The organism is Sphingomonas sp. CFBP 13728 (assembly GCF_014841895.1).
Taxonomy (GTDB): domain Bacteria; phylum Pseudomonadota; class Alphaproteobacteria; order Sphingomonadales; family Sphingomonadaceae; genus Sphingomonas.
Genome location: NZ_JACYUS010000005.1, coordinates 114,890 through 157,696, shown reverse-complemented (window position 1 = coordinate 157,696; position 42,807 = coordinate 114,890). Strand labels below are relative to the sequence as shown.

41 protein-coding genes (1 of these 41 running past the window's edge) are annotated in these 42,807 nt (G+C 66.0%); 13 read left to right on the top strand and 28 right to left on the bottom strand.

The annotated features are described in order from the left end of the window. Positions 1-231: 231 nt before the first annotated feature. Entirely contained in the window at positions 232-3,147 is a 2,916-nt protein-coding gene (uvrA, locus tag IFT67_RS17760; RefSeq protein WP_192239468.1) for an excinuclease ABC subunit UvrA, read from the bottom strand. A 216-nt stretch (positions 3,148-3,363) separates the two neighbouring features. Between uvrA and IFT67_RS17755 the strand changes: the two genes are divergently transcribed. Beyond that, entirely contained in the window at positions 3,364-4,230 is an 867-nt protein-coding gene (locus IFT67_RS17755; RefSeq protein WP_192239467.1) for an energy transducer TonB, read from the top strand. A 141-nt stretch (positions 4,231-4,371) separates the two neighbouring features. Beyond that, positions 4,372-4,878 carry a hypothetical protein gene (locus IFT67_RS17750; protein WP_192239466.1) on the top strand — a complete coding sequence of 169 codons (507 nt, stop codon included), beginning with the start codon at positions 4,372-4,374 and terminating at the stop codon, positions 4,876-4,878. A gap of 11 nt (positions 4,879-4,889) precedes the next feature. Here the strand turns inward: IFT67_RS17750 and IFT67_RS17745 are convergent, their stop codons facing one another. The 20 genes from IFT67_RS17745 to sdhC all read right to left on the bottom strand — a co-directional run bounded on the left by IFT67_RS17745 (position 4,890) and on the right by sdhC (position 22,741). Beyond that, positions 4,890-5,078: a hypothetical protein gene (locus IFT67_RS17745; protein WP_192239465.1), complete on the bottom strand. Its 189-nt coding sequence runs from the start codon at positions 5,076-5,078 to the stop codon at positions 4,890-4,892. 170 nt (positions 5,079-5,248) lie between these two features. Then, positions 5,249-6,469 (bottom strand): diguanylate cyclase domain-containing protein, encoded by a 1,221-nt coding sequence (locus tag IFT67_RS20950; protein WP_192239464.1) that lies wholly within the window; start codon positions 6,467-6,469, stop codon positions 5,249-5,251. Positions 6,470-7,015: 546 nt separating this feature from the next. After that, positions 7,016-8,410 carry a dihydrolipoyl dehydrogenase gene (gene lpdA, locus IFT67_RS17735; RefSeq protein ID WP_192239463.1) on the bottom strand — a complete coding sequence of 465 codons (1,395 nt, stop codon included), beginning with the start codon at positions 8,408-8,410 and terminating at the stop codon, positions 7,016-7,018. After that, positions 8,403-8,771 (bottom strand): DUF5615 family PIN-like protein, encoded by a 369-nt coding sequence (locus tag IFT67_RS17730; protein WP_192239462.1) that lies wholly within the window; start codon positions 8,769-8,771, stop codon positions 8,403-8,405. Before IFT67_RS17730 ends, lpdA begins: the two co-directional genes overlap by 8 nt. Before the next feature lie 3 nt (positions 8,772-8,774). After that, on the bottom strand, positions 8,775-9,011 hold the full coding sequence (locus IFT67_RS17725; RefSeq protein ID WP_192239461.1) for a DUF433 domain-containing protein: 237 nt from the start codon (positions 9,009-9,011) through the stop codon (positions 8,775-8,777). 7 nt (positions 9,012-9,018) lie between these two features. Continuing rightward, positions 9,019-10,269: a 2-oxoglutarate dehydrogenase complex dihydrolipoyllysine-residue succinyltransferase gene (gene odhB, locus IFT67_RS17720; RefSeq protein WP_192239460.1), complete on the bottom strand. Its 1,251-nt coding sequence runs from the start codon at positions 10,267-10,269 to the stop codon at positions 9,019-9,021. A 101-nt stretch (positions 10,270-10,370) separates the two neighbouring features. Further along, positions 10,371-13,307 carry a 2-oxoglutarate dehydrogenase E1 component gene (locus IFT67_RS17715; protein WP_192239459.1) on the bottom strand — a complete coding sequence of 979 codons (2,937 nt, stop codon included), beginning with the start codon at positions 13,305-13,307 and terminating at the stop codon, positions 10,371-10,373. Between the two features lie 159 nt (positions 13,308-13,466). Beyond that, positions 13,467-14,351 carry a succinate--CoA ligase subunit alpha gene (gene sucD, locus IFT67_RS17710; protein ID WP_192239458.1) on the bottom strand — a complete coding sequence of 295 codons (885 nt, stop codon included), beginning with the start codon at positions 14,349-14,351 and terminating at the stop codon, positions 13,467-13,469. Between the two features lie 54 nt (positions 14,352-14,405). After that, positions 14,406-14,702, bottom strand: a complete 297-nt coding sequence (locus IFT67_RS17705) for a GIY-YIG nuclease family protein (protein ID WP_056060662.1) — start codon at positions 14,700-14,702, stop codon at positions 14,406-14,408. Between the two features lie 84 nt (positions 14,703-14,786). Next, positions 14,787-15,749 (bottom strand): malate dehydrogenase, encoded by a 963-nt coding sequence (mdh, locus tag IFT67_RS17700; RefSeq protein ID WP_056060667.1) that lies wholly within the window; start codon positions 15,747-15,749, stop codon positions 14,787-14,789. A 127-nt stretch (positions 15,750-15,876) separates the two neighbouring features. Beyond that, positions 15,877-16,968 (bottom strand): cell division protein ZapE, encoded by a 1,092-nt coding sequence (zapE, locus tag IFT67_RS17695; protein WP_192239457.1) that lies wholly within the window; start codon positions 16,966-16,968, stop codon positions 15,877-15,879. A 97-nt stretch (positions 16,969-17,065) separates the two neighbouring features. Beyond that, positions 17,066-17,518 carry a PaaI family thioesterase gene (locus IFT67_RS17690; protein ID WP_056050230.1) on the bottom strand — a complete coding sequence of 151 codons (453 nt, stop codon included), beginning with the start codon at positions 17,516-17,518 and terminating at the stop codon, positions 17,066-17,068. A gap of 122 nt (positions 17,519-17,640) precedes the next feature. Further along, entirely contained in the window at positions 17,641-18,435 is a 795-nt protein-coding gene (gene sdhB / locus IFT67_RS17685) for a succinate dehydrogenase iron-sulfur subunit (RefSeq protein WP_056484561.1), read from the bottom strand. Between the two features lie 133 nt (positions 18,436-18,568). Continuing rightward, complete coding sequence (locus IFT67_RS17680; protein WP_192239456.1) at positions 18,569-19,150, bottom strand: ClpP family protease; 582 nt, start codon at positions 19,148-19,150, stop codon at positions 18,569-18,571. Between the two features lie 60 nt (positions 19,151-19,210). Further along, complete coding sequence (locus IFT67_RS17675; protein WP_192239455.1) at positions 19,211-19,408, bottom strand: type II toxin-antitoxin system HicA family toxin; 198 nt, start codon at positions 19,406-19,408, stop codon at positions 19,211-19,213. A gap of 6 nt (positions 19,409-19,414) precedes the next feature. Then, positions 19,415-19,663 carry a DUF1902 domain-containing protein gene (locus IFT67_RS17670; protein ID WP_121903550.1) on the bottom strand — a complete coding sequence of 83 codons (249 nt, stop codon included), beginning with the start codon at positions 19,661-19,663 and terminating at the stop codon, positions 19,415-19,417. A 204-nt stretch (positions 19,664-19,867) separates the two neighbouring features. After that, the gene (locus tag IFT67_RS17665; RefSeq protein WP_192239454.1) at positions 19,868-20,143 is read right to left on the bottom strand and encodes a hypothetical protein; all 276 of its coding nucleotides are present in this window, start codon (positions 20,141-20,143) and stop codon (positions 19,868-19,870) included. Further along, the gene (gene sdhA, locus IFT67_RS17660) at positions 20,143-21,945 is read right to left on the bottom strand and encodes a succinate dehydrogenase flavoprotein subunit (RefSeq protein ID WP_056047438.1); all 1,803 of its coding nucleotides are present in this window, start codon (positions 21,943-21,945) and stop codon (positions 20,143-20,145) included. Before sdhA ends, IFT67_RS17665 begins: the two co-directional genes overlap by 1 nt. Next, positions 21,945-22,331, bottom strand: a complete 387-nt coding sequence (sdhD, locus tag IFT67_RS17655) for a succinate dehydrogenase, hydrophobic membrane anchor protein (protein ID WP_060524023.1) — start codon at positions 22,329-22,331, stop codon at positions 21,945-21,947. The genes sdhA and sdhD overlap by 1 nt, the downstream gene beginning before the upstream one ends. Continuing rightward, complete coding sequence (sdhC, locus tag IFT67_RS17650; protein ID WP_274599155.1) at positions 22,331-22,741, bottom strand: succinate dehydrogenase, cytochrome b556 subunit; 411 nt, start codon at positions 22,739-22,741, stop codon at positions 22,331-22,333. The genes sdhD and sdhC overlap by 1 nt, the downstream gene beginning before the upstream one ends. A 222-nt stretch (positions 22,742-22,963) precedes the next feature. Between sdhC and IFT67_RS20895 the strand changes: the two genes are divergently transcribed. The 4 genes from IFT67_RS20895 (at position 22,964) to IFT67_RS17630 (ending at position 27,511) form a co-directional block, all read left to right on the top strand. Beyond that, the gene (locus IFT67_RS20895; protein WP_374956451.1) at positions 22,964-24,319 is read left to right on the top strand and encodes a methyl-accepting chemotaxis protein; all 1,356 of its coding nucleotides are present in this window, start codon (positions 22,964-22,966) and stop codon (positions 24,317-24,319) included. A gap of 18 nt (positions 24,320-24,337) precedes the next feature. Then, the gene (locus IFT67_RS17640) at positions 24,338-25,702 is read left to right on the top strand and encodes a methyl-accepting chemotaxis protein (RefSeq protein WP_244647489.1); all 1,365 of its coding nucleotides are present in this window, start codon (positions 24,338-24,340) and stop codon (positions 25,700-25,702) included. A 194-nt stretch (positions 25,703-25,896) separates the two neighbouring features. Next, complete coding sequence (locus IFT67_RS17635; protein WP_192239452.1) at positions 25,897-26,586, top strand: SDR family NAD(P)-dependent oxidoreductase; 690 nt, start codon at positions 25,897-25,899, stop codon at positions 26,584-26,586. After that, positions 26,576-27,511 carry a 50S ribosomal protein L11 methyltransferase gene (locus IFT67_RS17630; protein ID WP_192239451.1) on the top strand — a complete coding sequence of 312 codons (936 nt, stop codon included), beginning with the start codon at positions 26,576-26,578 and terminating at the stop codon, positions 27,509-27,511. The genes IFT67_RS17635 and IFT67_RS17630 overlap by 11 nt, the downstream gene beginning before the upstream one ends. A gap of 227 nt (positions 27,512-27,738) precedes the next feature. On the opposite strand, the gene phhA is transcribed toward IFT67_RS17630, so the two are convergent. Continuing rightward, positions 27,739-28,608 carry a phenylalanine 4-monooxygenase gene (gene phhA, locus IFT67_RS17625; protein ID WP_192239450.1) on the bottom strand — a complete coding sequence of 290 codons (870 nt, stop codon included), beginning with the start codon at positions 28,606-28,608 and terminating at the stop codon, positions 27,739-27,741. A 22-nt stretch (positions 28,609-28,630) separates the two neighbouring features. Here phhA and IFT67_RS17620 point away from each other — a divergent pair, with 22 nt between their 5' ends. Beyond that, a complete protein-coding gene (locus IFT67_RS17620) occupies positions 28,631-29,296 on the top strand; it encodes a TIGR02117 family protein (RefSeq protein WP_192239449.1) in 666 nt (221 codons plus the stop codon). 237 nt (positions 29,297-29,533) lie between these two features. On the opposite strand, the gene IFT67_RS17615 is transcribed toward IFT67_RS17620, so the two are convergent. Next, positions 29,534-29,812 carry a hypothetical protein gene (locus IFT67_RS17615; RefSeq protein ID WP_192239448.1) on the bottom strand — a complete coding sequence of 93 codons (279 nt, stop codon included), beginning with the start codon at positions 29,810-29,812 and terminating at the stop codon, positions 29,534-29,536. Further along, on the bottom strand, positions 29,813-30,817 hold the full coding sequence (locus IFT67_RS17610; protein ID WP_192239480.1) for a glycerophosphodiester phosphodiesterase: 1,005 nt from the start codon (positions 30,815-30,817) through the stop codon (positions 29,813-29,815). A gap of 141 nt (positions 30,818-30,958) precedes the next feature. On the opposite strand from IFT67_RS17610, the gene IFT67_RS17605 reads away from it, so the two are divergent. From IFT67_RS17605 to IFT67_RS17580, 6 genes are all read left to right on the top strand, one after another. Then, positions 30,959-31,522: a 2Fe-2S iron-sulfur cluster-binding protein gene (locus IFT67_RS17605; protein WP_082441359.1), complete on the top strand. Its 564-nt coding sequence runs from the start codon at positions 30,959-30,961 to the stop codon at positions 31,520-31,522. Beyond that, on the top strand, positions 31,519-32,499 hold the full coding sequence (locus IFT67_RS17600) for an FAD binding domain-containing protein (RefSeq protein ID WP_107952046.1): 981 nt from the start codon (positions 31,519-31,521) through the stop codon (positions 32,497-32,499). Before IFT67_RS17605 ends, IFT67_RS17600 begins: the two co-directional genes overlap by 4 nt. Positions 32,500-32,501: 2 nt before the next feature. Further along, positions 32,502-34,733: a xanthine dehydrogenase family protein molybdopterin-binding subunit gene (locus IFT67_RS17595; RefSeq protein WP_192239447.1), complete on the top strand. Its 2,232-nt coding sequence runs from the start codon at positions 32,502-32,504 to the stop codon at positions 34,731-34,733. A 218-nt stretch (positions 34,734-34,951) separates the two neighbouring features. Further along, positions 34,952-37,156 carry a molybdopterin cofactor-binding domain-containing protein gene (locus IFT67_RS17590; protein WP_192239446.1) on the top strand — a complete coding sequence of 735 codons (2,205 nt, stop codon included), beginning with the start codon at positions 34,952-34,954 and terminating at the stop codon, positions 37,154-37,156. 98 nt (positions 37,157-37,254) lie between these two features. Further along, positions 37,255-38,178, top strand: a complete 924-nt coding sequence (locus IFT67_RS17585) for an XdhC family protein (protein WP_192239445.1) — start codon at positions 37,255-37,257, stop codon at positions 38,176-38,178. After that, complete coding sequence (locus tag IFT67_RS17580) at positions 38,165-38,782, top strand: nucleotidyltransferase family protein (protein ID WP_192239444.1); 618 nt, start codon at positions 38,165-38,167, stop codon at positions 38,780-38,782. The genes IFT67_RS17585 and IFT67_RS17580 overlap by 14 nt, the downstream gene beginning before the upstream one ends. On the opposite strand, the gene IFT67_RS17575 is transcribed toward IFT67_RS17580, so the two are convergent. The 4 genes from IFT67_RS17575 to IFT67_RS17560 form a co-directional block, all read right to left on the bottom strand. Next, entirely contained in the window at positions 38,757-39,965 is a 1,209-nt protein-coding gene (locus tag IFT67_RS17575) for an ABC transporter permease (RefSeq protein WP_056060727.1), read from the bottom strand. The two genes, IFT67_RS17580 and IFT67_RS17575, sit on opposite strands and share 26 nt — an antisense overlap. A 163-nt stretch (positions 39,966-40,128) precedes the next feature. Beyond that, positions 40,129-40,785, bottom strand: coding sequence for an ABC transporter ATP-binding protein (locus IFT67_RS17570; RefSeq protein ID WP_136191380.1), 657 nt, complete (start codon positions 40,783-40,785; stop codon positions 40,129-40,131). A gap of 70 nt (positions 40,786-40,855) precedes the next feature. Next, positions 40,856-42,238, bottom strand: a complete 1,383-nt coding sequence (locus IFT67_RS17565; RefSeq protein ID WP_132896869.1) for an efflux RND transporter periplasmic adaptor subunit — start codon at positions 42,236-42,238, stop codon at positions 40,856-40,858. Then, positions 42,238-42,807 carry the 3' end of an efflux transporter outer membrane subunit gene (locus tag IFT67_RS17560; protein ID WP_192239443.1) on the bottom strand. It continues 903 nt past the right edge of the window, so the window shows 570 of its 1,473 coding nt (coding positions 904-1,473); the start codon falls outside the window, past its right edge — the gene reads right to left on this strand; it ends in the stop codon at positions 42,238-42,240. Before IFT67_RS17560 ends, IFT67_RS17565 begins: the two co-directional genes overlap by 1 nt.

Below are 42,807 nucleotides of genomic sequence, written 5' to 3'. Positions count from 1 at the left end.
CTCATCCACGCTCTCCTCACGGAGCCTGAATCAGATCGCGCCTCTCACATCAATGGGTCCTGACCCTAGCGGTGACAAGATCAAAATCGCCCGTCGCGATGTCGCTGGCCGAGTAGAGTTCCACTGCTGCGCCACCCACTAGGACAGGTCGCAAGAACCCTCTCCGCTCCACAACCTCGCTGACGATAGCGAAAAGCTCTAGAGCGGCGATGAATTCCGGGCGATAAGGACTCACCCCGCCGAAGCCTTTTGCACCTTTTCGGGCACCCGCTTCTCCAGCAATGGCGCCAGATACTTCCCAGTAAAGCTGCCCTTGGCCTTCGCCACCTTCTCCGGCGTGCCTTCGGCGACGATCTCGCCGCCCTTGACGCCGCCTTCGGGGCCCAGGTCGAGGACCCAGTCGGCGGTCTTGATGACGTCGAGATTGTGTTCGATCACGACGACCGTGTTGCCTTGCTCGACCAGCGCGTGGAGGACTTCGAGCAGCTTGCGCACGTCCTCGAAATGGAGCCCGGTGGTGGGTTCGTCGAGGATGTAGAGCGTGTTGCCCGTGGCGCGGCGCGAGAGTTCCTTGGCGAGCTTGACGCGTTGCGCTTCGCCGCCCGAGAGCGTCGTCGCCTGCTGGCCGACCTTGACGTAGCCGAGGCCGACCTCGACCAGCATCGCCATCTTGTCGCGGATCGGGGGGACCGCCTTGAAGAACTCGGCGGCGTCCTCGACCGTCATGTCGAGCACGTCGGCGATCGAATGGCCCTTGAACTTCACCTCGAGCGTCTCGCGATTGTAGCGCGCGCCGTGGCAGACGTCGCAGGTGACGTAGACGTCGGGGAGGAAGTGCATCTCGATCTTGAGCACGCCGTCGCCCTGGCACGCCTCGCAGCGGCCGCCCTTGACGTTGAAGCTGAAGCGGCCGGGCTTGTAGCCGCGCGCCTGCGATTCCGGCAGGCCGGCGAACCAGTCGCGAATCTGCGTGAAGCTGCCGGTGTAGGTGGCGGGGTTGCTGCGCGGGGTGCGGCCGATCGGCGACTGGTCGATGTCGATGACCTTGTCGAGATACTGGAGGCCGGTGATCTTGTCGTGCTTGCCCTGGACGATGCGCGCGCCGTTCAGCTCGCGCGCGGCGGCGGCGTAGAGCGTGTCGATCGTGAAGCTCGACTTGCCCGAGCCGGAGACGCCGGTGATGCAGGTGAAGGTGCCGAGCGGCAGGCTGGCGGTGACGCCGCGCAGGTTGTTGGCGACCGCGTTGTGGACGGTGAGCTTCTTGCCGTTGCCCTTGCGGCGCGTCGCGGGGACGGGGACTTCGCGCGTGCCGTTGAGATAGTCGGCGGTGATGCTGCCCTTCGACTTGAGGATCTGCTTCAGCGTGCCCTGTGCGACGACCTGGCCGCCGCGGACGCCGGCGCCGGGGCCCATGTCGATGATGTAGTCGGCGGTGCGGATCGCGTCCTCGTCATGCTCGACGACGAGCACGGTGTTGCCGAGATCGCGCAGACGGCGGAGCGTCTTGAGGAGCATGTCGTTGTCGCGCTGGTGCAGGCCGATCGAGGGCTCGTCGAGGACGTAGAGTACGCCGGACAGGCCGCTGCCGATCTGCGACGCGAGGCGAATGCGCTGAGATTCGCCGCCGCTTAGGGTTCCAGAGGTGCGGTCGAGGTTGAGGTAATCCAGGCCGACATTGTTGAGGAAGCCCAGGCGCTCGACGATCTCCTTGAGGATGCGTTCGGCGATCGCGTTCTGCTGGTCGCCGAGATGCTGCGGCATGTCGGTGAAGAACTGGAGCGCGTCGACCACCGAGAGATGCGTGGCGTAGGAGATGTCCTTCATCGCGATCTTGACCGCGAGTGCCTCGGGTTTCAGGCGCGCGCCGCCGCAGACTTCGCAGGGGGCGGCGGACTGGTACTTGCTCAGCTCCTCGCGCATCCAGGCGGAATCGGTCTGGAGCATGCGGCGGTTGAGGTTGCCGATGACGCCTTCGAACGGCTTGCTGACGTCGTATTTCTTCTTGCCGTCGATGAAGGTGAGCGTGACGGGCTTGCCCTTCGAGCCGTGCAGGATGGTGCTCTGGACCTCCGGCGGGAGGTCGGACCAGGGCGTCTCGATGTCGAACTTGAACTCGCGCGCGAGGCTGCCGAGGACCTGCATGTAATACGGGCTCGGAGGGTTGGATTTCGCCCAGGGGACGACCGCGCCCTTCTTGATGCTAAGCATGTGGTTGGGGACGACGAGGTCTTCGTCGAACAGCAGCTTCTCGCCGAGGCCGTCGCAGGCCGGGCAGGCGCCCTGGGGGGCGTTGAACGAGAACAGGCGTGGCTCGATCTCGGAGATGGTGAAGCCGCTGACCGGGCAGGCGAACTTTTCGCTGAACACGATGCGGCCGTCGGGGGCGTTGTTGCCTAGGATTTCCGACTTTGGCGTGTGCGGCTCGACCGGGTCGGCGGGGTCGACATAGGCGAGGCCTTCGGCGAGTTTCAGCGCGGTTTCGAACGACTCCGCGAGGCGCGTGGCGATTTCGCCGCCCACGACCAAGCGATCGACGACGACTTCGATGTCGTGCTTGTACTTCTTGTCGAGCGCGGGGGCTTCGTCGATGTCGTGGATCGTGCCGTCGATGCGGACGCGCGCGAAGCCGGCCTTCTGCCACTCGGCGAGTTCCTTGCGGTACTCACCCTTGCGGCCGCGGACGACGGGGGCGAGCAGGTACAGGCGCGTGCCTTCGGGGAGGGCCATGACGCGGTCGACCATCTGCGACACGGTCTGCGCCGCAATGGGCTCGCCGGTGGCGGGGGAATAGGGGATGCCGACGCGCGCCCAGAGCAGGCGCATGTAGTCGTAGATTTCGGTGACGGTGGCGACGGTCGAGCGCGGGTTGCGCGACGTCGTCTTCTGCTCGATCGAGATCGCGGGCGAGAGGCCTTCGATATGGTCGACGTCGGGCTTCTGCATCAGTTCCAGGAACTGGCGGGCATAGGCGGACAGGCTCTCGACGTAGCGGCGCTGGCCTTCGGCGTAGATCGTGTCGAAGGCGAGGCTCGACTTGCCCGAACCGGAAAGGCCGGTGATCACCGTGAGCGTGTCGCGGGGGATGTCGATGTCGACGTCCTTGAGGTTGTGCTCGCGCGCGCCGCGTACGGAAATCTTTGTCAGCATGAGGCTGGTTCTACTTCTGTTCTGATCGGGAGACTAGTGGGAGAGATAGGAATGCATGAGGCCCGGTGCCAGTTCATCCGGGACGATCGATTGGCGAGATCGATTGCGCGGGATCGGGCGACGGGTGCCGACGGCGCTTGAAACGCCGGGGCGGATTGGCGACAACCGACGGACTGACCGGTACGTCAGGGGGACGATGATGAGGGGATTCGACCGATGCCACTGATGTTGGCGCTGAGCGCCGCCGCCGCGATCGCCGAGCCTGCCGCGACCGCACCGATGATGCCGTCGGGCCGGTGGAACGTCGATTACGGCGATACGGCCTGCACGCTCGGCCGGACGTACGGCACCGGCAAGACCGAGACGGTACTGGCGATGCGCCAGTTGCCGTTGGGGTCCACGCTCGAGATGATGATCTATACCAACGATCGGAATGGCGCGATGCGGTTGGGACAGGCGACGATCACGCTTGCGGGGGGCGGATCGGACGAGAGCCGGTACGAGAGTTATCCGACGCAGGCGACGGGCAAGCGGATGACGCGGATGCCCGTCGACATCGCGCTGTTCGAGACGCTGCCGGCCAAGACCGGGCCAACGGATACGAACCCGGCCAGCGCGAAGCCGGCCGACGCGGTGCTGCGGGTCTCGCCGGAGAAGATGCCCGGATGGGCGTTCGTCATGCCCAATGCGAAGGCGGCGTTCGAGGCGTTGGCCAAATGCAACGACGCGACGGTCAAGCTATGGGGCATCGATCCGACCGAACGGGCGCGGATCGCTCAGCCGGCCGAGCCGCGATCCCCCGAAAGCTGGGTCACGACCAACGACTATCCGATGAGCGTCGTCGGCAAGGGCGCGCAAGGGACGTCGACGATCCTGTGGACGATCAGCCTCGACGGACACGCTGTCGATTGCCGGACCGTGGTGACGAGCGGAGAGGTCGAACTCGACAAGGCGGCCTGTCGGGCGATTGCCGCGCGGGCACGCTATACCCCGGCATTGGGCTTCGACGACAAGCCGATGATCAGCCACAGCACGCGCAAGGTGACGTGGCGGCTGCCGGGGACGTGGTCCGGCGGCAAGTGATCCAAACCGGGTGATCCAAGCCGGGTGATCGTGGCGGGGTGATCGTGGCGGGGGTCTGGCCCGGCATCCCGCGGGGTTGCGCTGCGGTATTGGTGTATTATCTTTATCGTACACATCAACCGGAACGGCACAGAGGGCGACATGGGCAAGAAGAAGGACAAGCGGGAGCGCAAGGAGCAGGAACAGGCCGCGGGCAAGCACGGCTGCGAGCCCGGCACCAAACACGGTGCCAAACACGACACCAACCATGGGGGCTCCGCGCCGCTCGCGGGGATTGCCGCGGCGATCGCGCGACAGATGGGAACGCCCGTCGGTCGGCAGATGATCGCGGCCGGGCTGATGGCGGCGGCGACGGCGATTTCGAAGCATGAGCCCAAGCCGAGCGTGCGGCCTGCCCCGCCGACGCCCCCTGCCCCGCCCTCCCCGCCAGCGGAGCCCGATGCATCGAAAGCCGCACCGGACACGGTTGGCGATCAGGCCAAGCCGCAGGGCGCGGGTCCGTTTGCCGGGGGTACGCCCGAGCCGCCGCGTAGCGAGACGAACCCGTTGCCGCCTGAATTCGCCAAGGTGCTCGATTCGGTATCTGCGGGACTCGATCGGCTAATCTCGGGGTTCGGCAAGCCGAAGGATACGCCGCCTTCGACGTGAGGGAACTGCCGTCAGATATCGAGACTGTTCTGGCGAGGCCCGGCTGGAGGATGTAGTTTTCCCGTCACGACTTCAGAAACGCGGCCCTGGTTGATTTCGAGCAGGGCCGCGATCTGATGATGATAGAGGCCCTGTGCCTTCAGTAGGCGGATTTGGTCGGCCATTTCAGGCGTGACGGTCGGCGATGACTTGCGGTGCATCTCGTCCCTTTCATTTGGGACTCGCGCTTTTAGCATCGCCGATATTGGCGGACGAGGGTTGATCCGGTCAGATACTTACAGTCGCATCGCATGGCCATCGGTCGACGGCCTGGGCGGTTTGCCATCCACCTCTGCGATACTCAGCGGCCTTTCGTTTCGTACTCGGCGCGTCAGGCAGCCTTGAAATAGGCGATCGGCGCGCGGCGTCGGTCGCCTTTCGCGACGTACATCGCCTTGTCCGCGCGGGCGATGAGATCGGCGATCGCGCCCGCGGTGTCCCCTTCGACGATGCCGATGCTGACGCCCGGTGCCGCGTAGACCGCCGCCGTGCCCGCTGAGGTCGCCGAGGTCGCCGTCGCCGTGGCCGTCGCGGTCATGACCTGTGCGAACTGACTGGCGATGCCGACGCCGATCATCCGCGCCCGTTCGATGCCGACGTCAGGCAGCAGGCAGACGAATTCGTCGCCGCCCCAGCGGACGAGGTGGCCCCGTTTGCCGATCATGGCATGCGCGATGTCGGCGAGCGACCGCAGCGCGGCGTCTCCGGCAGCGTGGCCTTGGGAATCGTTGAGCGCCTTGAAGTGATCGACGTCGAGCATCATCGCGGTCAATCGTCCCACCGAAGAACGATCCGCCAGCGTCGCCGCGATACGGTCGACGCCCGCGCGGTTCAGGGCGCCGGTGAGCCAATCGCGCTCCATCTGCTCGCGCAGGGCATTCTGCCCGCGCTCGGCCTGGAGGATCAGCAGCGAGAAGACGCGAAAGACGATGAAGGCGATCTGACCCGCAGCAAGCCAGGCACCGATGTCGTCGTGCATGCCGGTCAGCTGCGTGCCGATACGGTCCTCATAGGCAAGCCATGCGCGGCCGACGAACAGCGGGACCGTGATCGCGAACAGCGTGGCGACGATCCAGCCGGTTTGCAGCGATTCCCGTCGCGCAAGACGCACCGCGGCGATGACGATGACGAAGTCGAAGCCGGCGCGGACGACGCTGAGATAGGCGACGCGGAAGTGGAAATACGCTGGGTCTCCACTGACCACCAACGGCACGGCGAGGACGGCGGCGATCGTCAGCAACGGCGCCAGGCGAGCGTCGGGGCGTGCAAACCGGAGTACCGCGCCAGCGATCAGCGCATAGCCGATCACCGCGGCTGGGTTCCCCGCGTTCGGCGCCCATGCGATGCCGATATGGTCGTTCAGGACCGCCATCATCGTCCCGAACCCGACGACGAGATGCCCGCCGCCCCACAATGCGGCCCAATCGCCGAACCGGCCGGTCGCGACCGGCGCGAGGTGGACGATCCCTGCGACGAGCATGCCAAGCGCCGCAACGACGTAGAGAGTAGTGAGATCGAGCGCCACGGACACCTGCTTGTTCGTTCGTTTCACGCGCTACTAGGTTGGCTTTGCTAAGGAATAGTTTGATTTAAGTTGTTTTTTCGCGCGCGGGGTTCGCGTCGGCGGTCGCGTTCGGACACGTGGAAGCGTGGCCCGGATCCGGTCGGCGCGGCGACGATCGGCGTGCGGGCTTTCCACGGTCATTCGTCTGTCGGGTTGCGTTCCGGCGGACGTTTTTGGATGTCTCTGAGCGTGAAGGACGGTTCGTGATGCGACATCGGCCAGAATACCGGCATCGTGTCGGGCGTGTGCGGTACGTTTGAGATGCAGTGTGGTCGCCAGGGGGGCGATGCATCGCCGGGCCCACCACATCTGCTTCTCCGCAGAGGCGGAGCATGGCGCCGGGTGTTCTTTAAAGCGCGGTAACATCGGGGGTACGACCGACCGGCAGTTTGCGCTGCTCATGGGTATGGATCGTAGGGAAATTGTGTTGGCCGGACAGGGGCAAAGCCCCTGTCGTCGGACGCGGCTTTTGGCCGCGCCGGCCGATCCGACCGCTTAGGTCTCGGCCGTAGCTTGCGCTACGGCCTTGCGCGGTCAGATGTGTATCGGCTTGCCCTGCACCGCCATCGCGGCTTCCTTGATCGCCTCGGCATGCGTGGGGTGCGCATGACAGGTATAGGCGATGTCTTCGCTGGTCGCGCCGAATTCCATCGCAATGGCGGCTTCGGCGATCAGCGTGCCGGCGAGGCTCGAGACGATCCAGACGCCGAGGACGCGGTCGGTCTTGGCGTCGGCGATGATCTTCACGAAGCCGTCGGTGTCGCGGTTGGTCTTGGCGCGGCTGTTGGCGGCGAACGGGAACTTGCCGACCTTGATCTCGGTCTTGTCGCGCGCCGCTTCCTCGGTGAGGCCGACGCCGGCGATCTCGGGCATCGTGTAGACGACGCTCGGGATGACGTCCTCGTTGACGATACCGGTCTGGCCGGCGATGTTTTCCGCGACCGCGACGCCCTCGTCCTCGGCCTTGTGCGCGAGCATCAGGCCGGGGATGCAGTCGCCGATCGCCCAGACGCCGTCGACCTTGGTGCGGAACGAGTGGTCGGTCTCGATCTGGCCGCGCTTGTTGAGTTCGAGGCCGATGGCTTCGAGGTTGAGGCCGTCGACGTTGGCCTTGCGCCCGATCGAGACGAGCACCGCGTCGGCGGTCAGCGTCTCGGACGCGCCACCCGCGGCGGGCTCGACGGTGACGGTCGCGACGCCGTCGGCGACGGTGACGCCGGTGACCTTGGTCGAGAGCTTCAGCTCCATGCCCTGCTTCTTGAAGAGCTTGGCGGTCTCGCGGCGGACTTCGCCGTCGAAGCCGGGGAGGATCTGGTCGACGAACTCGACGACCGTGACCTTCGCACCGAGACGACGCCAGACGCTGCCGAGTTCGAGACCGATCACGCCGCCGCCGATGACGACCATGTGCTCGGGAACCTTGGGAATCTCGAGCGCGCCGGTGCTGTCGACGACGGTCTTCTGGTCGACTTCGACGCCGGGGAGCGGCATGACGCTCGAACCGGTGGCGATGACGATGTTCTTCGCGGTGACCTTCTGGCCGGCCACGTCGACCGTGTGCGCGTCCTGGAACGCGGCCTTGCCCTTGAGCCAGGTCACCTTGTTCTTCTTGAACAGATATTCGACGCCGCCGGTCAGTTCCTTGACGGCCTTGGCCTTCTCGGCGTGCATCTGGTCGAGGTTCAGGGTGACGCTCTGGAAGTCGATGCCGAACTTCGTCATGTGGCCGCCCTTGGCCTCCTCGTAGATCTCGGAGGCGTGGAGCAGCGCCTTGGACGGGATGCAGCCGACGTTGAGGCAGGTGCCGCCGAGTGTCTCGCGGGACTCGGCACAAGCGGTGCGCAGGCCGAGCTGCGCGGCACGGATCGCCGCGACGTAACCGCCGGGGCCCGCACCGATCACGAGGACGTCATAGTCGTAGTCAGCCATGGTATGCTCCAGCGGGGAACGGCTTACTGCGTTCGCCGTCCTTGGTTATCGTTGTGATGTGGCCTTCGAAGCCACCACCGGCCAACACTGCGATCAGGCGGTCGGCGATGGCATCCGGATGCACGCGGTTCAGTCGATTATATAGTATCGCGCGGGGCGCAGGGTAACCACGGTTGAAGATCAGGTCGCCAAAGTCGCGGTCGTCCGTGACCAAGATGAGCGCCGCGATATCGTTGCGGGCCAGTATCTCCGGGTCCTTGGCGCCGCGCGATGTTTCCCGGATCCATTCGACGGCGTGACCCGCACTTCGCAACCGCGCGACGACAACCGGATGCTGGTTTTCGTCGGCGAGCAGATGCACCCGTCAGGCCGCTTTGCGCTGCGCCGCGACCGTCGAGTCGACCAGCAGGTCTCGCGCGAACGCGATCGCTGCACGGACGTCTTCCTCGGTGATATGATCGAAGGCGGCAAGAACATCGGTGATGCTCGCACCGTCTTCGAAATATTCGAGGATCAGCTCGACCGATATCCGCGTACTCTTCACCACGGGCTTGCCGCCCAGGATTTCGGGGTCCGAATGGATATGGTCGCGCCAGTTCATCGCTACCTCACAGGTCGATCAGGATACGGGTCGGATCCTCGATAGCATTTTTCAGCGCGACCAGGAACGTCACGGCTTCGCGGCCGTCGATCAGGCGGTGGTCGTAGCTGAGCGCGAGGTACATCATCGGACGGATGACGATCTGGCCGTTGACGACGACCGGGCGTTCCTCGATGCGGTGGAGGCCCAGCACGGCGGACTGCGGCGGGTTGATGATCGGGGTCGACATCAGCGAGCCGAACACGCCGCCGTTCGAGATCGTGAAGGTGCCGCCCTTCATCTCGTCCATCTTGAGCGCGCCTTCCTTGGCGCGCTTGCCGAAGTCGCCGATCGTCTTCTCGATCGTCGCGACCGACATCTGGTCGGCATCGCGGATCACGGGGACGACGAGGCCGCCTGGCGACGAGACCGCGACCGAGATGTCGGCATAGTCGTGGTAGACGATGTCATCGCCGTCGATCGACGCGTTGACCGACGGGATGTCGCGCAGCGCCATCGTCGCGGCCTTCACGAAGAAGCCCATGAAGCCGAGGCGGACGCCGTGCTTCTTCTCGAACAGGTCCTTGTACTTGGCGCGTGCCTCGATCACCGCGGTCATGTCGACGTCGTTGAACGTCGTCAGCATGGCTGCCGTGTTCTGCGCTTCCTTGAGGCGCTTGGCGATCGTCTGGCGCAGGCGCGTCATGCGCACGCGCTCCTCGCCGCGACCCGATGCGGCGGCGGGCGCTGCGGCCGGAGCGGGTGCCGCGGCGGGAGCAGGCGCTGGCTTGCTCGACGCGGCGGCGGTCACGTCTTCCTTGGTGATGCGACCGTCGCGGCCGGTGCCCTTGACGGTGCCGGGATCGACGCCGTGCTCGAGCACCGCGCGACGGACCGAGGGGGAGAGCGCGGCGGGGGAGTCGCTGGTGCCGGCGCCGGGCTGGTCGCCGTACCCTGCGCCGGACTCGTCCTTGGCGGCGGGAGCAGCGGGAGTTGCCGTCGCGGCGGGCGCGGGTGCAGGGGCCGACGCGGCGGCGCCGTCACCGGAGTCGATCGTGGCGAGCATCGCGCCGACCTGCACGGTGTCGCCGACGGCGACCGCGTGCTGGCCCATGACGCCGGCGACCGGCGACGGGACCTCGACCGAGACCTTGTCGGTCTCGAGGCTGGCGATCGGCTCGTCGACCGCGACGGGATCGCCGGGCTGCTTCAGCCACTCGCCGAGGGTGGCTTCGGTGATCGATTCACCCAGGACGGGGACGGTGACTTCGGTTGCCATGTTTGCTTCTACCTTTTGTGCTCCTGCGGACGCAGGGGCCTAGGGTTACTCTGCCGGACCCTGGGTTCCTGCTTTCGCAGGAATACAGGGAGCGGGTTCAATCAGTTTGCGCGGGTGCGGCGGATTTCGTCGCGGACGGAGTGGCCGAGCGCGTCGGCGACGAGCGCGCCCTGTTCGGCCTGGTGACGCTTCATCAGGCCAGTCGCAGGCGATGCCGAGGCGTTGCGCCCGGCGTAACGCGCGCGCTTCACGCGAGAGTCGACCGTTGCCAGCGCCTCCTCGATCAGCGGCTCGACGAAGAACCAGTAGCCGTTGTTCTTCGGCTCTTCCTGCGCCCAGACGATCTCTTCCAGGTTCGGCATCCGTGCGACGCGCTCGGCGATCGGGTTGCCGGGGAAGGGATAGAGCTGTTCGACGCGGACGATCTGCGTGTCGGTGTCACCCGCTGCGTCGCGTGCCTCGATCAGGTCGTACGCGACCTTGCCGGTGCACAGGACCAGACGCTTCGTATCGACGTCGGCGGCCGGATTGGTATCCGACAACAGGCGGCGGAAGTGGCTGTCGCCCTGGAAATCCTCGGCGTTCGAGACCGCGAGCTTGTGCCGCAGCAACGACTTCGGCGTCATCACGATCAGCGGCTTGCGGAAGTTGCGGTGCATCTGCCGGCGAAGCAGGTGGAAATAGTTCGCCGGGCTGGTGCAGTTCGCCACCTGGATGTTGTCGTCGGCGCAGGACTGGAGGAAGCGCTCGGGACGCGCCGAGCTGTGCTCTGGCCCCTGCCCTTCATAGCCGTGTGGGAGCAGCATCACGAGGCCGTTGGCGCGGAGCCACTTCGACTCGCCGGACGTGATGAACTGATCGATCATGATCTGCGCGCCGTTGACGAAATCGCCGAACTGCGCCTCCCAGAGGACCAAGGTCTTCGGGTCGGCGAGCGCGTAGCCATATTCGAACCCGAGCACGCCGTATTCGCTGAGTGGGCTGTCGAGCACCTCGAAGCGGCCGTGCTCGATCTCCTGCAACGGCACGTATTTGTGCTCGTCGGTCTGGTCGACCCAGACGGCGTGACGCTGCGAGAAGGTCCCGCGGCCCGAATCCTGGCCGGACAGGCGGACGCCGTACCCTTCCGAGAGCAGGCCGCCGAACGCGAGCGCCTCGCCGGTTGCCCAGTCGAAACCCTTGCCCGACTTGAACATCTCGCGCTTGGCATCGATCACGCGGTTGAGCGTCTTGTGGATCTTCACGCTGTCCGGGATCGTGGTCAGCGTGCGGCCGAGCGAGTCGAACAGCTTCGTGCTGAGGCCGGTCTCGACGTTACGGCGTGCCGACGCGCCGTCAGTCGGAGCGCTGAGGCCGGTCCAGCGACCGCCGAACCAGTCCGCCTTGTTCGGCTTGTACGACGACCCGGCTTCGAACTCACCCTCCAGACGAAGCGTGAACTGCTTCACGTTTTCGTCGATCCAGGGCTGGTCGATCACGCCTTCCTTGATCAGGCGATCGCCGTACACCGACGACACGCCTGGGTGCTTGCGGATAATGTCGTACATCAGCGGCTGCGTGAAGGACGGCTCGTCGCCCTCGTTGTGGCCGAAGCGGCGATAGCACCACATGTCAATGACGATGTCGCGGTGGAACTTCTGCCGGAATTCCATCGCCATCTTGGTCGCGAAGGTGACCGCCTCAGGATCGTCGCCGTTGACGTGGAAGACCGGCGCCTGGACGCCCTTGGCGACGTCCGACGGGTAAGGCGACGAGCGCGCGAACTGCGGCGACGTCGTGAAGCCGACCTGGTTGTTGATGATGAAGTGGACGCAGCCGCCGGTGTTGTAGCCGCGGATGCCGGAGAAGCCGAGGCACTCCCAGACGATCCCCTGCCCCGCGAATGCCGCGTCGCCGTGGATCAGCACGGGCAAGCTGGCCACGTGGTCCTTGAGGTCATTGTTGAGCGTCTGGATCGCGCGCGTCTTGCCGAGCACGACGGGGTCGGCGGCTTCGAGATGCGACGGGTTGGCGACCAGGCTCATGTGAACCTTGTGGCCGTCGAACTCGCGATCGGTGCTGGTGCCGAGGTGATACTTCACGTCGCCCGAGCCGCCGATGTCGTCGGGGTTGGCCGAACCGCCGGCGAATTCGTGGAAGATCACGCGCAACGGCTTGGCCATCACGTTCGCCAGCACGTTGAGGCGGCCGCGATGCGCCATGCCGATGACGAGCTCGCGCACGCCCATCTGGCCGCCGTACTTGATCACGCTCTCAAGCGCGGGGATCATCGATTCGCCGCCGTCGAGCCCGAAACGCTTCGTACCGACATACTTCTTGCCGAGGAACTTCTCCCACTGCTCGGCCTCGATCACCTTGGTGAGGATCGCCTTCTTGCCGTCGATGGAGAATTCGATCGCCTTGTCCTGGCCCTCCATGCGCTCCTGGAGGAAGCGGCGCTCCTCGACGTCCGAGATGTGCATGTATTCGAGGCCGACATTGCCGCAGTAATTCTTGCGCAACGTGTCGACGAGCTCGCGGATCGAGACCCATTCGAAGCCCATCGTGCCGCCGAGATAGACCTTCCGGTCGATGTCGCCGTCGGAGAAGCCGTGATATTCGGTCTTCAGATCCTCGGGCATCTCGCGCTTCGATAGGCCGAGCGGATCGAGGTTGGCGGCGAGGTGACCGCGGACGCGGTAGGTGCGGACGAGCAGCTGCGCGCGGATCGCGTCGGCGGCCGCCTTGGCGATCTCTTCCTTCGAGACGGGCGCGGGCGCTGCTGCGGCGGGAGCCGGCTTGCCGCCCTTTGCGGGCTTGGGCGCGGGCTCCATCTGGGTGGGATCGAGCGCCGCGGTCAGGTCGTCCGTGGTGGTAAGCGGCCAGCGGGCGCTCTCCCAGCTCGGGCCCTGCGCGGAACCTTCGAGACCCTCGAAGAACGCGCGCCAACCGGATTCGACCGAGGCCGGGTCCGCGTTGAACTTGGCGTAGAGCGTCTCCACGAACGCCGGGCTGACGCCGGCTGCGATATCGCTGAAATCCTGGCCTTCGTAGCCCATCGTTCTCGTCCTCAGTGTCCCTCTCCCCGCGAGGGAGAGGGAGGGGCCCACTCGCACTTGCGGGTGGGAGGGTGAGGGCACGGGCGGTCACGTGCCCTCACCCTTCCGCTGCCAAGAGGCAGCTCCTTCCCTCTCCCCGGGGGGAGAGGGGTAGTCAGCTCAACCCTTCAACACGCTCAGCAGCGTCTCGCCGAGCAGGCTGGGGCTTTCCGAGACCTTGATCCCGGCAGCTTCCATCGCCGCGATCTTGCTCTCCGCGTCGCCCTTGCCGCCCGACACGATCGCGCCGGCATGGCCCATGCGACGACCAGGAGGCGCCGTACGACCGGCGATGAAGCCTGCCATCGGCTTCGACCGACCGCGCTTGGCTTCGTCGCGGAGGAACTGTGCCGCCTGCTCTTCCGCGTCGCCGCCGATTTCGCCGATCATGATGATCGACTGCGTCTCGTCGTCGGCGAGGAACAGCTCGAGCACGTCGATGAAGTTCGTGCCGTTGACCGGATCGCCACCGATGCCGACCGCGGTCGTCTGACCAAGGCCCGCGTTCGACGTCTGGAACACCGCCTCATAGGTGAGCGTGCCTGAACGGCTGACAACGCCGACCGAACCCTTCTTGAAGATCGAGCCGGGCATGATACCGATCTTGCACTCGCCGGGGGTCAGCACGCCGGGGCAGTTCGGGCCGATCAGCCGCGACTTGGAGCCCGACAGCGCGCGCTTGACCTTGACCATGTCGAGCACGGGAATGCCCTCGGTGATCGCGACGATCAGCTCGATCTCGGCGTCGATCGCCTCGAGGATCGAATCGGCGGCGAAGGGGGGCGGCACGTAGATGACCGACGCGGTCGCGCCGGTCATCGCCTTGGCTTCGGCGACGGTGTTGTAGACGGGGAGGTCGAGGTGGGTCGTACCGCCCTTGCCGGGCGTGACGCCGCCGACCATCTGCGTGCCGTATTCCAGCGCCGCCTTGGTATGGAAGCTGCCGGTTTCGCCGGTCATGCCTTGCGTGATGACCTTGGTGTTCTTGTCGACGAGGATGCTCATCTTGTCTCGTTCCTTACCACCCCGGCGAAGGCCGGGGCCCAATTGGGAAAGCGGTCATGGTCGTGCGATGCGATCGTAAAGGTCATCCCAAGAGGGATTGAAACCGTTGATCTCACGCAGCTTCCAGTCTCGCTTCCACTCCTTCATGTGCAGCTCGCGCTGCCGGGCGGCTTCCCAACTACCGGCTAACTCATACCAGACGAGCAGCTTGCAGTCGTATTTCTTCGTGAACCCGGCGACGACGGCGTTGCGGTGTTCCCACACGCGCTTCGCCAGGTTCAGCGTCGAGCCGAGGTAGATCGTGCCATTAAACCCACTTGCCATGATGTAGACGAACGCTTGTTCTTCCATCAGCGGGGCCTTCCCAATTGGGCCCCGGCCTTCGCCGGGGTGGTGCGATCCTTACCTCACCTCAAATCAGTTCAATTCTTCAAATCAGTTCAGCGAACCGTCGATACCCTTGCAGGCGACGATCAGCTCCTTGACCGCATCGACCGACACGGTGAGGTTCTGCTTCGCTTCATCATCCAGCTTGATCTCGACGATCTTCTCGACGCCGCCAGCACCGATCACCACCGGCACGCCGACGTACAGATCGGTAAGGCCGTACTCGCCCGACACATACGCCGCCGCCGGAAGCACGCGCTTCTGGTCGTACAGATACGCCTCGGCCATCGCGATGCCGCTGGTCGCGGGCGCGTAGTATGCCGAACCGGTCTTCAGCAGTGCGACGATCTCGCCGCCGCCGCCGCGCGTGCGCTTGACGATCGCGTCGATCTTTTCCTGGCTCGACATGCCCATCGCGATGAGATCGGGGACCGGGATGCCCGACACCGTCGAGTAGCTGATGACCGGGACCATCGTGTCGCCGTGGCCGCCGAGCACGAAGCTGGTGACGTCCTTTACCGAGACCTTGAACTCGTCGGCGAGGAAGTGGCTGAAGCGTGCGGAATCGAGCACGCCGGCCATGCCGACGACCATGTGGTGCGGCAGACCCGAGAATTCGCGAAGCGCCCATACCATCGCATCGAGCGGGTTGGTGATGCAGATCACGAATGCGTCCGGCGCGTTGGCCTTGATGCCCTCGCCGACGGCCTTCATGACCTTCAGGTTGATGCCGAGCAGGTCGTCGCGGCTCATGCCGGGCTTGCGTGCGACACCGGCGGTGACGATGATGACGTCCGCGCCGGCGATGTCGGCGTAGTCGTTCGAGCCGGTGATCTGCGAGTCGAAGCCTTCGACCGGGCCGCACTGCGACAGGTCGAGCGCCTTGCCCTGGGGGATGCCCTCGGCGACGTCGAACAGGACGATATCGCCAAGGCCCTTGAGTGCTGCGAGGTGCGCGAGCGTACCGCCGATGTTACCGGCGCCGATCAGCGCGATCTTCTTGCGAGCCATTCCAATCCGTCTCCGTCTGATGTGCGGGGTGATTGGTGACGCCGGTTACGCGCATTATCCCGCTACGGCAACCGCTAAAAGGACAAAAGCGGGTTGTTATTGCAAGTGGTTCGCATGTGCAATAAGGTCAGAGGTGGCCTTCGGCGAGATAGTCCTCGGACCGCATCTCTTCGAGGCGGCTGATCGTGCGGTCGAACTCGAACCTGCCGTCGCCGCTTTCGTAGAGGTCGCCGGGTTGCGCATTGGCGGCGGCGAGGAGCTTCACCTTGTGCTCGTACAGCGCGTCGATCAGCGCCACGAAGCGCGCGGCCTCGTTGCGGTTTTCGGGGCCGAGCTTGGGGATACCGACGAGGATGACGGTGTGGAATTTCCGCGCGATGGCGAGATAGTCGGCCACGCCGCGGGCTTCTCCGCACAGCTTCTTGAAGCTGAACACCGCGACGCCCTTGAGCGATTTCGGCACCCGCAGCGTGCGGCCCTGGACGATGAGGTCCTCGGCCGGAACGTGCTCGCTATCATCGGTCGAGAAGTCGGTGAGGCGGAAGAACGCGGCGGAGAGTTGCGCGGTCGCCTCGGGGCCGTTGGGCACGAGCCATGTGTCCTGGCTGCCGAGCCGGTCGCGGCGATAATCGACGGGGCCGTTGAGCGGGAGCACGTCGAGGCGCTGTTCGATGGTCGCGATGAAGGGCAGGAAATGCTCGCGGTTGAGGCCGTTCTTATAAAGATCGGCGGGCGGGCGGTTCGAGGTGGTGACGATCGTCACGCCGGAATCGAGCAACGACGTCACCAGCCGCGAGAGGATCATCGCGTCGGGGCTGTTGGTGACCATCATCTCGTCGAACGCGAGCAGGCGCGTCTCGTCGGCGATCGCGGTGGCGACGGGGACGATCGGGTCGCCGACTTCCTTGCGACGCTCGGCGGCGATACGCGCGTGGACCTCGAGCATGAACTCGCCGAAGTGGACGCGGCGCTTCTTTTCAACGGGCGCGTTGGCGAAGAACAGGTCCATCAGCATCGACTTGCCGCGGCCGACCCCGCCCCAGAGGTAGACGCCGCGGGGGTCTGGTTTCTTGGAGAAGCGGGCGAAGAAGCCGGTGGATTTGGGGGTGGCGAGTTCGGTGGCGAGGGTGTTGAGGCGCGTGGCGGCGGCGGCTTGTTCGGGGTCGGGGCGGAGTTCGCCTGACGCTACGAGTGCCTCATAGGCTTTGAGTACCGTCATTTCCGTTCCCCCGCGCAGGCGGGGGCCCAGGCCCCCAGGCGTTGTGTATCTGACTCCTGGCCTCCCGCGTGCGCGGGAGTCCAGTGAGGCGCCGGTGCTATCTGGCAGTCGGCTTGCGGATCGTGGCCGAGAAGGCGGCGATCTTGGTTTCGTCGTCCCCTTGCACCACGAGGCCCCGGAGGAACAAGAGGCGGCCGGTTTCCTTGAGCACCTCGACCTGCGCCTCGATCGGTTCGCCTACTCGGCCGCCGCCGATGAACTGCGTGTTGAGATCGAGCGTGACTGCGGTGCCAGCGGTGATCAGGCCGAAACCTCTTGCGGCTGCGAACAGGGCTACATCGATGAACGCGAGCAGCGCGCCGCCGTGGACGTTGTTCTGGAGGTTGGAGTGGCGATGCTCAGGAGTGATGCGGACGCGGACGGTGTGGCCGTCGACGCGGTAGAGCATGGGGCCGAGCAGCGTGTTGAAGCGGGTGGGGTCGGAAAGCGACCAGCTTCGCCAGCCTGGGTTGGCGGGGTCTTCGGCTTCGACGAAATGGGGGGTGGTCAACAACCTGTCCTTCGATACGCCGCTTCGACAAGCTCAGCAGCTACTCAGGACGAACGGAAATTTATACCCCCCGTTCGTCCTGAGTAGGGACTGAGCGAAGTCGAAGGCCCGTATCGAAGGGATCAGACGATCCGTTCGGCTTCCATCTTCTTGATCTCGGCGATCGCCTTGGCGGGGTTCAACCCCTTGGGGCACGCATTCGCGCAGTTCATGATGGTGTGGCAGCGATAGAGGCGGAACGGATCCTCGAGTTCGTCGAGGCGCTCGCCGGTCATCTCGTCGCGGCTGTCGGCGAGCCAGCGATACGCCTGCAACAGGATCGCCGGCCCCAAGAACTTGTCGGCGTTCCACCAGTAGCTCGGGCACGAGGTCGAGCAGCAGGCGCACAGGATGCACTCGTACAGGCCGTCGAGCTTCGAGCGGTCTTCGGGCGACTGGAGGCGCTCCTTGCCCGAGGGCGGCGGGGTGACGGTCTGCAGCCACGGCTTGATCGACGAATATTGCGCGTAGAAATGCGTGAAGTCGGGGACCAGGTCCTTGATCACGTCCATGTGCGGCAGTGGCGTGATCTGGACCTCGCCCTTGCAATCCTCGATCGCGGTGGTGCAGGCGAGACCGTTCTTGCCGTTGATGTTCATCGAGCACGAGCCGCAGATACCCTCGCGGCACGAGCGGCGGAAGGTGAGCGAGGAATCCTGCTCGCTTTTCATCTTGATCAGCGCGTCGAGCACCATCGGGCCGGTATCGTCGAGATCGAGCGCGAACGTGTCGTAGCGCGGGTTCTCGCCGCTGTCGGGATCGTAGCGGTAGACCTTGAACGATTTCAGACGCTTGCTGTCCCCCGAACCCTGGCTCGTAGAGGCGTGCTTGACGCCCTTCTTGACGACGCTGTTTTTCGGGAGCGAGAATTCGGCCATTGCGAGCGGTCCGTCCGTGGTGTGATTATAGGTTGTCAGAGCCGATACATGACAGGGGCCCTCCCCGCAAATCCTTAGCTTCGCGGGTGCAACATGCGTCACACCCGCTGTCGCGTTGCCTGCTTGCGCCGGGTCAGATGATGTCGAGGACGAGCCCGAGGTCGCGCGCTTCCTCGGCTTCGATGTACCAGTTGGAGGGGGCCTTCTTCTTGAGATCCTCGAGCGACACCTTCGAGCCCTCGACGATCGCGCGGAAGCCTTCCTCCTGGATGTTGATCGAGTCCTCGATCTCGTGGAGCTTGGCCTTGAGCGTATAGGAGAGCGTATTGAGCGGGCCGTTGAGTTCGATCGTGCTCTGCATCTGGCGCTCGTGGATCATGATGCGGCTGTTGCGGGTGAGGAAACGGCTGTCGACCGGGAAAGCGGACATGAACGTCGCGCCAGCGGAATAGACCGCGACCTTGCCGAGGAAGAGCGTCTCGCGGCCGGTGTACTCGCGGAGCAAGCGGATGTTGTCGCCCATCGCGCGGGCGACTTCGGGGTCGCCGCCGAGCGTGGTGATCGAGACGACCAGCGGGCCTTCGGTGGGCGCGGCGACGAGTTGCGACTTGAAAGTGTCGTACATCGCGTCGTCGACGGGGCCGTGGAGGTGGATGTGGGGGGCGGCCAGCAACGGGTAGTTGCGGGCGTTCGAAGCGGGGGATGTGTCGGTCATGCCGCGGCAAACTTTTGCGGGGGCGGTGGGTTCCGGATGACGGGACAAAAGCCGGGGAGCTTAAAGCTTCGTTGTAAGGCCTGCCTGTTTCAGGATGGCGTTGGCCGTGTGGCGGGACAGGATCGTGCCGTCGACGACGACCGGTCGTGCCGCATGTGGACTGCGCCAGATTTCGTGATCGCCCTTGCCGCTGCGCACGAAGGTGCATCCGTTCGCTGTGAGGATATCGCGAACCTGCGCGGCATATCCTCGGACCATGATGCGTTAGGCCGCGATCTCGAAATCGCGTTCATGGTGCGCGATGATCCGGATGCGGTGCGGGCCGGCGAGGCGCGTGGGATCGGCGATATCGTCTGCGTGGATATCGAGAAGGTCGGGCAGCATAGCCGCGGCTTTTTCGACGAGTGCTTCGAGCGTGGCGGCGTCGGCAGCGAAACCGGGGATGTCGCCGTCTACCGAATACCAGACGCTGGCTTCGGGGTCGTAGTCTGCACGGATCGTCCAGTGCGCCATGTCCAACCTCGTCTTTCCGCGGATTGCTGGGGTTGGTGTACGCGGGAATGCCCGTCGGCGCCACAAGTGCGGTTTTACCGGGTCGGATGCGGACTACACCCAACAGCCGTTCTCCTGCGAACGCAGGAGTCCAGGGTAACGGAGCGAGGCGTTTGTGATCCTGGGCTCCTGCGTTCGCAGGAGAACGGGACTTTGGAACAACGCTTAGTTTGCCTGCTTAGCCGTGCGCTTGTACTGTAGGATCCAGCCTACCAGGCCGCCCGGCACGCCGCCGACGAGCGAGAAGAGCGCGTAGAAGGTGATCGCGATCTTTTGGGGTTCTTCGCCGACACCGCGGGGTTCGATGGCGAAGACGTAGATCGCGGTCAGTAGCGCGACGACCACCGGCCATAGGAAGCCGGCGATCATCGGTTGGAAGCGCGTCAGGAGCCCCACCGCGACGGGCACCAGGAACCCGATCGCGATGATGGCCCAGGTCATTAGTATACCCGCTTCTTGGGCTTGATGTAGTCGATGTCGTCGGTGAGCGTGTAGTCGTGGACCGGGCGGAAATCGATCTTGGTCTCGCCGCCCTTGCCGCCCCAGCCGTTGAAGGTGGTGATGGTGTGCTTCATCCAGTTCGCATCGTCGCGCTCAGGGAAATCCTCGTGCATGTGCGCGCCGCGCGATTCGGTGCGGTTGGCCGCCGAGTTCATCGTCACGACTGCCTGGCCGATCAGATTGTCGAGCTCCATCGTCTCGACCAGATCGGTGTTCCAGATCATGCTGCGATCCTTCACGGCGACGTCGGTCATCCGGCTGTAGATCCCGGCCATCTTCTCGACGCCCTGGTTCAGCAGCTCGGTGTCGCGGAACACCGCGCAATGCTTCTGCATGGTCTGCTGCATGTCGAGGCGGATCTGCGCGGTCGGCGAACCGCCCGACGCATTGCGGAAATGGTCGAGACGCGTCAGCGCGAGATCTTCCGAGCCCTTGGGCAGCGGCGCGTGCGCGGTGCCGGGCTTCAGCGTGTCCTTGATCCGCAGGCCGGTCGCGCGGCCGAACACCACGAGATCGATCAGGCTGTTCGAGCCGAGGCGGTTGGCGCCGTGGACCGAGACGCACGCGGCCTCGCCGACCGCGAACAGGCCGGGGACGACCGCATCGGGGTTGCCATCGACGAGGTTGACGACCTCGCCGTGGAAGTTGGTCGGGATGCCGCCCATGTTGTAATGCACGGTCGGCGTGACCGGCAGCGGCTGGCGCGTGAGATCGACGCCGGCGAAGACTTTCCCAGTCTCGGTGATGCCCGGCAGACGCTCGGCGAGCACCTTCGGATCGATGTGATCGAGATGCAGGAAGATGTGGTCGCCGTTCTTGCCGACGCCGCGGCCTTCACGCATTTCGAGCGCCATCGAGCGGCTGACGACGTCGCGCGAGGCGAGGTCCTTTGCCGACGGGGCATAGCGCTCCATGAAGCGCTCGCCCTCGGAGTTGGTCAGGTAACCGCCCTCACCGCGTGCGCCCTCGGTGATGAGAACGCCCGCGCCGTAGATGCCGGTCGGGTGGAACTGGACGAACTCCATGTCCTGCAGCGGAAGGCCGGCGCGGAGCACCATTGCGTTGCCATCGCCGGTGCAGGTGTGCGCCGAGGTCGCCGAGAAATAGACGCGACCATAGCCGCCGGTCGCTAGCACGGTCTGATGGCTGCGGAAACGGTGGATCGAGCCGTCTTCCATGCACAGCGCGATGACGCCGCGGCAGACGCCGTTCTCCATGATCAGGTCGAGCGCGAAATACTCGACGAAGAAGTCCGTGTTGTACTTCAGGCTCTGCTGATACAGCGCGTGGAGCATCGCGTGGCCGGTGCGATCGGCGGCGGCGGCGGTGCGCTGGACCGGGGGGCCCTCGCCCATGTTCTGCATGTGGCCGCCGAACGGACGCTGATAGATCGTGCCGTTCTCGTTACGGCTGAACGGCATGCCGGCGTGTTCGAGCTCGTACACAGCCTGCGGGGCCTCGCGGCAGAGATACTCGATCGCGTCCTGGTCGCCGAGCCAGTCGGATCCCTTGACGGTGTCGAACATGTGCCAGGTCCAGTGGTCCGGCGAGTTGTTGCCAAGGCTGGCGGCGATGCCGCCTTGGGCTGCAACGGTATGCGAGCGGGTCGGGAAGACTTTGGTGATGCACGCGGTCTTCAGGCCGCTCTCGGCGATGCCCATCGTCGCGCGCAGGCCGGACCCGCCGGCACCGACGACGACCGCATCATAGGTATGATCGATGATCTTGTAGGCAGCTGACATTACGCGGGAGCTCCGGAGAAGGCGACCTTCAGGATCGCGAACAGGGCGATGCCGCCCAGCGTGAAGGTGAACAGGTTGAGGAGGATCATCGTCACGACACGGCTCTCGTCGTGCATGTAATCCTCGATCACGACCTGCAGACCGAGACGGAAATGATAGAAGACCGAGAGGATCAACAGCGCCATCGGCACTGCGACCCAGGCCGATTGCAGCCAGAGGTGGACCGCGGCGTAATCATAGCCGGGCATCCGCGCGACGGAGATCATCAGCCACAGCATGAGGAACAGGTTCGCGCCCGCCGTCAGGCGCTGCTGCCACCAGTGATGCGCACCATGCTTGGCGCTGCCCAGGCCGCGGACGCGACCGATTGCCGTACCCGAACCCATTACTTGATCCCCATGTAGAGCCAGAACACGACCGTCAGCGCTACGCTCGCGACCATCGTCGCGATCGCGCCCATCTTGTTGCGCTTCAGTTCGTAGCCGGCGCCAGTGTCGAGCACGAAGTGGCGGATGCCGGTCATCATGTGCTGGAACAGCGACAGCGTCAGCCCGACCGCGACGATATAGCCGAGGATGTTGAGCCGGCCCGTCTCGGTGGTGAACACGTCGACGAAGGTCGCATAGGCCTGATCGCCCGCGGCGATCGCGGCGAGCCACCAGACGAGCAGCAGGCTGCCGACGGTCGCCATCCCGCTGCCGGTCACGCGGTGCAGGATCGAGACCAGCATGTGCGGGCCCCATTTATAGACCTGCAGATGGGGAGAAAGCGGGCGTGCCGGATTGCGCGATGCCAAGGGCGGAGTCCTCGATCGTAAAAAAGATGGTTGGGCCGACCTATTAGACTCCGCGTGCTGCGATGCAACCCATTGGCCGCCCATCTGTAACCCAAGGCAATCGCGTGTTACCCGCGTCGAGGTCGCGCATGGCCAGCGAAGATTACCATCGATCCCTAACCAGCTCTTAAACAATAGGCGGTAGCGCTGGACGGGCAAAACCCGATTTCGGAGTCCACCGCCTTGACCAAAGACCTGCCGACGCTCGGCTCGATCGCCGCCACCGTCGACATCCCGGCGCGGCTGCGGGTGTTCGATTTCGATGGTTCGCTGGCAGTGGCGAGCCGCGAAGTGTGGGACGCGCTCGAGCCCGAGATCGCGATCGTCTCGAAAGCGTATTGGGAACAATGGCTTCGGTGCTTCGCGGACGAGCGTCTCTGGGCGCCGAGCGAGACCGAAAAGATGATCGAGATCGGCTGCACGTTCCTGAGAAACCGGTTTCTGGATACCGCGGGCCGGGCCTGGATCGAGTCGGTCGAGCGGTCGGTCGCCGCGGCCTATGCGGCGGACGTGTCGCCGATGGCGCTGCTGTCCATGATCAGCGCGAGCGACCGGGCCGCGCTTGACGTGCTGATGCGCCGGGTCGACCGCGAGGGCGTCAAGCTGCCGCGCTACATCGACACGCTGATGCGGCTGTCCGCGCTGGAGGGCGAGATCACCGTCGCGATCTACAACAATTACCGTGCGCACTCCGCCCAGGTCGGTCGCGATACGCTGGCGGCGGAATTCCGCGACGGCATCGCGGCGATGGTCGAGACCGCGACCAACGAGGGACATACGTTGCGCGAACAGGCGGTCCGAAGCTCGGCATCGACTCGCGCGGTGCTGGGCAAGGCGAGCGAGGTCGCCGCGGCCGCCGAACAGTCCGCCGTGGCGATGCGCGAGGCGGCGCAGACCGCCGCCGGGCTGATCCGGGCGATCGAGGATGCGCGGACCGAGGTGGAAGCCGCGGCAGAGATCGCCAACCGCGCGTCGGTACAGGCGGGTGAAGCCGTCGGCATGTCGGAGGCGCTGAGCGATCATGCGAAGTCGATCGAATCGATCCTCAGCCTGATCCGCGATATCGCCGGTCAGACGAACCTGCTCGCGCTGAACGCGACGATCGAGGCGGCGCGCGCAGGCGATGCGGGCCGCGGGTTCGCCGTCGTCGCGCAGGAGGTGAAGAGTCTGGCCAACCAGACCGCGCGCGCGACCGACGACATCGCCGCCAAGATCGCCGCGATCCAGTCCGCCACCCGCGGCACGGTCGAGACCAATGCCAGCATCAAGGCGACCGTCACCGAAGTCCAGGAATCGGCCGATCGCATCCGCTACGCGATGGAGGCGCAGGCGCAGACCGTGACCGCGATCACCGCCGCGGTCGACGAAACCGCGCTTGCGGCCGATTCGATGTCGACGACGATCGCCGCGATCCGCGAGGATACCGAGACCGTCGCGAGCGAGATCGACGGCGTCGGGCGCGGCTTCGACGTGCTCGATGGACGGCTGAGCAATCTGAAGAACAGCGCCGGCGATTTCGTCGCCAAAGTCGCTGCATAACGAGCCTTGGGAGAGGTCATGACTGCGGATACCGCGCTGGCGACGCCAATGCGTTCGGCCAGATCGCTGCGCGAGCGCGTTGGCGTCTATGATTGGGACGGGCTGATCGCGCCGGCCTGCGCCACGCTCAGCGCGTTGCTCGACGAGGACGATCACCGGCGGATCGGCGAGATGTTCTGGCGGCATTATCTGTCGCTCGACGCGGTGCGCCATATCGCAGCGCAGATCACACCCGACCGGCTCGAACGGCGGATCGCCCAAAGCGCGGTCTATGCGCGGATGCGGTACCTGTCGCCGTATGACGAGGCGTGGGAGGCGATGGCGATCGACCATGCGGAGAGTTCGCGCCAGTCGGGTATCCCCCTGCCCGCGCTGCTGTCGGCCGCCGCTTTCGCCCATAGCGCGACGCTGAACCTGGTCGTCGACCGCCTCGGCACCGATACCGCGGCGATGCGGGTCGTGGCGGATGCGGTACAGCGGCTCGCGCTGATCGAGGCGGACATCATGGCCTCGTATCTCGGCGCGACCGACACCGAGGCGGCACGCGCCGAACGGGGCACGCGGGCATCCGACTTTCGCAAGCGCATCGCCGCGTCGATCGAGGATACCGCCGCTCTGGGCGCGCGGATCCGCGTGCAGGCAGCGGCGGCATCGTCCTCGACACGCGGCGTCCTGAGCAAGGCGAGCGAGGTCGCCGCGGCCGCGGAACAATCGGCCCTGGCGATGCGCGAGGCGGCGCAGACCGCCGCCGGGCTGATCCGGGCGATCGAGGATGCGCGGACCGAAGTGGAGGCCGCGGCAGAGATCGCGACCCGCGCCTCGGCGCAGGCGGGCGAAGCGGTCGGCATGTCGGAGACCCTGAGCGAGCATGCGAAGTCGATCGAATCGATCCTCGGGTTGATCCGCAGCATCGCGGGGCAGACCAACCTGCTGGCGCTCAACGCGACGATTGAGGCGGCACGAGCGGGCGATGCCGGGCGCGGCTTCGCGGTGGTGGCGCAGGAGGTGAAATCGCTGGCCAACCAGACCGCGCGCGCGACCGATGACATTGCCGGCAAGATCGCTGCGATCCAGGCGGCGACGCGCTCGACCGTCGTGACCAACGCGTCGATCAAGTCGACGGTCGCGGAGGTGCAGGAGAGCGCCGACCGGATCAGGTTTGCGATGTACGCGCAGGCGCAGACCGTCACCGCGATCACTGCAGCGGTCGACGAGACGGCGCTGGCGGCGGACGCGATGTCGACGACGATCGCCGCAATCCGCCAGGATACAGAAGGGGTAGCGGTCGAGATTGATCAGCTCGGGCACGGCTTTTGCGCGGTGGACGACAAGCTGGGTGTGCTGCGCGGCGCGGCGGACGGGTTTTCGGCTAGCGTGGCTTGAGGGGCGCTGGGAGGGAGTAATGGGTTCGCGCGGAGGCGCGGAGACGCGGAGGGTCTGGCGGAACCGGAGGTTCTTCAACACTCTCGTCGTTATACGCCCACTGACAGCCCCTTCTCCGCGGCTCCGCGTCTCCGCGTGAACCATTCCTTCTTCGGCTTGGTGACGGATACGGCCTGCGGCGCTAGAGCGCTGGCATGACTATTCTTCTTACCGGCTCCAGTCGCGGTATCGGCGCGGCTATTCGTGCGGCGCTGACCGACGCGGGCGCCTCCGTCATCGGGCATGGGACCGCTAGCGGTATTCCGGCTGATTTTGCCGATCCTGCGGGCCCGACTGCGTTGTGGAACGCTGCGTTGGAGCAGGCTGGCGGCGCGATCGATGTGTTGATCAACAATGCGGGGGTGTTCGAGGCGGCGCCGCTTGGGGATGACGACTGGACCGCGCAGTGGGAGCGGACGATGCGGATCAACCTTACCGCGTCGGCTGAGCTTTGCCGGTTGGCGGTGCTGCATTGGCAGGCTCGGGGTGTCGGTGGGCGGATCGTCAATATCGCGAGCCGGGCGGCGTATCGCGGGGATTCGCCGGCGCATTGGCATTATGCCGCGTCGAAGGCGGGGATGGTGGCGATGACCAAGACGATCGCCCGGGGGTATGCTCGGGAGGGCATCCTCGCATTCGCGGTGTGCCCGGGCTTCACGATGACCGGGATGGCGGAGGATTATCTGTCGAGCCGTGGCGGCGATGCGTTGCTGGCGGATATTCCGCTCGGGCGGGTTGCTGCACCTGACGAGATCGCGGCGGCGGCGAAATTTCTGGCATTGGAGGCGCCGGCTTCGATGACGGGGTCGGTGATCGACGTGAATGGGGCGAGTTATGTCCGATAGTTGGAAGCTCACCCTCCCCTGCACGCGGGCGGAGGCGGAGGCGATCGACGCGAGCGACGATCTGACGATCGACGGCGTGTTGATGACCACCGAGGAGATCGAGGACGATGTCGAATCGTGGCGGCTCGATGCGTATTTCGAGCTTGAGCCGGCGGCGGATACGGTCGCGGCGGTGCGCGCGCTGGTGCCGAGTGCGGCGGGGGCCGCGATCGCGGTCGAGCGGTTGGGGGATGCGGACTGGGTGACGATGAGCCAGGCCGGGCTGGAGCCTTTGTCGGTCGGGCGGTTCTTCGTGCACACCGGCGCGCATGCGGGCGCGGTGCCGGCGGACAAGCGGGCGTTCCTGATCGAGGCTAGTCGGGCGTTCGGGACGGGGCATCATGAGACGACTAGCGGGTGTCTGGCGATGCTCGATGGGTTGGCGGATGCTTCGTTTGCGAACGTGATCGATATCGGGACGGGGACGGGGTTGCTGGCGTTTGCGGCGGCGCATCTTTGGCCTGCGGCCAAGGTGATGGGGACGGATATCGATCCGGTCTCGATCGATGTGACGGCTGAGAATGCGGCGCTCAATGGGGTCGAGGGGATCGATCTCGTTGTGGCGGACGGTACACTGGACGATGCGATCGTGGTTCGGGCGCCGTATGATCTGGTGATCGCGAATATTCTGGCGGGGCCGCTGGTGTCTATGGCGCCGGAGATTGCGTCTATTTCGGATGTCGGGGCGACGATCGTGCTGGCCGGGTTGCTGGAGACTCAGCGGGCTGGGGTTGTCGCGGCGTATGAGGCTTGCGGGTGTTCGCTCAAGGCGGTCGACCGGCGGGGGGATTGGAGTGTGCTTCGGTTGCGCGCTGGGGCGGAGAGGTTTGTGGCGGAGGGGCCGTTTGATCCCAAGGGGCGTGATGGGTGGGCGTTGGATATTTGAGCGCTGCGGATTTCTGAGGGCTGCCCTGCCCCAGCAGGTTGTTCCCCCGCGAAGGCGGGGGTCCAGTCTGGGCCCCCGCCTTCGCGGGGGAACAAGAGGGTGCCGCCCTCACCTCACTTCTGGCTCCACCCCGGCGGAGGCCGGGGCCCAATTGGGATGGCGGTGCGGCTCTACTTCGGAGGTTCGCCCAATTGGGCCCCGGCCTTCGCCGGGGTGGTGCTTCTGGTTTATGCGCTGAGTTTCGCGTTCGCGTACTCCTGCGTGCCCTCGGTAATCACCACATCGCCCGGCTCGATCCGCGCGACCGGGATATTCGGGAGCGCCTTCAGTTCCTCGTACAACGGCGCGAAGTCGGTCTCTACCGTCAACCGCAGCAACTCTTCGAAGCTCGGGATGACGAAATAGTTCTGCTGGAAATCGTCGATCCGGTATTCGGTCCGCATCACGCGAGCGAGGTCGAGCGCGATGCGGTTGGGGCTCGGGTCGTCGAGAGCGAAGCGGGTTTCCGCGTAGCTGGAAACGATCCCCGAGCCGTAGATGCGCAGGCCTTCGGGTTCCGCGATCAGGCCGAACTCGACCGTGTACCAGTAGAGCCGGCCGAGATATTTCAACGCGTCTAGCCCGAGCGCGCGCTGGCCGCCGCGGCCGTAGGCGGCGAGGTAGTCGGCGAAGACCGGGTCGGCGAGCATCGGCACGTGGCCGAACACGTCGTGGAAGACGTCGGGTTCCTGGAGGTAGTCAAGCTGGTCGGGGCGGCGGATGAAGTTGCCGGCGACGAACCGGCGGTTGGCCATGTGGTCGAAGAACACGTCATCGGGGACGAGGCCGGGGACCGCGACGACCGACCAGCCGGTGAGCTTGGTCAGGCGTTCGGACAGTTCCTCGAAATCGGGGATGCCGGGTTTCGACAGCTTCAGCACATCGAGCCCGCGCAGCCACGCATTCGACGCGCGGCCGGGGAGCAGCTTCGACTGGCGCGCGAACAGCGTGTCCCAGGTCGCGTGATCCTCCGCGGTGTAATCCGCCCAGTTCTGCGGGATCGTCCAGTCGGGCGCGCCTTCGGGCGGGGTGCTCAGCACATGTGTGTCATTGGCCATGCGGCTGGTCTAGCATGACGGAATGAAGACGGAAACGCGTTGGGTTAAGTCGATTTTATGGGCGGTCGCGGCGGTGTTCGGGGTGGTCGCGAGCTATGCGGTGGCGGGGCTGGTCGGCGGGTCGATCCCGAGCAATCGCGACTGGCGGGCGCCCGCCGAGGGCGTGCATATCTTCGTCGAGAGCAACGGCGTGCATACCGGGATCATCGTGCCGAAGGTGGCCGCCGGGGTGGACTGGCGCGAGGTGGCTCGGGCGGAGGATCTGCGCGATCCGCGGTATGGCGCTTTCGATCATGTGTCGTTCGGGTGGGGGGAGAAAACGTTTTATCTGGAGACGCCGACCTGGGCGGACGTGAAGCTGCGGACCGTGGTTGCTGCCGCGACCGGCAGTACGCGGACGTTGATGCATGTCGATCATCTGCCGAGGCCGCGGGCGGGGGACGGGGCTCGGGAGATCGTGCTGACGTCGGCGCAGTATCTGCGGCTGGCGGCGTATATCCGGGCTAGCTTTCGGGATGGGGGTGCGCGGTATCGGGGGTATGCGGGGTATGATGCGTTTTATGAGGCTGACGGGCGGTATAGCGGGGTGCGGACGTGTAATGCTTGGACGGGGGATGCGCTTCGGTTTGCGGGGGTTCGGGTTGGGGCTTGGACGCCGTTTCCGGTTACCGTGATGGGGTGGTTTTGAGGGGCTGAGTGTGGCCCGAAGCTTGTTCTCCCGCGAAGGCGGGAGTCCAGACTGGGCTCCCGCCTTCGCGGGAGAACAAGGAAGTCAGGGCGACCTGAGCTAGCCACCACCCCGGCGAAGGCCGGGGCCCAGTCGGTAAGCAGTGGTAACAGCGCGCAGTCCGTCGTCAGCGACGTCCCCCAACTGGGCCCCGGCCTTCGCCGGGGTGGCGGTAGTTTGGTGGTATTGGGGAGCCGCTCAGTTTCCCGCGCGGTAGCCTTGGTACTGGCCGCATTCCGAGCGCTGTTGATCCTTCTTGCAGCGCTTCGCGAGTTCCTTGCGCTGCTTGCCCTCTTCGGCTTCCTGCTTGCGCATCTTCTTGCCGTAGTTGCGGTCCGATTCTTCCTGACTGGTCGTGCTCCAGTCGACCGCTTTGCCGGCGACCTGGAAGGGTGCCTTCACGATCGACGTTGCGGTGCTGATGCAGCCACTTACGAGGAACGGCAGTACCGCGAGTACGGGGAGGACTTTACGCATTTACTTCACTCCTGCACGCGACCGATCACGCGCTTGGGCTCCGTATAGCGGAAAGTCGGTGAAGAAACCGTCGATACCTTGTGCAAGCCCTGCGTCGATCTCCGCGGCGATGTCGCCGTGCGCGGCGGGGTCGGTGCCGCGGCGGAAGCGGGTCGGTTCGAAATAGTTTTCGGCGCGGTATGTCCAGGGGTGGACTCGCAGGCCCGCGGCGTGCGCGTCGGCGACCAGGGTCGTCGGGGTTGCGTCGGTCCAGAGCATGCTCTTGTTCGGGCCAATGCCGTAGGCGTAGGCGGCGACCGCCTTAAAGCCTTCGGGCGTGATCATCGCCGCGTAGCTCGGCTGCGCGCCATCGGCGGGACCGCCCTCCCCGTCCATGAGCTGGATCAGGCGGACTTTCGTCATCTTGTGAAGGCGCTGGAGATTGGCGACCTCGAACGACTGGATGAACACGGGCGCCTTAGCCGAATCCCAGCCGGCCTCGCGCAGTTCGGCGACCAGCTTCGCGTCGGTCGGGTGGCCAATCTTCGCAAAATAGGTCGGGTGCTTGGTCTCGGGATAGATGCCGATCGTCCGGCCCGTCTCGGTCGTGCGGCGCTTGGCGAGCGCGATGATCTCGGCGAGCGTCGGGATCTGGAACTGGCCGTCATACGCCGTGTTCGCAGGGCGCAGCTTGGGCAGGCGCTCCTTCGCGCGCAGGGTCTTCAGTTCGGCGAGCGTGAAGTCCTCGACGAACCATCCGGTCATCGTCTGGCCGTCGATCGTCTTGGTGGTTTTCCGCGCGGCGAATTCGGGGTGATCGGCGACGTTGGTCGTCTCCGCGATGTTGTTCTCGTGGCGCGCGACGAGGACGTCGTCCTTGGTCGGCACCAGATCGGGCTCGATGAAGTCCGCGCCCTGGTCGATCGCGAGCGAATAGGCCGCCAGCGTGTGCTCGGGTCGGAGCCCGCTCGCGCCGCGGTGCGCGATGACGATTAGGGGCGACAATCGGGGAGAAGCTGGCGTCATCGCAACAGCTTGCCCGCTCAGCGCTATGAACGCCAGCGTACCAACACGTGAGAGCTTGTCGCAATAGGAAACGATCGGGCGCATCGGCGTTAAGTCCTCGAAATCCGTACATTCCCGGCACATTCAACCAGGGGCACCGCCATGCATTTCACGATCAATGGTCAATCATATGACGCTGAGCCCGATATTCGTACGTCGGTGCTCGACCTGTGCCGCGAGCATCTCGGGCTGACGGGCTCGAAGAAGGGCTGCGACCATGGCCAGTGCGGCGCGTGCACGGTGCTGATCAACGGTCGCCGCGTCAATTCCTGCCTGACGCTCGCGGTAATGCATCAGGACGACGAGATCACGACGATCGAGGGGATCGGCCAGCCGGGCAACCTTCACGCGTTGCAGGATGCGTTCGTGCGGCACGACGGCTATCAGTGCGGCTACTGCACGCCGGGGCAGATCTGTTCGGCGGTCGGCATGCTCGACGAGGTCAAGAAGGGCTGGGCCAGCCATGCGTCGGGCGACCTGACCGATCCGAAGTTCGACGACGCCGAGATTTCGGAGCGCATGAGCGGCAACCTGTGCCGCTGCGCCGCGTACCCGAACATCGTCGATGCGATCCGTGAAGTCGGTGGTGCCGAGCCCGCAGGCCGGACTGCGGACGAGAAGGATGCCGCGATGGAAGCCAACGCGCGCGGGGAGCTGGTGGCATGAAGACCTTCACGTACGAGAAGCCCGCGACGCCCGAGGCAGCGGTCAAGGATATCGATACGAGCGGCGCCAAGTTCATCGCGGGCGGCACCAATTTGCTCGACCTGATGAAGTTGCAGGTCGAGACGCCGGACAAGCTGGTCGACATCTCGCGGCTCGATCTCGCGAAGATCGAGGAGCGCGAGGATGGCGGGCTGACGATCGGTGCGCTGGTGCCGAACAGCGATCTCGCCGCCGATCGCCGGGTCGTTGCCAAGTACGAAGTGCTGAGTCGGGCGTTGCTGGCGGGTGCTTCGGGGCAGTTGCGCAACAAGGCGTCGACCGGGGGCAATCTGCTCCAGCGGACGCGGTGCTATTATTTCTATGACACCGCGGCGGCGTGCAACAAGCGCGAGCCGGGCAGCGGCTGCTCGGCGATCGGTGGCTTCAACCGCATCCTCGCCGTGCTGGGGACGAGCGAGCATTGCATCGCGACGCACCCGAGCGACATGGCGGTGGCGATGCGCGCGCTCGACGCGACGATCGTGACGCTGAAGGCGGATGGCGATCGTCGGCGGATCTCGATCCACGACTTCTATCGCCTGCCGGGCGATACGCCGCAGATCGAGAACGCGCTCGAAGCGGGTGAACTGATCACGCACATCGAGCTGCCGGCACCGGTCAAGGGCAAGCAGGAGTACCGCAAGGTGCGCGATCGTGCATCGTATGCGTTCGCGCTCGTCTCGGTGGCGGCGATCGTCGATGTGCAGGACGGCGTGATCGCGTCGGCCTCGCTCGCGTTCGGCGGGCTCGGGCCGATGCCGTGGCGCAATCCGGCGGTCGAGGCGGCGCTGGTCGGCAAGGCGCCGTCCGATGCCGTGTTCGAGGCTGCGGCGACCGCGCTGCTGGCCGACGCCAAGGGCTATGGCTCGAACGACTTCAAGATCCCCCTCGCCCGTCGCACGCTGATCGCGACGCTGCGCAACGTCACGGGAGCATAAACATGTTTGGTCTTGGCACTACGAATAGCCTGACGATGGACAAGCCGCATCCGGACAGTCTTCTGGATACGGGCGTCCAGGGCGTCATCGGCAAGCCGCTCGACCGGATCGACGGGCCGCTGAAGGTCACCGGGACCGCGACCTATGCCGCGGAATACCAGTTCGCGAAAATGGCGTATGGCGTGCTGGTCGGGACGAAGATCTCGGCGGGCAAGGTCGTTTCGATCGACGTCGACGCGGTGAAGGCGATCCCCGGCGTGATCGACGTCGTCACCGATTTCGACCAGTTCATCCGCGTCTCGGCGCAGGGCGGCGCTACCGACGCACCGACGCAGGGCGTGAAGGACATCGCGTTCTTCGGCCAGATCGTCGCGATCGTGCTCGCCGAGAGCTTCGAGGTCGCGCGTGATGCGGCAGCGCGTCTGCCGATCGAGTATGACGAGGCTGAGGGCCAGTATGATTTCGCCGCGCACCGCGACGAGACACGAACCCCCCCGGACGACGCGACGCCCGCGCATTTCAAGCAGGGCGACGTCGACAAGGCGATGGCCGAGGCGGCGGTGACGATCGATTCGACCTATGTCACGCCGAGCCAGAATTCGGCGGCGATGGAGCCGCACGCCTCGACCGCGGTGTGGGAAGAGGATGGTTCGCTGTCGCTGTATGGCGCCTACCAGATGCCGACCTCGGACGCGCAGCAGCTGGCGAAATCGCTGGGGCTGTCGGAGAAGAAGGTGCGGATCATCGCGCGCTATATAGGCGGCGGGTTCGGGTCGAAGCTCGGCATCGCGCCCGAGAGCGTTGCGGCGGCGATCGCGGCGAAGCAACTTGGCCGTCCTGTCAAGGCAGTGATGTCGCGCCCGCAGGTGTTCGAGGCGACCGTGCGGCGGTCGAATACCGAGCAGCATGTCCGGCTCGCGGCGGATGCGGACGGCAAGTTGCTGGCGATCGGCCACGAGACGCTGACCTCGAACCAGCCGACCGAGGATTATTTCGAGCCTGCGGGTATCGGCACGCATCTGCTGTACGGCGGCGAGAACCGGCTGATCACGCATGAGGTGGTCGACCTGAACTTCGTGCTGTCGGGCTCGATGCGTGCGCCGGGCGAGGCGGTCGGGATGCTCGCGCTGGAAGGCGCGATGGACGAGCTGGCCGAGAAGCTCCAGATGGATCCGATCGAGCTGCGCAAGCGCAACGATCCGAAGATCGATCCTGAAAAGGACGTGCCCTATTCGTCGCGCAACCTGACGCGTGCGCTCGACGAGGGTGCGAAGAAGTTCGGCTGGGACAAGCGCCGGAAAGCGGGCACGCGCCGCGAGGGCGAGTGGCTGATCGGCATGGGCGTCGCCTCGGCGGTGCGCGGCAACATGATGATGGAATCGTCCGCCAAGGTCGAGATCCATCCGGACGGCTCGGCCACGGTGTCGTCGGCGATGACCGATATCGGCACGGGCAGCTACACGATCCTGGCGCAGATCGCGTCGGAGATCCTGGGCATCTCGGTCGAGAACATCACGATGTCGCTGGGCGATACCAACGATCCTCCGGCAGCTGGTTCGGGCGGGTCCTGGGGTGCGGCGTCTTCGGGGACTGCCGTGTATCTCGCGTGCGAGATGCTGCGCGGGAAGCTCGCCAAGGCGGCGGGCGTCGACGAGGACGGCCTGACGCTGAAGGACGGCAAGGCGATCGGCGACAATCGCTCGACGCCGATCGGCGAGCTGGTCGGCACCGGTCTCGAGGCTACCGGGCATATCAAGCCGGGCAAGCAGGAGAAGGAGACGACGCAGGCCGGGTTCGGCGCGCATTTCGCGGAGGTCGCGGTCAACGTGATCACCGGCGAGACGCGGGTACGGCGGATGCTCGGGTCGTTCGCGGCGGGGCGCGTGCTCAACGCGAAGACCGCGCGGTCGCAGTGCCTTGGCGGGATGACCTTCGGGATCGGCACCGCGCTGACCGAGGACCTCGTTCACGACACGCGGACCGGCAAGCTGGTGAACCACGATCTCGGCGAATATCACGTGCCCGCCAATGCGGACGTGCCGCAGATGGACGTCCACTTTGTCGACGAGCGCGACATCCATGCGAATCCGATTCACGCGAAGGGGATCGGTGAGCTGGGGATCTCGGGCGCGGGTGCTGCGGTGGCGAACGCGGTGTATAATGCGACGGGGATTAGGGTGCGGGAGTTCCCGATTACGCTGGATAAGTTGCTGGATCAGTTGCCGGCTGTTTGAGGCAAGGCTGAGTAAAGCTCAGCGCCTGTAAAAGTTACCCCCCCGGCGGGGGCCGGGGCCCAATTGGGAAGGCTTTGATAACGGAGAATTGTTCTCCGTTACTCTCGTCCCCCAATTGGGCCCCGGCCTTCGCCGGGGTGGTGTTGAGAGGATGCGTGGCGCCCTCGTCAAACGCCCCCGCCCTACCCATATCCTTCCCTCCACCCGAGGACCGCAGAATGAACGAATACGTGATGGATGCGGCGTTTCGGCCGGGTGGTCTCGACCGCGCGAAGCAGGGCGTTCTCGGGCTCGGGCTCGACCGGATCGAGGGACCGGCGAAGGTCACGGGCGTGGCGGACTATGCGTATGAGGGCACGCCCGACGGCATCGCCTACGCTGCGATCGTCGGCACGCCGGTCGGCAGCGGGCGCATTCTCGGTATCGACGTGAGCGCGGCCGAGGCACTGCCCGGCGTCATCGCCATCATTCATAACGACCCGCGCATGCCAGCCGGCGAGTCCAATTCGCGGGCGATGCCGCTGTTCGATACCGACGTCATCCTCCACCTCGGCCAGCCGGTCGCGATCGTCGTCGCGGAGGACCAGGCGATCGCGCGCGATGCCGCCGCGCTGGTCGTGGTTCGCACCGAAGCGGGCGAGGATCGGTTCGACGTCGAAGCGCAGCCGGTCGATACCGCGCCGAAAATCGGCTTCCTGCCGCCGATCGACAATGGCGATCTCGACGCGGTGATGGCCGACGCGGCGGTGACGTTCGACCGGACCTACACGACGCCCGTGCATTTTCCCGCCGCGCTGGAACCGCACGCGACCACCGCGTGGTGGGAGGGCGACAAGCTGACCGTGCGGTCGAGCAATCAGGTGATCGGTGGTGCGCGCAAGACGATCGCCAAGGCGCTGAAGATCGACGTGGACAAGGTGCGCGTGCTGGCGCCGTATGTCGGCGGTGGGTTCGGGGGCAAGACCGGCGTGGGTCCGGAAGCGATCCTCGCGGCGATCGCGGCGGAGGTCGTCGGGCGGCCGGTGAAGGTCGCACTGCCGCGTCGCCAGACCGCGTACATGGTGCATCACCGCTCGCACACGACGCAGCGGATCCGGATCGCCGCCGACGCAAACGGCGTGATCCTGGGTATGGGGCATGAGAGCGTCGTCGCGCAGAACGACGATGGCGAGTTTCTCGAGCCGGTGCCGTTCGGGACTCTGCCGCTGTACCGGGGCGACGCGCGGCGGTTCAAGACCGACCTCGTCCGCGTCGACCTGCCGGCGAGCGGTGCGGTGCGGGCGCCGGGCGAGGCTGTCGGGACGTTCGGCGTTGAGTGCGCGATGGACGAACTGGCCGAGCAGCTCGGGATCGATCCGATCGAACTGCGGCGGCGCAACGAGCCCGAGACCGATCCGGTGAGCGGCAAGCCGTTCTCCACGCGGCGGATGCTCGATTGCTATACGCAGGGTGCCGAGCGGTTCGGCTGGCCGGATACGGTGCCCGCGCCGGGGTCGGTGCGCGAGGGCGAATGGCTGGTCGGGATCGGCATGGCGGCGAGCCTGCGCGGCAACTTCACCGTCGAGGCGCAGGCGCGTGTGCGGCTGGAGGCGGATGGCCGCGCGACGGTCGAGTGCGACATGACCGATATCGGCACGGGGACGTACACCATCCTCGCGCAGACCGCGGGCGAGATGCTCGGGCTGCCGGTGGCCGAGGTGAACGTGCGGCTCGGCGATACCGACTTCCCGCCGAGCGCAGGCTCCGGCGGGTCGTTCGGCGCGGGCAGCGCGTGTTCGGCGGTGGTGCTGGCGTGCGATGATATCCTTGGCGAACTGGCGCTCAGGATGAATGCCGCGCCCGAGGATCTGAGCCTGCACGATGGCTGCGTGAGTGCTGGCGGTCGGTCGGTGAAGCTGGCGAACCTCGTCCGAGGCGAACCGATCGTGGCGATGGGCAAGACCGGGCCGGGTGCCGAGAGCAAGCGCACCAGCCAGGCGAGCCACGGCGCGCACTTTGTCGAGGTTGCGGTCAATGCGGTGACGGGCGAGACGCGGGTGCGGCGGATGCTGGGCGTGTTCGATGTCGGGCGGGTGCTCAACCGCAAGACCGCGACGAGCCAGATCACCGGCGGGATGGCGTGGGGGATCGCCTATGCGCTGAGCGAGGAGGGCATCGTCGACACGCGGACGGGGGCGTTCGTGAACCCCGATTTCGGCGAATATCATGTCGCGGTGAATGCCGACATTCCGCAACTCGAAGTGCATTTCATCGAGGAAGTCGACACGTCCGCGAACCCGGTTGGGGCGAAGGGCGTTGGCGAGCTTGGGATCTCCGGCGCGGGGGCTGCGGTGGCGAATGCCATCTACAACGCGACGGGCGTGCGGGTTCGGGACTTTCCGGTGACGCTCGACAAGCTGCTGGCTGGACTACCCTCCTTATAAGCGCTGTTCCCCCGCGCAGGCGGGGGGCCAGGATACCAAACGGAGCGTTCGTGGCTCCTGGGCTCCCGCCTTCGCGGGAGAACGAGAAGAGAGAAGACATGGCCGAAAACGATAGCGTGCTCGCTGCTGCGAAGACCTGGAAGGGTGAGAAGATGGCGATCGCCACGGTCGTCTCGACCTGGGGATCCGCGCCGCGGCCCAAGGGGAGCCACATGCTCGTCCATGCCGATGGGCGGTTCGAGGGATCGGTCTCCGGCGGGTGCGTCGAGAGTGACATCCTCGCTACCGCTGCGGACGTGATCGCGGGTGCGCCGTTCCAGGTGCGCAACTACGGCGTCGCGGATGCGGCGGCGTGGGAAGTCGGTTTGCCGTGCGGCGGCGAGATCGCGGTGATGGTGCAGCCGGTGTCCGCCGAAGGGTTCGATCCGGAGCTGTTCGACCGGATCGCCGATGCGCGCGACCAGGGCGATGCGCTGACGGTGACGACCGACCTCGCGACCGGGCACAGCGACGCGCGGCCGTTGGAAACGGGCGAGGTGTTCGTCAATCGCTACGATCCGCCGCGCCGGCTGCTGATCGTCGGCGCGGTGCAGATCGCGCAGGCGCTCGCCGGGCTGGCGCGCGAACTCGGGATCGAGACGGTGGTGATCGATCCGCGCGCGCGCTTCCTGACGGAGGAACGGTTTCCGGGCGTCACGCTCGACGATCGCTGGCCGGACGAGGCGATCGCCGCGCTCCGTCCCGGTCCCTCGACCGCGGTCGTAACGCTGAGCCACGACATCAAGATCGACGACCCTGCGCTGATCGCGGCGCTCGCGTCCGATGCCGCTTATGTCGGTGCGCTCGGCAGCCGCAAGAGCCATGCGGCGCGGCGCGAGCGGCTTGCTTCGGAAGGCGTTACGGCGGAGAACATCGACCGGATCGATGCGCCGGTCGGGCTCGACATCGGCGCGATCGGACCATCGGAAATCGCGCTGTCGGTGGCCGCGGCGATGATAGGAGCGTTCAATGATCGCCGCTGAAAACGTCTTCCTCATACTGCTCGCCGCGGGCCGCTCGGAGCGGTTCGGCATCCCGAACAAGCTCGAGGTGCCGTTCCTCAACAAGCCGCTCGGGATGCACGTCGTCACCGCGTTCGAGAACATTCCGTTCAAGCGCCGGCTGGTGGTCACCGACGGCTGCAAGCTCGACTTCGTCAGCCATCATTTCGAGGTGGTGCATAACGACGATCCGTCGTCGGGCATGTCGCAATCCGTGAAGCTCGGCGTGCAGTGCGCCAAGGACGAGGGCGCCGAGGCGGTGCTGATCGCGCTGGCCGACATGCCGCGCGTGACCGCGGCGCATATCTACCGGATGCTCGATGCCGCCGACAGCGCCGACGCGGTGGTTGCGTCGAGCGATGGCGAGAAGCCGAGCCCCCCAGCCCTGTTCGGGCGCGATCGGTTCGATTTCCTGCTGACGCTGGACGGCGATGCGGGCGCGCGCGACCTGGTAAAGGCGGGGCGGCACGTCGTCACCGCGCCCGCCGAGCTGATCGATATCGACACGCCCGAGGATCTGGACCGGCTGCAGGCGCTGGTCCGCGATCCCAAGGCGGCGATCACTCGTGCCTTAACGCGTCGATAGGGTTCATCGCCGCCGCGCGTCGTGCCGGGAAGTAACCGAAGACCACGCCAATAACCGCGGAGATCGCGAACGCGAAGATGTTGATCTCGGGCACGAACAGCCACTGAACCTTGATCAGCGGCGCGATGATCGCGATCGCCGCCTGCGCGACGATCAGGCCGATGACGCCGCCGAGGCACGACAGCGCGATCGCCTCGACGAGGAACTGTAACAGCACTTCGCGCGCGACCGCACCGATCGCGAGACGGATGCCGATCTCGCGCGTGCGCTCGGTCACCGACACCAGCATGATGTTCATGATGCCGATCCCGCCGACCACCAGGCTAATCCCGGCGACCGCGGCGACGATGCCGGTGAGCAGGGTCGTGGTCCCGGTGAGGGTGTCCGAAATCTGCTTGGTATCGAAGATGTTGAAGTCGTCGGGCTTGTCGCCGGTGATGGTGCGGCGTTCGCGGAGCAGGTCGGTGATCCCAGCCTGCACGGTGCTGGTCGAGAAGCGCTCGTCGACGCCGACCAGCATCAGGCGGATATCGCGGTTGCCGGTGAAGCGGCGCTGGACTGCCTTGATCGGCATGACCACCGTGTCGTCCTGATCGCCGCCGAACCCGGCCTGGCCGCGCGTGGTCAGCACGCCGATCACGTCGCAGCTGATCGGTCCGATACGGAAACGGTGGCCGACCGGATCGCCGCCGGGGAACAGGTTTTTCGAGACGGTATTGCCGATGATGCAGACCGCGGCACCGGCGCTTTCCTCGACCGGCGTCCAGCGACGGCCCGAGGCAAGCGGCCATGGCTGAACCTGGAAGATGGCGTCGGTGGTGCCGTTGATCGTGGTCGACCAGTTGGCGCCTTCGTAGATCGCGGTGGCGGTGGCGCTTGCCTGCGGCGCGACCGCGGTGACGCCGGCGATCTGGTTGGCGATCGCGGCGACGTCCTCGGGCTTGAAGTCGGGCGGACGCGGGCCGCCGCCGCCGCGACCAAAGCCCTGGCCGGGGCGGACCTGGAGGATGTTGGTGCCGAGCGCGGAGATCGACTGCTGCACGGCGGCGGTGGTCGCCTTGCCGAGCGTGACCATCGTCACCACCGCGCCGACGCCGATGACGATGCCGAGGATGGTGAGGAACGACCGCAGGAGATGGCGGCGGATCGAGCGGAGCGCGAGGACGAGGGTTGTGCCGAACATTAGCGCGTCGCTCCGGTATCGAGGACGCAGTCTTGCTGCTCCCCTTCCGCTTGCGGGAGGGGTTGGGGGAGGGGCTGATCAAACAGACCGGACGCCAGTACGTACGTCGCGCCCTCCCCTGACCCCTCCCGCAAGCGGGAGGGGAATGCTTCGCGGGCGCCGCTCACGATTCCACCCTCTCACCTTGGCGGTGCTGGCTTTCGATGCGTTCCACCAGGCCGTCCTTGAAGTGGACCACCGTCCGCGCGAACGCGGCCATGTCGGGTTCGTGGGTGACCATCAGGACCGTGATGTTCTTCTCCGCGTTCAGCCGCGTGAGGAGTTGCATGATCTCGACCGAGCGTTCGCTGTCGAGATTGCCGGTCGGCTCGTCGGCGAGCAGCACGTCGGGGCTGGTCACCAGCGCGCGGGCGATCGCGACGCGTTGTTGCTGGCCGCCGGAGAGTTCGGCGGGCGTGTGATCCCACCAGTCCGCGAGCCCGACCGTGTCGAGGCTCGCCATCGCTGCGTCCCGGCGCGCGCGCTTTTCGTCGCCGCGGTAGAGCAAGGGTAGCTCGACATTCTCCAGCGCGGAGGTGCGCGAGAGGAGGTTGAAGCCCTGAAACACGAAGCCGAGATATTTCCGGCGGAGCAGCGCGCGCTGGTCTCGGTCGAGCGTCTCGACGTGATGGCCGCGGAACAGGAATGTCCCGTCGCTCGGCACGTCGAGGCAGCCGAGGATGTTCATCGTCGTCGACTTGCCCGACCCCGACGGCCCCATCACCGCGACGAAATCGCCCGCCGCGATGTCGAGGTCGACGCCCTTGAGCGCCTGGAACATCGTCGCGCCCTGCCCATACGTCTTGGTGACGCCGCGCAGGGAGATGAGCGGTTCGGCGGTGAGCGGCGCGTTACTGGCCACCGCCCCCACCCTTGCTCGCGCCGCCCGAGCGGCGGGGGCCGCCGCTGCGCTTGGCGTCGTCGCCGCCGCTCGCCAACTGCCCGGTGATGACCTGCGCGCCGGGCTGGAGATTGCCCGACAGGACTTCGGTCATCGTGCCGTTGGTGTCGCCGGTGGTGATCTGCACCGGCTGCGGCGTGCCGTCCGCGCCCTTGACGTAGATCGTCTGCTGCGCCCCGCGAGCGACCGTCGCGGTGCGCTCCGCACCACCGCCACGACGCGGACGGAAGGTCAGCGAGCCGGCGATACCGCCGCCTGCGTCGCCGGACGCCGCGGTCGGCTTGAAACGCAACGCGGCGTTGGGGACGAGCAGGACGTTGCGCTTGTCCGACGTCACGATGTCCGCGGTCGCGGTCATGCCGGGACGCAGCGTCAGCGACTGATTACCCACCGTCAGGTCGGCCGCGTACGAGACGACCTGCCCGGTGGTCGAGGTCGCGGTGGTCGAGGTCGACGAGGTGGCCGAGCTGACCGTCAGGTTCGAGCCGAGATCGACCCGGCTGATCGTCGCGGGGAAGGTCTGGCCGGGGAACGCATCCACCGTGAAGCTCGCCTTCTGGCCGATCTTGACCTCGCCGACGTCGGCTTCGTCGATCGCGACCTCGAGCTTCATCTTGGTGAGGTCTTCGGCGATCACGAACAGCGTCGGCGTGTTGAACGACGAGGCGACGGTCTGACCGGGATCGATCTGGCGCGCGAGCACCACCCCCGTAACCGGCGAACGGATGATCGCGCGTGCACGCTGCGTCTGGTTCTGCGCGAGGAGCGCGCGGCTGGCGACGACGTTGGCTTCGGCGACCTTCTGTGCGGCGACCGCGCGTGCGTAATCGGCGCGGCCGGTCTGGAGCTCGGTCTTCGACGGCACGCGACCACCCGATAGGCGCGAGACTTCTTCGAGACGGTTCAGCTGCGCGCGCGATTCGGCGACGGTGGCCTGTGCCTGCGCGACCTGCGCCTGGTTCGCCGCGAGCTGAGCGCTGGTCTGGCGGATCTGGTCGTCGAGCTGTTCGGGATCGATCAGCGCGAGCGGCTGCCCTGCGGTCACGCGGTCGTTGACGTCGACGACGACCTTGGTGACGAGACCCGACAGCTGCGAACCGACCGTGACCTGCGTGGTGGGCGCGAGTTTGCCGGTTGCCGAAACGCTGACGGTCAGGTTGCCGCGCTGGGCGGCCTGCGTGGAATATTGCGTCTGCTCCTTCGCGCCGAAGCACTTGGCGAGCAGCAGGCACAGCAGGACCACGCCGACCGCGATCACGACCCACTTCACGTAGCGTTTCCAGGGGGCCTGCGGCTTCACGCCGAGGAAGTCGTCGATCGATGCGTCGGCCATCAGCGTGCCTCTGGATTAGATTGGGGCGCTTCAGGGATCACGGTGGAGTCCCAGCCGCCGCCGAGTGCGGCATAGAGTGCGATCAACGCGGTGGCGGCGTCGGCGCGCGCCTGCGTGGCGCCGTTGCGGGCGGACAGGAGCGCGGTTTCCTGCTGGTTGAGCGTGGTGAAATCGGTGAGGCCGGTGCGGTACTGGCTGCGGCTGAGGATCGCGGAATTGTTCGAGGCGTCGAGCGCGATCGCGAACTGCCGCTCGCGTTCCTGCGCGGTCTGCAACGCGACGACGGCGTTCTCGACATCCTCCAGCGCGGTGAGGACGGTCGATTTGTAGAGCGCGAGCGCACCGTCGGCGGCGGCTTCGCTGGTGCGAACTTGGCTGCGCAGACGGCCGCCGTTGAAGATCGCCTGGGTCAGGCCGGCGAACAGGCTGCCGGTGATCGCGTCGCCGATGTTGCCGATCGACGTCGCGTTGGTGTTCAGGTTCCCGGTGATCGCAAGCGCGGGATAGAGCTGCGCCTTCGCGACGCCGATCCGCGCGGTGGCGGCGGCGAGCGCGCGCTCGGCCGAGCG

What these genes read in the sequence shown, in the direction of transcription:
- IFT67_RS17675 (WP_192239455.1), bottom strand. Translation starts at nt 19,408, where the DNA reads ATGGTCCGAGGATATGCCGCGCAGGTTCGCGATATCCTCACAGCGAAC.
- IFT67_RS17620 (WP_192239449.1), top strand. Translation starts at nt 28,631, where the DNA reads ATGAAGACGGAAACGCGTTGGGTTAAGTCGATTTTATGGGCGGTCGCG.
- uvrA (WP_192239468.1), bottom strand. Translation starts at nt 3,147, where the DNA reads ATGCTGACAAAGATTTCCGTACGCGGCGCGCGCGAGCACAACCTCAAG.
- sucD (WP_192239458.1), bottom strand. Translation starts at nt 14,351, where the DNA reads ATGAGCATCCTCGTCGACAAGAACACCAAGGTCATCACGCAAGGCATG.
- IFT67_RS17580 (WP_192239444.1), top strand. Translation starts at nt 38,165, where the DNA reads ATGATCGCCGCTGAAAACGTCTTCCTCATACTGCTCGCCGCGGGCCGC.
- IFT67_RS17570 (WP_136191380.1), bottom strand. Translation starts at nt 40,785, where the DNA reads ATGTTCCAGGCGCTCAAGGGCGTCGACCTCGACATCGCGGCGGGCGAT.
- sdhD (WP_060524023.1), bottom strand. Translation starts at nt 22,331, where the DNA reads ATGGGTTCGGGTACGGCAATCGGTCGCGTCCGCGGCCTGGGCAGCGCC.
- IFT67_RS17670 (WP_121903550.1), bottom strand. Translation starts at nt 19,663, where the DNA reads ATGGCGCACTGGACGATCCGTGCAGACTACGACCCCGAAGCCAGCGTC.
- IFT67_RS17725 (WP_192239461.1), bottom strand. Translation starts at nt 9,011, where the DNA reads ATGAACTGGCGCGACCATATCCATTCGGACCCCGAAATCCTGGGCGGC.
- mdh (WP_056060667.1), bottom strand. Translation starts at nt 15,749, where the DNA reads ATGGCTCGCAAGAAGATCGCGCTGATCGGCGCCGGTAACATCGGCGGT.
- IFT67_RS17600 (WP_107952046.1), top strand. Translation starts at nt 31,519, where the DNA reads ATGAAGACCTTCACGTACGAGAAGCCCGCGACGCCCGAGGCAGCGGTC.
- IFT67_RS17665 (WP_192239454.1), bottom strand. Translation starts at nt 20,143, where the DNA reads ATGACCTGGGCCATCATCGCGATCGGGTTCCTGGTGCCCGTCGCGGTG.
- IFT67_RS17745 (WP_192239465.1), bottom strand. Translation starts at nt 5,078, where the DNA reads ATGCACCGCAAGTCATCGCCGACCGTCACGCCTGAAATGGCCGACCAA.
- IFT67_RS17705 (WP_056060662.1), bottom strand. Translation starts at nt 14,702, where the DNA reads ATGGAAGAACAAGCGTTCGTCTACATCATGGCAAGTGGGTTTAATGGC.
- IFT67_RS17750 (WP_192239466.1), top strand. Translation starts at nt 4,372, where the DNA reads ATGGGCAAGAAGAAGGACAAGCGGGAGCGCAAGGAGCAGGAACAGGCC.
- sdhA (WP_056047438.1), bottom strand. Translation starts at nt 21,945, where the DNA reads ATGTCAGCTGCCTACAAGATCATCGATCATACCTATGATGCGGTCGTC.
- IFT67_RS17755 (WP_192239467.1), top strand. Translation starts at nt 3,364, where the DNA reads ATGCCACTGATGTTGGCGCTGAGCGCCGCCGCCGCGATCGCCGAGCCT.
- IFT67_RS17630 (WP_192239451.1), top strand. Translation starts at nt 26,576, where the DNA reads ATGTCCGATAGTTGGAAGCTCACCCTCCCCTGCACGCGGGCGGAGGCG.
- IFT67_RS17640 (WP_244647489.1), top strand. Translation starts at nt 24,338, where the DNA reads ATGACTGCGGATACCGCGCTGGCGACGCCAATGCGTTCGGCCAGATCG.
- IFT67_RS17565 (WP_132896869.1), bottom strand. Translation starts at nt 42,238, where the DNA reads ATGGCCGACGCATCGATCGACGACTTCCTCGGCGTGAAGCCGCAGGCC.
- IFT67_RS17575 (WP_056060727.1), bottom strand. Translation starts at nt 39,965, where the DNA reads ATGTTCGGCACAACCCTCGTCCTCGCGCTCCGCTCGATCCGCCGCCAT.
- sdhB (WP_056484561.1), bottom strand. Translation starts at nt 18,435, where the DNA reads ATGGCCGAATTCTCGCTCCCGAAAAACAGCGTCGTCAAGAAGGGCGTC.
- IFT67_RS17605 (WP_082441359.1), top strand. Translation starts at nt 30,959, where the DNA reads ATGCATTTCACGATCAATGGTCAATCATATGACGCTGAGCCCGATATT.
- IFT67_RS17610 (WP_192239480.1), bottom strand. Translation starts at nt 30,817, where the DNA reads ATGACGCCAGCTTCTCCCCGATTGTCGCCCCTAATCGTCATCGCGCAC.
- phhA (WP_192239450.1), bottom strand. Translation starts at nt 28,608, where the DNA reads ATGGCCAATGACACACATGTGCTGAGCACCCCGCCCGAAGGCGCGCCC.
- IFT67_RS17585 (WP_192239445.1), top strand. Translation starts at nt 37,255, where the DNA reads ATGGCCGAAAACGATAGCGTGCTCGCTGCTGCGAAGACCTGGAAGGGT.
- zapE (WP_192239457.1), bottom strand. Translation starts at nt 16,968, where the DNA reads ATGACGGTACTCAAAGCCTATGAGGCACTCGTAGCGTCAGGCGAACTC.
- odhB (WP_192239460.1), bottom strand. Translation starts at nt 10,269, where the DNA reads ATGGCAACCGAAGTCACCGTCCCCGTCCTGGGTGAATCGATCACCGAA.
- IFT67_RS17615 (WP_192239448.1), bottom strand. Translation starts at nt 29,812, where the DNA reads ATGCGTAAAGTCCTCCCCGTACTCGCGGTACTGCCGTTCCTCGTAAGT.
- IFT67_RS17595 (WP_192239447.1), top strand. Translation starts at nt 32,502, where the DNA reads ATGTTTGGTCTTGGCACTACGAATAGCCTGACGATGGACAAGCCGCAT.
- IFT67_RS17635 (WP_192239452.1), top strand. Translation starts at nt 25,897, where the DNA reads ATGACTATTCTTCTTACCGGCTCCAGTCGCGGTATCGGCGCGGCTATT.
- IFT67_RS17590 (WP_192239446.1), top strand. Translation starts at nt 34,952, where the DNA reads ATGAACGAATACGTGATGGATGCGGCGTTTCGGCCGGGTGGTCTCGAC.
- IFT67_RS17680 (WP_192239456.1), bottom strand. Translation starts at nt 19,150, where the DNA reads ATGACCGACACATCCCCCGCTTCGAACGCCCGCAACTACCCGTTGCTG.
- IFT67_RS17715 (WP_192239459.1), bottom strand. Translation starts at nt 13,307, where the DNA reads ATGGGCTACGAAGGCCAGGATTTCAGCGATATCGCAGCCGGCGTCAGC.
- lpdA (WP_192239463.1), bottom strand. Translation starts at nt 8,410, where the DNA reads ATGGCTGACTACGACTATGACGTCCTCGTGATCGGTGCGGGCCCCGGC.